A 53,836-nucleotide genomic window follows, 5' to 3' on the forward strand; every position below is an offset into this window, starting at 1 on the left:
GAAAATCCTATCTTATCTAGATATCGGTAAACAAGAAGGCGCTAAAGTACTGGTCGGTGGTGAACGAGCCACACACGACGGTGATCTGGGTGATGGCTACTACGTGCAGCCGACTATCTTTGAAGGCACAAACGATATGCGTGTGTTCCAAGAGGAAATCTTTGGACCTGTACTTGCGGTAACGACTTTTAAAGATGACGAAGACGCGATGAGAATTGCCAATGATACGTTGTATGGTCTGGGTGCTGGTATTTGGACGCGTAGTGTACATAAGGCGTATCGCTTTGGACGTGGTATTCAAGCGGGCCGCGTATGGACGAACTGCTATCACATTTATCCGTCGCATTCTGCATTCGGTGGTTATAAACAATCTGGTATCGGCCGTGAGAACCATTTGATGATGCTGGATCATTATCAGCAAACCAAAAATATGCTGGTGTCTTACGATCCTAAAAAAATGGGGTTCTTTTAAGCCAAAGTTCGAAGCACTTTGCAATCAAGGTTGCAAAGTGTGTTTGTGATGTTTATATAGCATTTTTATGCAAAAACTCTAACAAGGAAGAATTATATGAGTAATAAAATGAAAGCCGCCGTATTACATGAGTTTAACCAACCATTACAGATCGAAGAAGTTGATATTCCAACGCCGGGCGCTGGTGAGATTGTTGTCAAGATGCAAGCATCTGGTGTCTGTCATACTGACTTGCATGCTATCGAAGGCGATTGGCCCGTAAAACCAAGTCCACCATTTATCCCTGGACATGAAGGTGTAGGCCTGATCACCGCGGTCGGCGAAGGTGTTACCCATGTGAAAGAAGGCGACCGCGTCGGTGTACCTTGGCTCTACTCTGCTTGTGGTCACTGTACCCATTGTTTAGGCGGCTGGGAAACCTTGTGCGAGCGTCAACAAAACGCAGGCTATTCAGTTAATGGTAGCTTTTCGGAATATGTACTGGCCAATGCCAACTACGTCGGTATCATCCCTGAAAGTGTTGACTCGATTGAAATTGCACCCGTTTTATGCGCAGGCGTCACCGTGTACAAAGGCCTTAAAATGACCGACACCAAGCCTGGTGATTGGGTTGTTATTTCTGGTATCGGTGGTCTCGGTCATATGGCAGTACAGTATGCCATTGCCATGGGACTGAACGTTGCGGCAGTCGATATCGACGATGAAAAGCTCGCATTCGCCAAAAAACTAGGCGCGACCATTACCGTCAATGCTAAAAATACAGATCCTGGTACTTACTTAAAAGAAGAAATTGGCGGTGCTCATGGCGTGTTAGTAACAGCCGTATCTGCTATCGCGTTCGATCAAGCGTTGAGCATGGTCAGACGTGGTGGCACGGTGGTCTTTAACGGCTTACCAACTGGTGACTTCCCTGTCTCTATTTTTGATACGGTGCTCAACGGTATTACCATTCGCGGCTCTATCGTCGGTACGCGTCTCGACTTACAAGAGTCGTTGGACATGGCAGCAGCAGGTAAAGTAAAAGCCACTGTTAGCGCTGAGCCGTTGGAAAACATTAACGATATATTTGAACGTATGCGTAACGGCAAAATCGAAGGTCGCATTGTAATTGACTACAGTATGTAGTTATAGCTGATTCAGTTTAAAAGAGAGTCAAGGCAACCGAGCGCAGATGTATATGTGATACCTCAAGTGAGGTTAACGCTGTAACTCTTTTATAGAGGATTGACTATATTGCTTGTGAGATTCTGACATTGTCTTAATGCTTCACACATTTAATCACAAACCATCAGTCGTATCGTCTTCATTCACATGCTATAAATGATGTGAGTGAAAACGATACGGCTTTTTATATTCTCATCCAGTATGACACTTATACTTAATAAGACGCTCATAGCTAATGAGACGTTTTCTACAATCACATTCTTATGATAAGGAAATCATCATGAAAGTCAAAGCGACAGAGTCCTGCATAGACCTAATCGAACTACTTAAATCCAAGCACGGTGAGCTGATGTTTCATCAGTCTGGTGGCTGCTGTGATGGTAGCTCCCCCATGTGTTATCCGCTAGGTGAGTTTAAGGTAGGCGGCCAAGATGTATTGGTCGGTGAGATTGCTGGTTGTCCATTTTATATGGGCAAAGCGCAGCACAAATTATGGCAAAATACGGATTTGACCATTGATGTGGTTGACGGGCGTGGCGCCAGCTTTTCGCTAGAAATTCCTGAAGGCAAACGTTTTATTGTACGTTCAGAAATTTGCTCAATATAAATGACTATTAGAGCGTGTCCTTATTTCAAAATGGTGATAAATACTGCTAAATATCCTCAAAAAACCTATCAATAGGCTCCTATTGATAGTCTATTTTCTCTATCTACACGCTCTAGTCATTTTTATTTTATTATTCTGGCAAAATAATAGATATTGTAAAGAGTAGCTTACTTTGAAAAGCTCGTTTTGATTAGCATGGATGCTATAAGGAAGATAAAATGGAATTTGATAAAACGTTTGATTACGTCATCGTGGGCGGCGGCTCTGCCGGCTGTGTACTTGCCAGCCGCCTCACCGAAAATCCAGAAATCAGTGTCTGCTTATTAGAGTTTGGCGGCGAAGGCAAAGATCTTGCGATTCGTGTACCTGCTGGACTGATTCTGATGGTGCCCGGCAAACCACTTAAGCTAAACAACTGGTGCTTTCACACTACCCCGCAAAAACACTTAAATGACCGACGCGGCTTTCAACCACGTGGGCAATGCTTGGGCGGCTCATCTGCTATCAACGCCATGATTTATACACGTGGCAGTGCGCTAGACTATGAGCGCTGGGTAGAGGAAGGCTGTGATGGTTGGGGATTTGACGATGTTCTGCCCTACTTTATCAAAGCTGAAAACAACGTTCATGGCAGTAGTGAGCTACATGGCGATAGTGGACCGCTGCACGTTAGCGATTTGCTCAGTCCACGCGATATCTCAAAAGCCTTCGTAGAAGCCGCGATTGCCAACGGTCTCGACCATAACACAGACTTTAATAGCGAAAAACAAGACGGTACAGGGTTGTATCAGGTCACTCACTTTCATGGGGAAAAACAAGGTCAACGTTGCTCTGCCGCTGCAGCCTATCTACATCCTGTCCAAAGCCGGCCAAACCTAACCGTTATCACTCATGCGCAAGCCAACCACGTCATCATTGAAGATAAACAAGCGACTGGTGTGGTTTATGAAAAGGATGGTGTCAAACATACTGTCATGGCACATCGTGAAGTCATCCTATCAGGTGGCGCTTTCGGCTCGCCTAAAGTGTTGATGCTATCAGGTATTGGCCCAGCCGAGCATTTGCAATCTCACGGTATCGAGGTCGTGGTAGATTCACCTGATGTCGGTGGCAACCTACAAGATCACCTAGACGTGGTCTTTGATTACGAAGTAAATACCACTGATGTCATTGGCATTGGTATGGCAACGATTTCCCGTTTGACCAAAAGCATTCGACAATGGAGAAAGGATGGCACGGGATTGCTGTCTACCAACTATGCCGAAGCAGGTGCGTTCTTCAGTGTCGGTGATGCCCCAAAAGAGTGGCCAAACACGCAGCTACACTTCGTCATATCTCGTGTAATCGAACATGGTCGCGATCTCAGACGTGGCTTTGCCATTTCTTGCCATAGCTGCTATCTGCGTCCTGAGAGTCGCGGCACCGTACGACTAGATTCTGCCAACCCCTCTGATGCAGTCCTGATTGATCCAAACTATCTATCCCATCCAAAAGATGTAGAGTGCATGGTGGCGGGCGCTGAGCGTACCAGAGCCATCATGAAAGAGTCTCCTCTCGCCGAATACATTACGGAAGACTACCCCGCCCCCTATATCGAAAAAGACGGTATGCTCGGCTATATTCGCAATAAATCCGATACCATCTATCATCCTGTCGGTACTTGCCGTATGGGCTCAGATGAACGCTCTGTAGTGGATTTAGAGTTAAAGGTACGCGGCGTGAGCGGACTACGAGTCATTGACGCATCAATCATGCCAACGTTGATTAGCGCCAATACCAATGCTCCAACAATTATGATTGCTGAAAAACTGGCAGATATTATCAAGGCAACTCATAACCATGTCGAAAACACTGTCACATAAATAACCATCATAAAAGCATTTTATAACTGGTTGCGTCAAGTACACGTAACCAGATTATTTCTTTTCGTCTGTAATTAGTTATAAAACCATACTCAAGTAATTTCGTAATCATCTAACTCCTTACCTTAAATAAATAGATAAAAATAGTAAAATTCTGCATATTCCATTAAATTCGTGCTGTGATCGGCACATTGATGTATTTTTTATCGAAATTAGTTCAATTATATCTTGCATTATTGCAGATTAAGAGAGTATATTCGAACGAGTTGTTTATATTAATAGTTTCTATAGATATAAATTAAAGTTATAACAACCTTTAATATGTTTATTTTTGTATGTATGGAAAGTCATATAAAAGATCACATACATAGATATTTTCAAGGTTATTAAATGCTTGCTCATTATATTCATGATCGAGTACGAACATGTAGATATATGAGTAGCTACCTATCACTACATAGGATGTAATAATGCAAAAATCCCTCTTTAAACTTACCATGCTGACGACACTCATCTTAGGTATTAGTGCCTGTGGCGGTGACAATAAAACCACCGACGATTCTGCTGCTAGCTCAGATGCTAAAGCGGCTAAAACCTTGCTTTATTGTTCAGAAGGTAGCCCTGCAGGTTTCGATCCAGCACAATACACTTCGGGTACTGATTTTGATGCAAGCGCCTTCCCTATCTATAATGGCTTGGTAGAATTCAAAAGAGCGGGTACCGAAATTCAACCAGGATTGGCTGAGAGCTGGGATGTGAGCGAAGATGGTAAAACCTATACCTTTAATCTGCGTAAAGGAGTCAAATTCGGTACAACTGATTACTTTACTGCGACTCGAGATTTTAACGCAGACGACATTCTCTTTACCCTAGAGCGTATCACCAACCCAGAGTTTGAATTTAATAAAGCCTATCCTGCTGAATTCCCGTATTCGGTTGGTATGGGGTTACCTGATATTATCTCTAACATCGAAAAAGTGGATGACTATACGGTAAAAGTCACGCTCAGCGAGACCAATGCCCCATTTTTACAGAACCTAGCGATGCCTTTCGCTTATATCAACTCTGCTGAATACGCCAACAAATTGATGGCTGATGGCAATGCAGCTGATATTAATACTAAGCCAGTGGGTACCGGACCTTTCGTCTTTACTTCTTATCAAAAAGACGCGCAAATTCGTTATACCAAAAATCCAGACTATTGGAACAAAGACGATATCCATATCGACAACTTAGTGTTTGTCATCACTAAAGACTCAGCCGTACGCGCCCAAAAAGTGCAAGCAGGCGAATGTCATGTATCCGCCTATCCAAAGCCTGCTGAGATTGAAGCAGTCAAAAGTTCTGGTAAGGCAACGGTGCTTGATCAACCAGGTTTCAACGTTGGCTATGTCGGCTATAACGTTGAGAAGCCTAAGCTAGGTGACCTTAAAGTGCGTCAAGCATTAGACATGGCCATCAATAAAGACGCCATTATCAATGCGGTCTATCAGAGCGAAGGGTTAAAAGCGACCAATCCAATGCCGCCAACGCAGTGGGGTTATGACGAATCTCTCAAAGATGCACCTTATGACGTTGAGAAAGCAAAAGCCCTTATCAAAGAAGCGGGTGCGGACAACCTTTCTATCAACCTGTGGTATATGCCAGTTCAACGACCATATAACCCTAACGCCAAACTGATGGCTGAAATGCTACAAGCAGATTGGGCCAAGATTGGCATCAATACCAAGCTTGTGACTTATGAATGGGGTGAGTACCTAAAACGCGCAGCTAAAGGTGAGCCTGATGTCATCCTAGCGGGTTGGACAGGTGATAATGGTGATCCGGACAACTGGCTTGGCTCATTATTGTCTTGTGACGCTGTCGGCGGTAATAACTACTCGCGCTGGTGTAACAAAGACTTCGATAATTTAGTCACCAATGCCCGTCAGATCAATGATCAAGATGAGCGTGTGAATGAATATGTACAAGCGCAGCAGATATTCAAAGAGCAACTGCCTTGGACAACGATGGCGCATTCGGTGGTAACGGTATTCACCGCACCAAACGTGGTCGATTATAAAATCAGTCCACTTGGCTCAATACGTTTCGATGGCGTCAAGGTCGAATAACCCTGACTGATTACGTTCGATACGACATACATAATGGTTTAATTTATATTCGGCTGGATCAGGTTTCCTGCACCAGCCGTATTCATCTGCATTAAACGCGTTGTCGCGAACCCTCATATCATCGAAAGCCCTCTTATCATTGAATCACAACTATTGAGCAGCCCATGCTACTTTATATTCTGCGTCGAATCGCTATTCTCATTCCTGTCTATCTTGGCTTAACGCTATCGACCTTCACTCTGATTCGTCTCGTCCCTGGAGATGCGGTTGAGATTATGATGGGCGAACGTATGGTCAATCCAGAGCTACATGCTCGCGCCCTAGAGCGGCTGGGATTAGACAAACCTCTTCTCGCCCAATATTGGGATTATCTGACCGGTATATTGACGGGTGATTTTGGCGAGTCTTTTCGTACTCGCACCCCCGTATTACAAGATTTCTTTGCCCATTTCGTCCCAACCTTAGAGCTAGCTCTATGCGCCATTGTCATTGCTAGTGTCATTGGCGTGAGCTTGGGCATCTTTGCTGCGCTGCGACGTGGTACTTGGATTGATTACACCCTCATGTCAGGTGCGCTGGCAGGGTACTCTATGCCTATCTATTTATTGGGCCCCATCCTCACAGGAATATTTGCTCACTACTTAGGCTTGCTACCTGTCGCTGGGGTGATCTCTGTTGCACAGTTCTTAGATGTGCAGCCCTTATACGGCTCATGGTTGCTCGGCTCTCTCACATCGGGAGAACCTGGCGCATTCTGGAACGTGGTCAAACACTTTATCTTGCCCTCTATTGCGTTATCGACTATTCCGCTTGCAATGATTGCACGGATGACGCGCTCGGCGATGCTAGAGGTATTAGATGAGGACTACGTACGTACCGCGCGCGCCAAAGGTCTATCACCAAGCCGCGTAATCATGGTGCATGTGATGCGCAATGCCTTGATTACGGTGGTCACTGTCGTTGGCCTACAGATGGCGACATTACTCGCTGGTGCGATTATCACCGAGACCATCTTTAGTTGGCCAGGCGTTGGGAATTGGCTACTCGATGGATTTTTCACTCGTGATTATCCTATTGTACAGAACGGTATTTTATTGGTCGCTACCGCCCTGATTTTGGTTAGTTTATTTATTGATATTTTGTATGGTCTTATCAACCCACGTATTCGACATACTTCTTAATCTAACATTGATAAATACTCATATTATAAGTAGTGAAAAATAGCGATTGCATGGTTTTGAAGGTTTTTGGCAGGTTTCTAATGACTGTTAGGAAGGAAGCCCAAACGAATCCAATGCGCTAGCCACTATAGGAAATGCTCATGAAGCCTTCTGCTGTTCCCTCTGATCTTAAGCTTGCGGCACTCACGCCGCCCTCGTCTTGGCAGCTATTTTTATCGACGTTTTGTCGCAATAAAGGCGCGGTACTTGGTTTTATTGTACTGGCTTTGATGGTCCTTATTGCCATACTCGCGCCCGCCATTGCCCCTCACGATCCTTACGAACTGTTCACCGGTCAAGAGCAATTGCCACCTGCCTTTCTAGATGGCGGTAATAGCATGTTTTGGTTAGGCACTGATGATGCTGGTCGAGATACGTTGTCTCGAGTGATGTATGGCGCACGTTATTCACTGTTTATCGGTCTGAGTGCCACGACGCTTGCGATGTTGGTTGGTATTTCACTTGGGCTAAGTGCTGCGTTTTGGCCGAAGGTCTGGGGCAAAGCGGTCATGTTGGTCAATGACATCTTGATGTCCTATCCAAGCTTACTATTGGCAATTATCATTGCCGCTATCTTAGGGCCATCTATGACCAATACGATCATTACCATCGCACTGGTCTGTACACCGCCTTTCATTCGTCTGACTCGTGCTACGGCTATGGTAGAGCTACAACGTGAGTACTTTATCGCCTCACAAGTAATGGGTGCTGGCGTGCTGCGCTTATTGTTTATCACCATTTTGCCTAACTGTATGGCACCACTCATCGTACAGGCGACAATGATTTTCTCTTCTGCCATTCTAGAAGCAGGCGCGATTGGTTTCTTAGGCTTTGGCGTACAGCCACCCGATGCAGAATGGGGTGCGATGTTAGGTACGGCACGTCAGTATATTCAGAGTAATGTTTGGCTCGCTATTTGGCCGGGTGTCGCTATTTTCTTGGCTGCTCTGTCGATCAACCTGACTGGTGATGGCTTACGCGATGCGCTAGATCCCAAATTAAAGCAGGTGACCTAAGATGACTGATCCATTAATTAAAACGCCTATCAACCATACCTCTATGAATGGCACATCAAAAAAAGAATCACCATTACTATTAGATATCGAGAATCTATCGGTTACGTTCGGTAAAGGGATACGTGCTTTCCGTGCAGTCGATGATGTGTCATTGAAAATTGCACAAGGTGAAGTCATCGCCGTCGTGGGTGAATCTGGCTCCGGCAAATCCGTCACTATGATGGCACTGATGGGACTGTTGCCGCCCTCTGCGACGGTACGTGCTCAGCGAGTGGTGTTTGATAACAAAGATATGCTTAGCATGCCAGCCAAAGAGAAGCGCGGCATCATTGGTAAAGACATCTCTATGATTTTTCAAAATGCAATGTCTTGCCTAAACCCAAGCTTCACCGTTGAGATGCAATTGGGCGAAGTACTACGCAAACATCTTGGTTTGCGAGGCGCAGCAGTACAGACGCGCATATTAGAACTGCTAGAGTTGGTTGAGATGCCCGATGCCAAGAATCGTCTCAAGGTATATCCGCATCAGCTATCAGGTGGTATGAGTCAACGGGTTATGATTGCGATGGCAATTGCTTGTGAGCCAAAACTACTTATCGCAGATGAGCCAACTACCGCACTCGATGTCACGGTACAAGCGCAAATCATGGACTTGCTGAGCCGATTGCAACGCGAAAAGCAAATGGCGATGGTATTGATCACTCATGACTTGGGACTGGTCGCACAGAACTCACGTGATGTCGCGGTCATGTATGCCGGACAAGTGGTTGAAACCAGTACTGTACCGGAGATTTTCCAAAATCCTGCTCACCCTTATACCGAGGCATTGCTACAAGCCATCCCTGAGCTGGCTATCGGTCAAGACCGTCTAAACAGCTTGCCTGGTGTCGTGCCAAGTCAATACGATCGCCCAAGCGGCTGCTTACTGTCTCCTCGTTGCCCGTATAAAGAATCCGCTTGTGAAGTACCACCGCCTATTTTAGATACACCAACTGGTAAGGTACGTTGTATTGATTCTAATATTACCTCTCGCCCCTCTCACGCTGCTACCTTGGAGTCACAAGTATGAGTAACAAAGTGGTCTTAAAAGCAGACAACCTACACAAGCACTACCCAGTATCACAAGGTCTGGGCAAAGCCAAAGCGTATGTCAAAGCCCTCAATGGTATCTCATTCGAGCTTGAAGCTGGCAAGACATTGGCCGTCGTTGGTGAATCGGGCTGCGGTAAATCCACTCTTGCCCGCCAGCTAACGCTGATCGAAGCGCCTACTCATGGCGAGCTGTTTATCAATAATGAAGCAACAACTGGCTATAGTAGAAAGGCGCTCAAAGATTTACGTACCGAAATTCAAATGGTGTTTCAAAACCCTTATGGTAGCCTCAACCCACGCCATACTATCGGCTATCAGTTGACTGAACCATTGGATATCCATACCAAACTCTCTAAAGAAGAAAAGCGTGACAAAATCAACGAGATGATGAGAAATGTTGGTCTACGTCCCGAACATGCAGGCCGCTATCCACATATGTTTTCAGGTGGTCAGCGCCAACGTATTGCCCTCGCCCGCGCGATGATGCTCAATCCTAAAATTGTAGTCGCTGATGAACCAACTTCTGCGCTCGATGTATCGATCCAAGCTCAAGTCTTAAATCTATTTATGGATTTGCAGGATGAGTATCGTACCGCTTATGTCTTTATCTCGCATAACTTGTCAGTCGTACGCCACGTCGCTGATGATGTGATGGTGATGTATTTAGGTCAAGCTGTTGAGCACGGCCCCAAAGAAGCGATTTATAACGCGCCAAAACACCCGTATACCATCGCCCTATTGGCTGCTGCACCAACGGTAAATGGTCATAAAAACGATCTGACGCTACAAGGTGAGCTACCAAGCCCACTCAATCCACCAAGTGGCTGCGCCCTGCACAAACGTTGCCCATATGCCAAACCACAATGTAGCGAAGTAGAGCCACAACTGCGAGAATGGGACGGTCGATTGGTTGCTTGTTTACGTTTGGAAGAAATATATGGATAAGCGCCATCTGATGTTTAGTGGTACATTAGCTTGCACTATGCTACTAGCGATGGCTGCTGCTCAAGCGAACGACACTACGGGCTACGTCGGCACAGGCGGTGTTGAGTATCTGAAAAATAAAAACATCAGCATGCATAGTGAGGATTTATACATCTCAAAAGATGAAATTCGCGTCAATTATGAGTTCAAAAATCTCAGTAATAAAGACATTACTGAGACGGTTCTTTTTCCTATGCCGGCTGTGCCTAGCTCTATAGACTCAGATTACGCTGATATAAGTGCCACTTATGATAACTTTAAAGTTTGGGCCAGTGGTAAGCCTATTATTCCTAATCAGCATGTTCGTACTTTTATGTACCCGATCATCATCAAAAATGGTGAGAAAAACTATGCGGAAAAAGCTATTGATACCACCAACCTTTTTAAGGCGTGTGGTATTAGTGATGCTCAAATGATGTCACCTTGGACCTATAAATTTGATACCGATGATATCAATCAACGGCTTTTGGATTGTAATAGTAAGACACTCAATAACTTTATCGATGATAGAGAAAGTCTCTATATACCTTGGGATTCACAAATTATTTATAGTTGGGAGCAAACCTTTAAAGCCAATACTATTACCAAGGTCAAACACACGTATAAACCGTTAGTGGGTGGCTCGGTGCATCTAGGTGAGGAAGAGTTTCCAAATTTTTGCGTAGATGCTTCAACTCAGAAAGGGTTTAACAAGAATGGTGGTCGTCCCTATCATGCCTTAAGCTATATCCTGACTACGGGAGCAAATTGGGCCAAACCGATTGCCAACTTTAAGCTGACCGTAGAGCGCGACCCTAACGAACTGGTCTCATTCTGCTGGAAAGGTAAGGGCAACGTTAAGAAGGTTGGACCAACGACGTTTGAAATCAAAGAAAGTAATTTTGTGCCAACTCATGATTTTGACGTCGCTTTTATCATGAAGTAGCGGTTAGTTTATAGAGTACGTCTAGCGCACCGATAAAACTTGTTTCAATAGCAGTCGTGGCAATAAATTCAAGCGTTCTGAGTAGTAGCGCTCTGATGAATTATGAGTCTAGCAGCCTTTTAGTCAATTTCTGCACCGGATTGGCTATTACCATGACACAAACAAAGGCGACAGGCGCTGCCAGCATCCAAGCCTTAAACCAGTAATAAACAAACCTATCCACCATACCAAGGTTGATAAAGGTAATATAAACTGTCATCATCCCTGATAATGAGACTGCCATAATTGCAGTATTAACAATACGGAACTTATAACTTTTTCGCTTCATCTGATCCATAAACACCTCAAGCAGTTTCAACGTTTTATTCACCTTCTATCTTGAGATTTGCATAGCAGCTTCTAAAGCCGCTGTATCCTCGTGCATACGGTACAGACAAATCTCACCAGCATCGTTAAAACGTACAATCATTGACCATAGGCTATTAAATACTTTCTCCGTGTGTTTGACTGTGTGAGCAAGCTTGCCAAATCTGATCACATAGTTATCAGCGACGATAGACTCCTCCATTATAAACTCGCCAAACTCGAACATTTTTGCAAGATTTTTAAAAAAATTAATGCCATCATCTTTGCCACTGTGCGTCCCATAAATAGGCACCTGACTGTCTGTATCCTCTCGAAAAACCACGAATTTAACGTTTTCATCACATCGCTGCATGGCTTGCTCATATTCACCCATAAAGATGTGTCCCAAAAATTGATCGAGTGTTTGGGTGTTTGATGGTGATTGCATACGTCTCTCAATATTTTATAAAGTAGATAACGAGTCTAATATAGTAGCGTAAAGATAAACAGATGATAGATAGGCAATCACTGTGCAAAAATGCACGGTGAAATTTGCTAAACTTATTATTCATACTGACATTAGTGCTTAGACTAAAAGGTGATAATGAGATGCAGTGGGATGATTTGGCTTACTTTGTTTGCTTGGTGGAAAAACAAACTCTGACTGCCTGTGCTGAGGAAATGGGCGTACAACACAGTACCGTGGCGAGGCGAATTGATCATCTTGAGCAAACATTAGCGGTAAATCTGTTTGATCGACTAGGCAAACGCTATGCACTGACGCCAGAAGGGTCGATGCTCTACAGCCAAGCCATTGAGGTCGAAAAAGAGATAGCTGTATTTGAGAGAATGGCGATTGATCAGAACGCAATGCAGGGAAAAGTTGTTATATCGGCACCACCTGTCTGGGCGAATGAAATACTGATACCGGCGCTGACTGAGTTTCGCCAGCAGTTCCCAAATATATTAGTCGCGTTGAGTGGTGAAGTTGGCTTGAGCAATTTACATCACAGAGAAGCAGACATCGCCATAAGAACGCGTTGTCCTACACAGGAAGATCTGGTTGCTCGTATAATTGGGTCCACAAGATACGGTTTCTTTGCTAATAATGAATACCTCAAAAACACCCATTCTGATCAATGGCAATTAATAGAGTTTCAAGCTAATGCTAGAGTGCTGATTTGGTCACAGGCGCTAATGAAACAGCATGCCTATACGGTTGCATTTAACACTAATGATTTATATATGGCCTGTCATGCTGCTCGTAAAAAAATAGGCATCGCGTTACTGCCAGAATTTTTAGCTCACCAATACCCAGAGCTGACGACAGTTGACCCTATTAATCGAGTAGCGCTGACCGCTCGAACACAACCAACATTGGAGAACATCCATTCTTCAACACTCGTTTCAGACAATCAGGATTCAATCTCAAATGCCAGCATTCCACTCACTCAAGACTACCCTCTCTATCTTGTGATGCATCCCGATGTCAGACGCTCTGCACGAGTGAGAGCAGTTGCTGATTGGTTAATTGCCAGTTGTGCTTAACTAAAGCTATATAGAGTACAGCTTGTATAGAGTAAGGCTTATATAGAATACCGCTAGTTCATATTCACCACACCGCGACATTTAGGAAATTTGCTACAACCAAAAAAGACCTGACCTTGGTGCTGGCCTTTTTTTGCAACACGTTTGACCATTGCTGCCTGACATCTTGGACAGGCAGGTACTTGCTCTGTAATAGCTGTATGATTGATTTGCTCAACAGCTTTAAGATCGATGCTATTAGACGTGATAATCTCACATTCAGCCGTTTTAAAATCATTGCCCGATAACTCAGGCTCTACAACCTCAAACGGTGTAAGAAACACTTTATTAGCCATATCATACGGTGTACTTGTCTGCTGCGTATTCAGACTATCAGTTGGTAAATTACTAGAATCAATTTCAGTCTGACCAGACCATTGCAGCACTTCTCGGCTTTTCAGCGTGGCTCGTTTAGCGGTTTCTCTTGCTATCGACTCTGCTGCAAGTTTATTTGCCATTTTAGCAACTGGTTTATCATTGGCGTTACCGCTAGGCTGTTTGCTTGAGGGGCTATGCTTGTCTTTTAGATAGGCTTTATGCTCTCGATTGGTGCGCCAAGACTTACTAAATCTGTTGCTATTAATCTGCTCAACGATGGACTTAACCTCGTCTTCAGTCAGTATTTCATCCTGCTTTTTCTTCACATAAGACACCATACCACTCGTCAATACATGTTCGGGCAACTCATCACGGGTTTTCAGCTCACATTCACCGATGAAAGCAATCATCGAGTGAAAATAGCTCAGCTCCAACCCTAATAAATCGGCGAGCGTTTTGATGTGCAGATAATTTTGGCGCAGTGGGTTCTGAAATTTGAATTTACTTCCATTCGGGAAAGCTTGTGTCCATTGCTTTTGCTTCTCGCTACCATATATCCAGCCTTTATAATTTTTGGTTTCGATGACGAATATGCCGTATACAGAAACGATAACATGATCAATTTGGGTACTGCCGCCATTGTCTCTTGGTAAGGTAATACCGTTTAATCGGTGGTAAACATCTTTTTCAAGCTTTAACCACATGGCAACGTTGATGACGGTTTCACCTAGGAAACCTTTAAAGCTGGATTTTAGGGACATAATAGCGATCTTTAGAATGGTTATAGAATATGCTAGGCGTACTAACGAAACTCTCTAAATTTAATTAACTAGCACTCTCTTACGACGCTTTAAAGGCTTAGCGTAATTAGAAGAGCATGATCTGATATGTTTATAAAAACTCTTATAAACCCGATCATACTCTTCATCAAACTGTTTAAGTACCTCTAAAGTACTATCGCTAGGATTGGTTTCATATTCCTGCTGTGCATTTATCAGGTTTCCCCCTGCATTTAAAAACAACTCATATTTTTTCTCAAGCTCTGGAAAATATAAAGCTATCAAGATTTCTATCTTGCCACCTTCTCTGTAAAATCCATCAACATCTAAAGCTTCATCGCCATTGCTTGAAAAACTTTTGGATTGAATTTCCTGAATAATGGCTGCAAAATCAACCAGTCTAAAAGCCACTTCCTCAAACTTTATTCTCAAAAAGGCTTCATACTCCTTTTTGCGTTTAGATTTTTGAGTAATGAGAATACCACATAGTCCAAATATTCCGATTATGCAGGCTGCTATCAAGCCTTCACTTAGTGCAATATGTTTTAGCCATGTAATAACATTTGCCAGTTTGATACTATCCATCTATTTTTTCCAATTCTGTAGTCATATAATTTATTTTTATATGAGAGCTGCACGAGACGTAAAATGTAACTTTGTGAGCAATCAATCTATTCTAATTTACCACTAAATCATTATATTGAGGCACAGAATTTAGTACTGATTGCAGCAGTTATTTTACCAATCACCATGTTGATGAAAGCAGACCAAAAGAAAAGCCAAAGATTAAGCCATAAAAAGAGCCACCAGATTTCTCCGGTAGCTCTTTCTTGTTTAAACACTAACTAAGTTAGGTTTATTACACCAAACTATTTACCGCTTCAATCACAGCGTCAGTTGTAATACCGAACTCTTTATACAAGTCGCTAGCAGGAGCAGATTCGCCATAAGTGGTCATACCGATGACTTTGCCATCTAGACCAACGAATTTATACCAGTAATCTACATGCGCCGCTTCTACTGCGACGCGGGCACGGATATTGGCACTCACATCAAATATTCATTTAATATAACCAATAAACTAACCTTTTAACGACTCACTCCATTGTCTGATATAGTCCATTTGCTTATTTACTGTGGTTAATTTATCTTGATCATCGCAGTAATCAAAAGTCCTAACTCGGTTAGTACCTTGCTTTCCCATTTCAATTATATAGCCAACTTGTCCTTGTGACATTTGCTGCCCCATGCTTGAGCAGACAAAATCTAATCTACATCCATTAATACATATAACAATGTTTTTAGGCTCTAATAGTGCTCTTAGTCCGAATAAAGCTTTATAAAAATCACTATCTTGAAATTGATACCTACCAAGTCCAGCCAATACAAGAGTTAGTCCAACATTTTCAGAAGAATCCGAATAGCTTTCAAATATTAACTCAGCACTTTCTTTAATTTTATTGTTATAGATAGCTACTTTTTGATGCATGATATCCATTTTGGTCTCCTTCATTTTAGGTTTATAGGGGTGCGTCCTGCTCACCTTTCAGACTAAACTACTAATTAGCCGTAGGGTGCGCCTAGCGCAACGATCAGATGTGTATCCTTGCATAAAAATGCGTATTGGGCGAACCTTACCTCTCAAAATCAAGCTAATCCTAATTTATCATACAATAGTTACCTTATGACGCATTTCAGCCTTGATTGAAGCTGCTATCCTGCTGATAACAATGGTGTTGCAAACTGTGATTGGATATGGTCACTTGAATGATGGAGTGCTTCCAGACACAATAGTCCGTATGCCATTGGTGAGGTATAAAATACCAAAATCAGGAACCAACTCTAAAACCGAAACATTAAACACAAAAAAAGAGCTGCCAAATTATTTGACAACTCTTTTCAATTATATGGCTATTTACTATTTACTTTCCCATTGAGAAAAAGCAAAAGCATTATCACTAGCAAACCTTAAATTATAAGACTCCAAAAACCTTCTTCCATCCAAGGAACTATATTCGATAGTTATAGGTAAGTAACTTCCTGACTTCCAACGTCCATTCATTTCTTCTCCATATGCTGAGAAAGAATTGGTAGTTGTTTTCCCATTAGCCAATATAGGAATAATCATTGAACTAAATAGTATTTTCTCAGCGTCACGAGGAATAACATCTCCATTGACGCAGGCTAATGCGTCTTGTTTTTTGGCCTTAATACTAATATCTTTAGCTGGAAGGTTTCCAGTATTTTCGATTATCATGTTTAAAGCAATAGGTGAATCGATATCAGAAGATAACCTTACAGTCACAATAGGACGGTTGACCTTTCTCCACAGTATCCAGTTTATAGATACTGAGGAAATAGCAATAATTAAGGATGCAACGCTGATGATTAGTGAAAGGCTTAACATTTAATTACACCAGACTATTTACCGCTTCAACCACAGCGTCAGTCGTAATACCAAACTCTTTGTATAACTGGTCTGCAGGAGCAGATTCGCCATAAGTAGTCATACCGATGACTTTACCATCTAGACCAACGAACTTATACCAGTAATCTACATGCGCAGCTTCAACTGCGACGCGAGCACGGATATTGGCAGGTAATACGGCTTCACGATAGCTAACATCTTGCTCAACGAAAATCTCAGCACATGGCATAGAGACTACACGGACGCCAACACCGTTTGCGCTCAATGTCTCGTACGCTTCCATCGCAAGGCCAACTTCTGAACCAGTAGCGATGATGATGGCTTGTAGCTCACCTTGCTCTTTCGCAAGTACATAACCGCCTTTGGTGATGTTCGCTACTTGCTCATTATCACGTGCTTGATGTGGCAAGCTTTGACGGCTAAAGATCAATGCTGATGGGTTATCTTCAGACTTGATTGCTTCTACCCAAGCACTTGCAGATTCAGTCGCATCACACGGACGCCATGTGCGTAGATTTGGCGTGGTACGTAGGCTAGTCAATTGCTCAACTGGCTGATGCGTCGGGCCATCTTCACCCAGACCGATAGAGTCATGTGTATAGACATGGATGACGCGCTGCTTCATCAATGCGCCCATGCGTACCGCGTTTCGTGCGTATTCCATAAACATCAGGAACGTCGCTACGTAAGGGATAAAGCCGCCATGGAGTGCGATACCATTGGCAATCGCGGTCATACCGAACTCACGTACACCATAATAGATATAGTTGCCGTCAGCATCTTTTTCGATGCCTTTAGCGCCTTTGAATAGCGTCAAGTTCGAGCCAGCTAAATCCGCTGATCCACCTAGCAATTCTGGCAATAATGGCTGTAAGGTATTGATCGCATTTTGACTGGCTTTACGACTGGCGACATCGCCGCCCGCTTCTTGCGTTTGCTGAATATAAGCTTGTGCTTGGTTATCAAAGTCAGCAGGCAAATCACCATTTAGACGGCGCAATAGCTCAGACGCCAGTTCAGGATAGGCTTTCTTATAAGCGTCAAAGTCCGCATCCCAGTTCTTTTGTTGTACGTCACCTTTGGCTTTAGCATCCCATGCTTCATAGATTTCATCATCTAATTCAAATGGCGCATGCTTCCAAGACAGTGCATCACGAGTTAAGGCGATTTCGTCATCACCAAGTGGTGCACCATGACTGGCTGCTAGACCCTGTTTGTTCGGGCTACCAGCACCGATCGTGGTTTTGCAAATCAGAAGACTTGGTTTGGTAGTCTCTTTTAGCGCTTGTTCAGTTGCTTGCGTGATTGCTTCAGCATCATGACCATCGACTTTGATAACTTGCCAGCCATAAGACTCAAAACGCGCTTGCGTATCATCAGTGAACCAACCTTCGACATTACCATCGATAGAGATACCATTGTCATCATAGAAGAATACTAGTTTGCCAAGACCTAACGTGCCAGCCAATGAACAAACTTCATGACTGATACCTTCCATCAAGCAACCATCGCCTAAGAATGCGTAGGTGTTATGGTCAACGATGTTATGGCCTTCACGATTGAACTGCGCGGCTAAGGTTTTTTCAGCGATTGCAAAACCAACGGCATTAGCAATACCTTGACCTAGTGGACCAGTAGTTGTCTCAACACCTGGTGTATAGCCAAGTTCAGGATGACCTGGGGTTTTTGAATGCAACTGACGGAAACCTTTCAGATCATCGATGCTCAAATCATAACCAGATAAATGCAGCAATGAGTAAATAAGCATTGAGCCATGACCGTTCGATAAGACAAAGCGGTCACGGTTGTGCCACTGTGGATCGGTTGGGTTGTGCTTCAAAAACTTGCGCCACAGAACTTCAGCAATATCAGCCATGCCCATCGGAGCGCCTGGATGACCAGAGTTGGCTTTTTGTACCGCGTCAAACGACAGTACACGAATGGCATTGGCTAATTTACGTTCGCTAATTGGAGCTGGCATAGAGTGTCCTAAGATTAAAGGAGAGTTTATTTGATTGAAAAAAGTTATTGAACTAAATTTGCTTAGATACTGAAATAGATGGCTCATTATAAACTAAGTGGCAACAATTTTCCCTGTTACCCCTAGTCCAGAACTTGATCGGGTCACATAATAAAAAATCAACTGATCGTTAACGACTTCAATATGATGTTTCTCAAATTCTTGATAGCAAACATACTGAAGCCATTTCTCCTCTAGAAAATCTGCTATTTGCTGATGGCTTACATTATGTGCAAAGCTGCAACACAACGTCAGCATACAATTTGCATCATCATGGCGCTCTTGATAAAGAAAGTCGCAACCAAGATTTTTTTCCATACAGCAGAAAAACACATTGGCATCTATTTCAAAGCCTAACAAATCGTCACCACTACTTTGACCATGGATGAGATGTTGTGAGTAATTGAGCAGATCAATTGTAGACAATGTCTTCATGACGTTACTATTATTACAACTCTATTCTTTCAGCACCGCCCATAAACGGACGCAATACTTCTGGAATCGTGATGCTATCATCAGCATTTTGATGGTTTTCCATGACTGCCAATAGCGTACGACCAACGGCTAAACCTGAACCGTTCAAAGTATGAGCCAAGCTGGTTTGTTTGCCGTCTTTGACACGTGTGCCCATGCGGCGCGCTTGGAAATCACCACAGTTAGAGCAGCTAGAGATTTCACGATAGGTATCTTGGCTCGGTAGCCATACTTCGATGTCATAAGTCTTTTGTGCTGCAAACCCCATATCACCAGTACATAGCTGAACCGTGCGGTATGGCAGGTTCAACTGCTGCAAGATATATTCAGCTTGTCCAGTCATTGCTTCTAGCAACTCATCAGACTGCTCAGCCGTCGCAATATTGACCATTTCAACCTTTTCAAACTGATGCTGACGGATCAGGCCACGAGTATCACGGCCATGTGAGCCTGCCTCACTACGGAAACAAGGCGTATGCGCGGTAAACTTAAGTGGCAGCTCGCTAATGTCCAAACGCTCACCACGTACCAAGTTGGTCATTGGTACTTCAGCGGTTGGAATCAAATAAAAGTCCATGTCCTCATTGTTTGTGTGATTTTTCAGCTTAAACAAATCATCTTCAAACTTTGGCAGCTGCCCTGTACCTTTGAGGCTGTCTGAATTCACGATATAAGGCACATAGGTCTCAAGATAGCCGTACTTCATCGTGTGCGTATTGAGCATAAATTGAATCAGTGCGCGATGCATCTGCGCCAACTGTCCTTTTAGCACATTAAAGCGACTACCAGTCAGCTTGGTCGCCGCTTCAAAATCAAGCATACCAAGTGTCTCACCAATATAGGTGTGATCTTGAATCTCGAAGTCAAATGTACGAGGCGTACCCCACTTGCGTACTTCTACATTGTCATCTTCTGACGCACCCACTGGTACATCGGCTGCTGGAATATTAGGGATTTGCATACCAGCTTTTGTGATACGTTCTTGCAAAGTGCGCAATTCATCTTCAGCCGCTTTAATCTCACCACTGACGCTTTGCATCTCAGCCAATAGCTCACTGGCGTCTTCGCCTGATTTTTTTAGCGCGCCTACTTGCTTAGCACCAGCATTACGGCGCGACTGCAACTCTTCAGTTTTGATCTGCAAAGATTTACGTTCTGACTCAACTGTTTGCCAAAAATCTATGTCAAGTGCATAACCACGAGTGGCCAACTGCTGTTGTAAGTCGATTAAATCGCCGCGTAAGAGTTTCGGATCAATCATAATAGTTGCCTGTAACGCTAGAAGTGAATAAGAGGTTTAAAGGTTTTGTTTTTAAAGGTGATGCTTTTATCAAAATAAGTGGTAGCCGCTATAATACCAAGACCCATCTCATTTGACCATGTTTTGGCGATACTTTCATTCATCGCTTTGATGATTAATGGCATGCGATTTTTAACTTGATAATATGCTTTGGGCATTCACAAGCCCCCATAATCATCATCCGTATTAATTAATCGCTATAATATCGCGTCTATCCGTGAACAGTGCTGCTTATATGTTTCATTTGAGAGCGCTTTTCGGTAAGATAAGTGCATACCTTTTTTCACTTTCAGCCAAGTGCCGCGTAGCTGCTTCACTTTGGTGATTTAAACCCAACACTTTTAACACAAGTATTTGAGAAACCTTTATGGCCCTGTACCCCTACACGCTGCAACCTGTCGCCTTAAACCTAACTGAGGCAGAATTTCACCAAGCACAATACGAGCTATTTTCTAGTGCCAGCCCTTCTTTTGGTCTAAAAAGTATCAAAATGAAAGAGTGGATCATTATGGCAGTAGTCGTGGTACTAGCGATTGCAGGGTTGGTCTTTGTCACAGGCTACTCAACCATTATTTTTTGGTTAATGTTGGTTTCAGTGGTGGTTTACTTACTGGTTCGTACCCTTGGTTTTAAATGGTATGTCAAAAGAGAATTCGAAAAGCAAGTGGCCGACCAAGAAATGCCAGATGAGATGCGTCAGATGAAACTGGGTGTACAAAAGCATGGCTTAGTGATGGCAATGCCCGTCAATCAACCTGATTTGATGAAAAACTCGCAAATGCGTGGTATGCAAATGCGCGCGAGCAATACTCAACAAGCGGTTATCCCATGGTCTGCGGTTAAAAGCTGGGATGAGACTGATGACTACATATTTATCATGTTTGAGATGAAAGGTCAGCAAGGCAGCCAAATTGTACCTAAACGCCTGCAAGCACAGAAATTCCCAATCGACACAGTGCGTCAGCATTTAGAGGAATTCGTTGCCGTTAAAGGATTAAACCCTGAGAATTTACAACCACCAGCATAAAGTATTAAATAGCTCTTTATCGCTCATTCATTGAACGATAAAGGGTTTAGCTCTTTTGATAAACCAATCGCATTATTGTATTTATTAAACTTAACTTGTCGATGATGCTTTGTTATCATAATAGGCATCAGAAGAAAGGTGGTAGAAACGCTGGGTTATATAAATAAGTTAAAGTTATAACCTTCTTCATTTAATTTTTACATCAACACTCACACTATAAGGATAATATCATGAGTAATAATGAGACTAACCAAATCGGTCTAGAAAGAGCAGACATGAGCGAAGTAATTGCTAAGTTAAATGGCCTATTATCAAGCTACCATATGTTTTACATCAATGTACGTGGCTATCACTGGAATGTAAAAGGTGAGCATTTCTTCACTTTACATCCAAAGTTCGAAGAGCTATATACCTCACTACAAATACAAATTGATGAAATCGCTGAACGTATTCTAACGCTAGGTGGCACGCCATTACATGCTTACAGCGACTTTGCTCAGCATACCAGCATTAGCGAAGATAAGAACGTGAAAGATGGCACGACTTGTGTTAAAGGCGTGGTAAAAGGCCTACAAGAGCTTATCGAAGAACAGCGTCAAGTATCTACTCTAGCAGCAGATAGCGAAGACCAAGGGTCAGCTGATCTTGTCGATGCATATGTACAAGAGCAAGAAAAGTTAGTATGGATGTACAACGCCTTTTTGGGCTAATAGTAGCCAGACTAAAATGAGATAAAAGCTATCATGTATAAATAAAAAAAGCACCTAGATAGGTGCTTTTTTATTGTTAGATATTTACGAAAATGGTAATTTATTTTTGAATCCATTGGCTCATTTTTTCACGCTCAGCAGGTGTTGCTTGTAGCCAGATTTGCATAAACTGATCTAAATTACTGTTAGATGAATTAACGCTTGTCGTTTGCTGTACAGTGTTTTGATTTGCAACCGCTGGCTTGTCTAATGATGCAATAACACGTTGGTTTTGCATCTCAGCATCACCCGAGCCACCAAACACACCGCCTATTACGTTACCCAAACCTGAAAACAATCCGCCTTGGTTATTGGCCATACTTTGCTGGCTAGCGATCACAGTATTGTTCTGCTGCACAGCTAACGTTGGACGTTTGGCATACTCTCTAGCCGCTTTATACTCTTCTGGTTGACTTGGCATAGTCAAACGATAGGTTTGATTATCGGCTAACTGTGCTGTCACACTGACGTTACCTGAACGTAAATAATCATGCTCATCACGAGGCAGGTTATACAAGCGGTCATACTTAGCAGTGATGGCATGTTGTCCAGGTTCAAGCGTGAATTTTTTCACTAGAGGTTGAAAAGCACTCTGTTGAAGTTCTTGCCCATTAATCGCAGTGACCTTGATATGGTCATCAACCAACAGAGTGACCTCTGCTTGCGACAACATAGAGACAGAGCTTGCACCAATAAGTAACGTACCGATAGTCAATTTTTTTAGCAAAGAAGCATTGGGTTTCATAAGTGATTCCGTTAATAGTAAAAACGTTTTAGATAAAAGTATTCGTATTTTTAGGGCTAAAAGTCGAATGGCATAGTATGTTGATCTTGATCTGCAGCGTCATGATCTACTTGCGTCTCTTGCGCAATATCAGCTAGCTCTGCCGCTAGTGTCTGCTCATCAATAGTACGTAACGCATCACTTATGACTGCTTTGGATATATTGTTGCGGCCAAGGTTAGAAAACATCGGTTGAATATAGTTGAGTACTTCCATCATCGCCCCGATACGGTGCGGTCCTTCCGTAAGCAAATAGTCAATAATTCGATCATCAAACTGCCAGCCACGTCGACGCAAGATAGACTGCAACAATGCCTGACGATCTGCCAAATCATGACCATTAGGTACTTTAAACGTAGGTGCTTGTGCCAAACGGGTCAATAAATCTCTCAACTGAAAAGGTAAATCATCAGCAGGTTTATTGGCTGCAAACAATAACTGGCGCTGACCTTCACGACTACGATTAATCAAATGGAATAAAGCTTCTTGCCACTGACTGCTTTGCTCAAGGACTTCTAAATCGTCGATTGCGATCAGATCAAAGTTCTCTAAAGATGAAAGCACGTGGACATCGGCATGAATCAACTCGTTGAGTGACAAACAGATAGCAGATTTGTCCATCTCAATAAACGACTCACAGATTGCTGATAGCAAATGAGACTTACCAGTAGCAGGACTACCAAATAGATACAGCTGTCCTATCAGGCCGACATGTAACTGCCGCACTGCATCAATAATCGACATCCAACCAGGACCGGCAAAGTCGCTTAGACTTGCATCATGCTTAATGTCCAGATTGAGACTTAGCTGTGCTTCTGCCATGAATCATCAACTCGTTTTACGTAACACAATGGAAAATAGGAGGCATAACGGTCGTAGAACTGACTTTACTGTGTTCAATACGACTTGATATAAACTTGTGGCGTTGGTCTGCCGTGTTCTTGGCTATGGACATATCGTAGGACTACCATTATAAAAATGGCTCTTGCCAACGAATAACCACTGATACTACTAACACTGCGCCTATATATAACATATTTGCAAAATGACTGACAAGTCTTTTACCTATTAAGCCTTATCAACCGCCCTTTATCTCTCTCATAATTCTACCGCCAATTTATGATAAACACGTTAATTTGACAGTAAACCATCTAATTCTTTTCAAACAAAGCCAGTTGCTTACGACCTTTATAAAAATCAGTCGAACGATAATAAGCGTATAAATGGCGGAACAATACATTAAGCACCGCTGAGACAGGCAAGGCTATCAACATACCAACGAAGCCTAACAAACTTGCCCCTGCCAATACCGAAAAGATAACCCATAGCGGTGATAGACCAATCTTATCACCTAATAGCAATGGCTGCAGTACATAACCCTCAGCGGCCTGACCAACCAAAAATGCACCGGCGATTAATGACAGATAAGTCCAGTCTAGTCCAAACTGGAAGAGACATGCAGTAATGGCAGCGATGAAACCGATACCAAACCCCAAATAAGGAACAAAACTAGCAACACCTGCAACCATACCAATGATAAGTCCAAGCTCAAGCCCAATAAGCTGCAACTGCACCGCATAAATCATGCCCAACAGCACCATCACCAATAACTGACCTTTAATAAAAGCCATCAATGCACGGTCACACTCTTTGGCGATCTGAATAAACTTTTCGTTATAAGCCGCTGGAACCGCCATTTTCCAAGTATGTAAACGCTGATCCCAGTTGAATAAGAAATAAAAGGTCAGAATAGGCACTAATACGATGAGTCCAGCATTATTGATAAAGCTCATACTTGAGGCAATGATATGGCTCATCATCGTGCTGGCATCTTCGAACTTATAATTCGTTTGCATATAATCGACCAACGTCTCAGAAAACCCTTTTGACTCCAGCTCAGGCAAACTAATACGGCTGTTATTAACAAACCATTCTCGCACCACTTGGTTATACCAGTTCAACACTTTGGGTAAATAATCCCATGCCGCTTGCAACTGATTCCACAATGTCGGTATCAACCACCATAGCAGCAGCACCATTCCTAGCGTAATAGTCGAATAGACAATAATAATCGCTATCCAGCGTTTGATATATTTCGACAGACGTTTAACCAGCGGATTGAATAAGTAAGCGAGTACGAAAGCAAAGACAAACGGTATAATGACGGGCATCATTAAATACAATAAAAAGACAACCACCACCATAGCAACGACGATAAATAAGCGTCGAAAAAAGAGGTCGATTGGTTGGTTCATCATAACAAGTTATCCTAGGCTTAGGCTGATTTAAGGTTGCGATATGATTGCTTTGAAATAAGTGTTATTGAGTAACAACACCTTAATAGCAAACAGTTATTGACAGTAGATTTAGATTCCCATTATCGCAGAGTACCGTTAAAAATCAGTCATTTTTTGTTTCTTGATGCTTTATTTGCCACTTAAAGCAAGTCTTCACTAAATATCAGTCAAATATCCGCAAGTTGCTTTGCGAGTATGGGTCGTTTTTGGGTATAATGCGCCCACTATATTCAGAATTAACACGACCAACTCGCTTTTCTACCGATAGACCTTCATTCCCTATAAAATTTGTGAGATGACCATGAGTAACAAGCCTTCTTTAAGCTACAAAGATGCCGGCGTTGATATTGATGCAGGCGATGCGTTGGTTCAACGTATTAAATCAGTGGCAAAAGCCACCTCTCGTCCTGAGGTTGTGGGCGGACTTGGCGGTTTTGGCGCGCTTTGTCGTATTCCGACCGGTTACACCTCACCTTTATTGGTTTCAGGCACTGACGGCGTCGGTACCAAGCTTAAACTGGCCTTGCAACTGAATCGTCATGACACTATCGGTATTGATTTGGTCGCTATGTGCGTCAATGATTTGTTGGTTTGCGGTGCTGAACCATTATTCTTCTTAGATTACTACGCAACAGGCAAGCTTGACGTTGACGTAGCAGCGACTGTCGTCACTGGTATTGGCGAAGGTTGTAAACTATCAAACTGTGCGCTCATCGGTGGCGAGACAGCTGAAATGCCAGGCATGTATCAAGATGACGATTATGACCTAGCTGGATTCTGTGTGGGCGTGGTTGAAGAAGCCGAAGTGATCACTGGTGAAAATGTCGCAGAAGGTGATGTATTGATCGCCCTTGCCTCAAGTGGCGCTCATTCAAACGGCTATTCATTGGTTCGTAAAGTTATCGAAGTAAGTGGCGTTGATGTCACTACTAGCGATGCACAATTAGACGGTCAGCCTATCCAAGACGCACTCATGGCCCCTACTCGTATCTATGTTAAAGCCATCAAAGCTTTGCAAGACACCCTTGGCAGTTCAGCCCTTCATGCGATGTCACATATCACAGGTGGCGGCTTAACCGATAACTTACCGCGTGTATTGCCTGAAACGCTAGCCGCTAGCATCGATACCAATAGCTGGCAGTTTTCAGAACTATTCACTTGGTTACAAACCCAAGGTAACATCGAGCAGAGTGAAATGTACCGCACCTTTAACTGCGGTGTTGGCTTTGTGATTGTCGTGCCTAAAGATAAAGCTGAAGCGGCTATCAATATATTGAATGACGCTGGCGAAAAAGCATGGCAATTAGGCGAAATGGTCAGTCGTGAAGTGGATGCAGTGGTGTACCGTTAATGCTAGCCAATAATACCAGTCACGCCAACAAGCCATTACGTATTGCCGTTCTGGTATCAGGCAGTGGTAGCAATTTGCAAGTATTGATCGATGCCATGCAAGCTGGCGCACTACCGATTGAAATAGTAGGTGTCATCAGCAATCGTGATGACGCTTATGCCATCACGCGTGCCAATGATGCTGCCATTCCAGTCGCGGTACTGTCACATGTTGCTAACGGCAAACGTATGGGCATCAAAACTTTTGAGACTCATGCAAATGCGCAGCTTGTTGAATGGCAACCTGATTTAATAGTATTAGCTGGTTTTATGCGTGTATTAAGTGGTCCATTTATCGACAATGCGCCAGCACCTATGATTAACTTGCACCCTTCTCTATTGCCTGTTTACAAGGGACTTGATACCCATCAACGAGCTATTCAAGCCGGTGAGCGTCACCATGGCTGTAGTATTCATGTTGTCACTGCTGAGCTCGATGCAGGCACTGTTTTGACTCAAGCGCTGTTAGAGATCAATCAAACAGAGACGGCTAATAGTTTACAAGCACGTGTACAAAAACTTGAGCATAAATTGCTACCTTGGACAATTTTGCTATTAGCAAATAAAGTATTGTCGCTGGATACTAGCAATGGAACCTGTAATAAAACTAAGGAAAATTACTTGCCAGCCTTGCCATTACAGCTTTTTATGAACGCTTAGATTGGCATTAGAGCATGATAAGTTAGCTCGAACCTAGTTTTGGCACGTATAACATTTTTACATGAAAAAGCCCAGTCGCTCGTTATGAGTAACTGGGCTTTTTTTATCCAATGGTCATCTAATGACGACCATATTAATATCTAGCAATAATATCAACCGCCATTAAAAGACATGCACAGCCTTGATATTTACAAACTCTTTGATACCAAAGCCGCCATGCTCACGACCATAGCCTGAGTTTTTGACGCCACCAAATGGCAATGCAGGATTGGCCAAACCATAACCATTGATATAGACCATACCAGTGTCAAACTCTTCACGTGCTAGACGTACTGCTTTGTCTGTGTCTTTTGAGAAGATTGCACCACCCAAACCATAGCGACTGTCGTTAGCGATACGTAAGGCATCGTCTTGGTCTTTTGCACGAATAAGTGAAGCCACAGGGCCAAACAATTCGTCGTCATAGGCAGGCTGACCTTTTTCAACGTTTTCTAAGATAGTCGCTGGATAAAAACTGCCTTTACTATCAGGAATTTTACCACCGACCGCAATCGTTGCGCCTTTGGCCACGCTTTGCTCTACTTGCTCATGTAACTGCTCTTGTAGATCTTTACGAGCCAATGGGCCGATGTCTGAGCTCTCATCCATAGGATCGCCAGATTTTGTACCGGCAAACTTCTCAACGATACGCTTGCGGAATTCGTCGTATACACTATCTACTACAATGAAGCGTTTTGCTGCGACACAGGTTTCACCGTTGTTGATTAAGCGTGCTTGTGCACAAGTCTCTACTGCTATGTCTAAATCAGCATCTTCTAATACGATAAAAGCATCATTTGAACCAAGCTCTAACACGGCTTTTTTGATGGCTTTTGCCGCTTGTTGACCAACGATGACACCTGCTTTATCGCTACCTGTGAGCGTTACACCACGTACTTTATCGTTATTGATTAAATCTTCTGACTGGTCATGACCGATGATGATAGTACGGAACAAATCGTTCGGTAAATCTGACTCATGCAAGATTTTTTCAATCAATAGACCAGAGCCGGTTACGTTAGAAGCATGCTTTAACAAGACACTGTTCCCTGCCATCAAGTTAGCAATGGTATAGCGAAATACTTGATATGCTGGGAAGTTCCAAGGCTGCATACCATAAATGATACCGATAGGTTGATAGCTAACCAATCCTTTTTTCATGCCTTCAATATCACGTACATCATCAGCCAATGATTCGATACCATTTTCAGCCGTATAGTCACAGATTGCTTTACACAGATCGATCTCTTGCAAGCTTTGGCTATATAGCTTACCACGCTCTTCTGTCATCAGCTTAGCCAACTCTTCTTTATGCTCAATCAGCTTATCACCGATAGATTGAATCACTCGGCCACGCTCTTCGTGGCTAACAGTGCGCCATGCTAAGAAAGCTTCATGTGAAGCATCAACAATTTTATTAACCTCGTCTACGCTCATGTAATCGTAATTTTTAATCTCTTCACCCGTGGTTGGGTTGATAGTAGTAATATCTGACATGTTATTGTCCTTGTTATATTTTATTTTATGTTTAGTATTTTCAGTTTATAAAATAAGCGTTGGTTACTGTTTTGTGGCTCAGCATACTCGCCAAACGTTATGTAATAAGTTCTTTTTGTATCATAAGTTCTTATAGCAACCGATCACTCAAATAGGTATCAGCTTATTGGTGCACTGCTTTCTATCCGTGGTCATCATAACAAGGTAATTTGGCTAAGAGTTTTACAATATATTGTGAAGTGTGTTGAAGATGTTAAGAGTGTGACTGATATATTAAGTACAGCTAAACATCATATATAAATCATTAATCGCTAGAACATAAAAAACCAGCCCTGCGGCTGGTTTAATTAAAAATTTATCTGTCTTAGAAAATAACCAATTTAAAACAGATGGTTCATCACAGGAATCTCTTGTGGCGGATTTTCTTCCTCATCAACGATTTGACGAGCCACATGCATGATAAGTTGGCGTAACCAACGATGAGCGGGATGATGTTGTAATAACGGTGACCACGCCATCGTCAGCTCAAACTCAGGAATGAAGAATGGCGGCTCTTCCATTTTAATACTATCGTTATTTGCCTGCATTTTTGCCACACGGGTTGGTAACGTTGCTACCAAATCTTTATTAGCAGCAAGCATGGCTGGCATTTGATAATGACGAGTGAAGACACTAATTTGACGTTTTTGTCCTAAACGTTGTAGCGCTTGATCGATAGACCCTAGACCACCTGATTTTTCAGGATTGACCCCAAAGCCCACACCCATGCCAGTTTTAGATACCCAAACATGCTGCGCTTTCAGATAGTTTTTTAAATTAAAACGATTGGCATAAGGGCTGTCAGAAGACAACAGACAACTAAAAGTATCACGCCACACCAACACTTGGTGAAAGCTCTGTGGTATCTCATTAAAGCGGTTAATTGCTAAGTCAACACGTCCCTGCTCCATATCACGATAAGAGACGTCCGATGGTGTCAAGAAATCCAAAATGACATTTGGTGCTTCTGAGCGTAGTGCTTTGACCAGTTTAGGAACTAGCGTCGCTTCTGCATAGTCTGACGTCATGATACGGAAGACGCGAGAGGTGCTATAAGGACGGAACTCAGTACGTGGCTCTAACACTTGCGTCAAATCTGCCAGTATCTCACGAATACGAGGTTGCAACTCTAAAGCCCGCTCCGTTGGTGTCATACCTTCAGATGATCGAACCAATAGAGGGTCGTTAAACAATTTGCGCAGACGGCGCAAAATGTTACTCATCGCAGGTTGGGTAATGCCAAGCTGCTCAGCTGCACGAGTGACATTTTTCTCTCGTAACAACACATCTAGATGTACCAATAAGTTTAAATCTACCCGCTGCAAATTCATATATAGTTCTCTTGGCCTTTGGATAAGTGCCGTTATAAGCTTGGCATTTTTGGTGCTGTTCTAACAATTTATGGTCTATAACAGTGTAATTCTGCTACTTTTTATCTGATTTTATGCGATATCTGCTAAGTATAACCCAAACCGTCTAACGTAAGGTACTGTTATATATGAATTATAACTAAAGAAAATACCCAAGATAATAATCATAAATTAGATAAATCTTGGTAAGGCAGTTATAGTAAGTCTCATAGGATGACTTGTAACGCAAACGATACAGCTTAGTTTTATAGACTGGCTACATTCATTTGACCGACACAATTATATAGTATATTGATGGTCTTTATCGGTAGCATCATACGATGAATTGATTGCTTAAAAGACCGTTATAGTCATTAGACAATGACCAAATCTATCGCACAAACTGTCTATTATTGTAACATTTCTTATTGCCGATAATGACATCGCCACTCAATAAAGAACGCAAGTGCCTTAGAAATATATGAATAAGCTCAGCAACCTTTTATACATTACCTATTTTTTTTCACTACCAAGTTCTAGTAATTCTCTTGTATTAGTGACTAAGTTTGTTTAGGGTAAATAAGGCTTTAACTGATAGCTTGTAATTCTGTCTGACCTTATGAGATGTCAATAGCACTAATATAAAGTCTAAATGTATACCTTTTCAGTCATACACAATCGTCATTATTTTAGCACTTAACTTATTTGTTTTTACACCCCACCAAGGAGACATAGATGTCAACTGCATATAAATCAGCGATCGACTTAGTACGTGAATTGAAGCAAAAGCACGGTAACTGGCAGAATATCAGCGAAACCGATGCGGCACGTATGATGTCACAAAACCGTTTTAAAACGGGCTTGGATATCGCAAAATATACTGCAAAAATCATGCGTCAAGACATGGAAGACTATGACAATGATACGTCTCAGTACACACAGTCTCTAGGTGCATGGCATGGTTTTGTTGCACAACAAACTATGTACGCTAAAAAGAAATATTTCGGCACGACTTCTAAAACTTATATCTACTTATCAGGCTGGATGGTTGCAGCCCTACGCTCTGAGTTTGGTCCACTACCTGACCAATCTATGCACGAAAAAACATCAGTGCCTAAGCTAATCGAAGAAATCTACACGTTCCTACGTCAGGCCGATGCTAAAGTATTGAACGATTACTTCCGTGAGCTAAACGCTGCTGAAGAAGCTGGTCAAGATACTTCAGCTATCGTAGAAAAAATCGAAAACTTTGATTCGCATGTTGTGCCAATCATCGCTGATATCGATGCAGGTTTCGGTAACGAAGAAGCCACTTACCTATTGACTAAGCAAATGATCGAAGCAGGTGCTTGTGCCATTCAGGTTGAAAACCAAGTATCTGATGCTAAGCAATGTGGCCACCAGGCTGGTAAAGTAACTGTACCGCATGAAGACTTCATCTCTAAGCTAAACGCTATCCGTTATGCATTCCTGGAGCTTGGTGTTGAAGACGGCGTTATCGTTGCTCGTACTGACTCTGAAGGCGCATCACTCACACAAAAAATCCCAGTATCAAATGAGCCAGGCGATCTAGCTTCTAAATACATCGACTTCATCGAAATGGAAGAAGTTACTTTAGAAAATGCAAAAGAAAACGACAGCTTACTTAAGCACAACGGCAAACTAGTACGTCCAGTTCGTCTGCAAAACGGTCTATATCAGTTCCGTGAAGACACAAACATCGACCGCGTTGTACTTGACTGTGTGACCGCTCTAGAAAATGGTGCCGATCTACTATGGATTGAGACACCTACTCCAGATGTAGAACACATCAAAATGATGGTTGACCGTATTAAAGAGCAACAACCTAAAGCGAAGCTTGTATACAACAACAGCCCATCATTCAACTGGACGCTTAACTTCCGTAAGCAAGTCATTGCACAGTGGGAAGAAGAAGGCAAAGACATCTCTAGCTACAATAAAGATGACTTGATGAGTGCTGATTATGACGGTACTGAGCTTGATGCAGCAGCTGATATCGCTGCTAAGAACTTCCAACGTGATGCGTCACGTGAAGCTGGTGTATTCCACCACTTAATCACGCTACCGACTTACCACACGACTGCTCTTAGCGTTCATGAACTTGCTAAAGGCTACTTCGGTGAAGAAGGCATGCTTGCTTATGCAGCTGGCGTACAACGTAAAGAAATCCGCGAAGGCATCGCTTGTGTTAAGCACCAAGCAATGGCTGGTTCTGACCTAGGTGATGACCACAAAGAAATCTTCTCTGGTGACAACGCACTTAAAGCTGGCGGCGGCAAGAACACAATGAACCAGTTCTAATCACCGACCATCTATAGGTAATTGCTAAAAAAGCCGCCCTACATTATGTAGGGCGGCTTTTTTATGGCTGTTTATTGACACTCTGTTATTGTGAGCTTTTTAAGCTTCAATTCTAGGGCGTGTCCTCATTTTAAAGATGATGATAAAAATGAGATAAATTGCCGTCAAACGAGGAAAATAACGCAGATAATATCAGGATATTAACCAGCTATTTGACGATGTTTAGCTATTTTTAGCTATTTTTAGCTCATTTAGAGGACACTCGTTTGAATTGAGAACACGCCCTAGTGCTTAGCATCCTTGCTATCAGTCTCTTTAGCACTGTCGGTATTATCACCTACCTGATTGCTCTTTATACCCTCTGAATGATGGATATCTTGGTTTTCACCCATCAGATTACGTCGTAAGTGTTCTACACGAGGGCTGTGTTTAAAAAACTTACGATAGATCGCTTTTATCATTCTATAAATGAGATAAAAAGCACCACCAAGCACCACTAGCCACCACAATTGTATAATGCCAAGTGCAAATGACCTGAGCATACTCCAACCATCTTTGAATGATTTGTTGACTTCGGTGCCAAAACTTGGACGCTCAGCATCTATCAAAACGTCTAGGTTTTGCGTGGTTTCTTTATAACTGACATCTGGCTGCATAAAGCTCAGATTGATGGTGCTGTATTTAACCTTATCGGCGATATCCATTTGCTCAAGCTTTGCCAATTCTTTTTGGCGACGTGCTGCATAAGTAGCGGTGATAGCATCGACATTACTACCCTGATCTTTATCATTTTTGCTATCGAGACGCTCTTGACTGAGCTCATCCGCCATATCGCTATTTAGCTGACTTGCCAGCTGCTCACGATAAATATCTAAAGTAACGTCTTGTGCTGTGAACTCTTGACCATTCAAAAAAGCCACTTGCTGCTGCATTTGTTCTAAAAACTTATTGACGTTGATACGAGGAACTCGAACCGTCATTTCAGCTTGGCGATTATAGGTTGTGATTGTAATATTTTTATCACCTCGAACAAAGGTTCTATCACTACGTGGATAATTGCTAATATTACTGAGCGCCACATAGCCACCCTGCTGCCGTGTCAATGTCTCAATAGCAGCGCTACTCTTGACCACGTCTTTGACAGTAAAGTTTGCACTGGCATTAATCAGCAGCTCTTTACCTTGTATTTGGATATTAGCGGCCTGACTAGCAAGTGTCTGCTCACTACTCTCTGATAAGCTCTCAACCGTCAGCTCATTGGCTTGATTGTCAGCCTCTGATTCTAGCTCTGCAACAGCTGATTGCTCAGACATCATGGTATTTATATCAGCGTCAACGGCTTTTTCATTCGTATAATCGCTTGGTTCCTCTGAGGCACTTTCTGCATATTCCTCAGATTGACTACAGCCACTCATCAGTAATACAGACCCGAGCATTGCCGCTGCTATAGCTAATGACAAACGATTGGGTGGTGATGATGTTTTAAGCTTACTCATCATAGAATCGTGTTGCCTATCAAAACCAACCTGCTTTTTCAAAAGGTGGCTTTCAGATACCATAAGGATTTCTCTCATATTAAATATACTTTTGTTCAATATTTTCTCAATTATAACGACAATAAAACAAAAGTGTATTTTTTATAGAAAAACACATAGATAGTTCTATAGAATATTACTTGTTATTAGATGATAGCTTTCATACGATAGAGTTGATTCAATCTAAAAAAGTACCAAGTAGCCGAGTACAGATGTGTAGTACTTTCACTCGACTTCCTTGTATCCAAATTATATTGAGCCGACTATAGATTGACTAAAGTACTCACTTAACATTTATCAAAATAATTGGGAGCCACCATGCAAGAGATAGAACTGAAGTTTTTGGTGCCAGAATCACGGCTAAAAGGCTTGATGCGGCAAGCTCAAGTCAAATCCTCACAGCTGACGCAACTGGCTGCCCATTATTACGATACGCCTGACCAACAACTAGCAAAAGCAGGCATTGGCTTGCGTATTCGTAAAGAAGGCGAGTCGTGGGTGCAGACAATCAAAGCTGGCGGCGATGGCATTGCCGCGCGCTTAGAGCACAATGTGGTATTAGATAATGAACAAGTACAAGCAATGCTCGATGCCAACTCCCTCATGCCTGATTTGACCATTTATAAAGACACTCCAATCGCTCCTGCATTGTCTAAATTTAAGCTCAAAAAGCTGGCAAAAACACTGACACGGCTATATGTTACTGATGTACAGCGCACCACTCGATTGCTAGTAGAAGACAGTAGCGATCAAATAGACAATCAAATAAACAATAGCATTGAGATAGCCTACGATCATGGAGAGATTATTCATGGTAATGATGATGCTCAGCGAGAAGTCATTCAAGAGATAGAATTCGAGCTCATATCAGGAGATTTAGACTTTCTGTTTATGACAGCCAAAACTTGGTGTCAGCGCTATAAGCTGTGCCTATCTACTGTGACCAAAGCCGAACGTGGTGGGTTGCTCATCAACGGACAAAATCATAGCCTAGCAGTTAGCGCTGATCTTAGTCAGCTAAACATCAATAAAAAAACTAGTATGCCTGCCTTTGTAAGGGCTGCCGCGCACAACTGTCTGCTACAAATACTACCGAACAGCAGTGCTATCGTGGCAGGTAGCACTGACAATGGCCACATTTTGCAGTTACAGATAGGCATTCGCCGCTTATGTGCTGCTCTAAATGCATTTGCTAGCTTCTCTGATGAAATCAACCCTGATTGGCAGCCAATACTAAGTCAAACGGCCACCTTACTTGGCGATTATCAGGAGCTGGATTACCTAGCAAATTATATCGAACCTAAGCTGCAAGAATATGGCGCGCCTATAACTAACTGGGCGACGGATATTGATGCTCTCAAAATCAAGCCTATCGATGCCATCAGCGTCCCTGATTTTCAGCTGACCTTATTAGAACTCATTGCTTTTACCATGAGCGATCCAAGCCTTGAGCCTCAAAACAACAAGCTTGCTACCGATAAAATTGTAAAAGTCTTATCCAAACAATATGAAAAACTGCTCCATACTGATGAAGAGCTTGGTGAGGGAAACAATGTTGAAAGCGAGAGTATGGATTTAGAAGACGTTGATTTAAAAAATATTGATTTAGAAGATGTTGATTTAGAAAGTACGAACTCAAACCTTGATACTGATGACCAAGCAGACTTTGAATTGCATCAGCTAACAGATTTGCGTTACATCACTGAGTTTTGTGCACCTCTATTAAGTAAGAAAGGGTCTAAAAAACGCACCGAACGCCAGCTAAAATTTTTGCTCAAAGCTCAAAAATCATTAGAGAAATATCATGGTTATGCACAATATCAACAGCGTTATCAGTTAAAATCAGCTATAGATAATAATGCATTATATGGTGCAGGTTGGTTTGCAGCCGTACTCAAAAACGACACTAAACGCAGCGATAAATGCTTGGCCAAAGTGAGAGATCGTTCGATATTTTGGTGAAATATTCATCGTAAAATAGCAAAAACGTAAAATAAAAAAGACAGCCCAGTCTACGAGGGCTGTCTTTTTTTGATCATCTTTAATTCAAATAAATTAATATAGATTATTTAATCCACATATTTGTACTACCATCTATTCACATTGCTATTCAGCTGTAATGGTTACAAACGCACCCTCGTTTACCTGCTCAAATAGCTGAATGATATCCGCATTACGCATACGTATACAACCATGCGAAAATGGTGCGCCCATTGGCTCGGTATCTGGTGTGCCGTGTATATAGACATAACGCTCATAAGTATCACAACCACCTTGACTGTTAGCCCCTTTGTTCACGCCTTCTTCCAGACCGCTGAGCCAAAGGATACGGCTCAATATCCAATCGCGCTCAGGATGAGACTTACCGAGTTCCGCATCATATATCTCACCTGTGGGCACGCGACCTATAAACACAGCATTGCTAGGGACACTACCCCCTATTTTTTCGGCAATGATATGTCTGCCGAGCGGTGTACAGCCACTATCTTGCTGACTGCCGATGCCGTTTTTAGCAGTCGATATCGAGTATCGTGCTATTTCTTTATTCTGCTGGTGTACTATTAAATATTGTTGGGCGATGTTAATAAATATCTGTATATCAAGATTATTGCTGTTTTTCATAAATGCTTCCAACTATCAGTCATTCGTAAAAATATCGTTAGGGCAATTAGGACATATGAAACTTCCAACTAGGTCACTCACAGTGACTATATTCGGATTATTCAACACATCCTCGTAAAATGATTGAAAATTTCTATTATCAAGGGATTGTATCAAGGCATTGGGCACCGTAATATAGGGGCACACTTTTTGATGCTAGCAGATTATGACGACTATTTCACCGACACGTGTGTCGATGTATGATTTTCTATATCAAGATACCATACCGATGGTGTCATTATTGGCAGATGCCGCAAAGCTTTCATTACCACAAGCCCGCTTAGCAATGGATGCCAGTTTGCAGGCAATTATTAGTGCCCTTCTCGCTTACCAACAGCGTTACGATGGTCAGGCAGTGAGTAAAAAACTGTTTGGGCGTGGTGCTGTCAAGGAACTCCGTCAATACAACTCTATGAACTTTGCGACCATTAGTGCGACGTTATATCATCGTCACGATGCGGCAGATGCCATATTCTCTGATAATGCTCGGGTCATAAAAGCGAGCGATCGTATCGCCAGTCAAATTGACGCAACGACGCAACAAGTCCAAATTTTACTGACCTCTTTATGTGTGGTTGTGCTCCGTGAGCTGGCTATATTGGCAGAATACAGTCAACTTGATAATAACGAGATTAACAAATGGTTTGCGCTACAACCACAATTTTTGTCATTAGCTCGTTTCGCAGCCAGTGAACCAGAAACGCTATCAGCTGAACTAGCTAACAGCAACGAAGCGCCCGTGATAGCAGCAGAAAATACAGTAGACACGGGAGCTGAAAACCCATCAGAGGTTGGTTTATTAAGCACTGAACAGCTGTCAAGCAACCCGCCGACTTTCGATCCTTACTGGTACGAACTGACGGCATTCAAACCTGAAAACTATGAGCCTGTACAAGACATGCAAATGGCCACAGGTAACTATCTAAAAGCCATTGGCCGCTCACCTGACAACTTGCAACAAGGACGCCATAACGACATGCTGGTGTTTGCAGAAATGCATGATATTGCACTGCCACATCAACGTTGGTTATTACAACTCGCAAAAATATCAGACATCTATCTAAGTCGCAATCGACTGCGCGTAAATTCTGAACCTGCTACCCCGCCCAAGCCACCTTTGGTTAGCTTGGGACTCATCGGTGGCAATAGCGACAACACGCCCGCAACGATCAGTGAAAAACCGATTGAATACGAGGCCACCACGCCGCTTTGGAAAAACCCCGTTATTATCATTATCATTTTGGTCATTAGTATACTGGGTGGATTGGCAACCCTCAAATATCAGATGCAAAAGTCTGACGGTGCTATGTTAGCAACAGAAGAAGTGCTACTGGAACAAAAGACTCTCGAAGAACGCCAGCAGCAGGATGTCGCAATCGTGATGGTAGACGATGAAGATGTTGCAGAAACAGCTGAAGCTGAGTAGACGCAAACAACCATTTAAACGTAGCTGTTGTCATAAGTATTTAATCACAAACTATCAGCAATAAAAAAGAGGCCCTATATCTAAGGCCTCTTTTTTGTGCGATTTAATTTTCTAATTGATTACGAGTAGTCTAACAATCTTACTTCGATAAATCGCGACCACGGCTTGCTTCGATAGCTAGACGTAGACCATTAAGACGGATAAAGCCTTCTGCATCTTTTTGATCATAAGCGCCTGCATCATCTTCAAAAGTTGCGATCTTTTCGTCAAATAACGAATCATCAGACTTACGTCCAACAACGCTCACTGCACCTTTATATAGCTTCACGCGAACCGTACCGTTGACGTATTCTTGTGATTTGTCAATCAACGCTTGCAACATCATTCGCTCAGGACTGAACCAGTAGCCGTTGTAGATAGTTTTAGCATAGCGTGGCATTAGCTCATCTTTTAGATGTGCGGCTTCACGGTCTAAGGTCAATGACTCAATACCGCGATGCGCTTTTAACATAATTGTACCCGCTGGCGTCTCATAGCAACCACGTGACTTCATGCCAACATAACGGTTTTCTACGATATCTAGACGTCCGATACCATGCTTACCGCCAATCTCATTAAGCTTGATCATGATTTCGAAAGGCTTAAGTGCTTCGCCATCGATAGCAACGATGTCACCTTTTTGATACTCTAGCTCTAGATATTGTGCTTCGTCAGGTGCTTCTTCTGGGCTGACTGACCAGCGCCACATATCATCTTCTGCTTCAGCATATGGATCTTCTAGGATTCCGCCTTCATAAGAGATATGTAGTAGGTTAGCATCCATTGAGTATGGAGATTTTTTCTTATTACCTGCATAATCAATCGCAATGTTGTGCTCTTTCGCATATTCCATCAAGCTTTCACGGCTAGACAAATCCCACTCACGCCAAGGGGCAATGGTCACTACGTCTGGTGACAAGGCGACAGCACCCAGCTCAAAACGTACTTGGTCATTACCTTTACCAGTAGCACCATGGCTAATGGCATCAGCATTATGCTCTTTAGCAATCTCAACCAAACGCTTGGCGATTAGCGGGCGTGCGATAGAAGTACCGAGCAAATACTCGCCTTCATAGATAGCATTGGCACGGAACATTGGGAACACATAGTCACGGGCAAACTCTTCGCGCAAGTCTTCGATATGGATATGTTTGATACCCATGGCTTCTGCTTTAGCGCGTGCTGGCTCAACTTCTTCGCCTTGACCAATATCTGCGGTAAAGGTAATAACCTCTGCATCATAAGTCTCTTGCAGCCATTTAGCGATGATTGAGGTATCAAGACCACCTGAATATGCCAATACGATTTTATTAATATTTTTCGGATCAAGTTGAGCCATGAATAACTCCTATTATGAGAATTTGATTTTGGTAAAAGCACTAAGATTCAATCGAAAGGTAAACTACTTACTCAGTGTACATCATATTTACTATAGGCAAAAGTGCCACGGCCATAAGGAATGCGCTTTTGGTTGAATGGTGGGCCAATGGATATAAGCTATCTCTATGAGATTATTATCTAATCATGATAAACCAGACCATTTTATATATTTAAAAATCATTATTCGCCATAAAATGGTAGCAGAACAATCAAAACCTTCTAAAGTACAACCAATGAATTATGTACAGAGCGTTAGTCGCATATTTAGTCAAGTGGGCAAATCTGTTATGATAGCCACATAACACCACTCCGTTTTATTCCCATATATGACGACACAGAGCGCTACGACATTATGACTGATTCGATTAGAGAGTTGACCATCCTTCAACCAGACGACTGGCATATCCACTTACGTGATAGCACAGCATTGAGTACGACAGCACCGCATGCGGCAAATAGCTTTAATCGTGTTATTTGCATGCCAAACCTAGTACCTCCCGTCAAGAATGTCGACGATGCACATGCTTACCGCGCGCGTATCATGTCGCATCTGGAAGCTAGTAGCTTGAGCACAGAACGCAAAACGGCGTTCGACCCCCGTATGACTTTATACCTGACTGATAAAACGACTGCACAAGACATCGAGATGGCAGCAAAATCAGGTATCGTACAGGCCGTTAAGCTATATCCTGCTGGAGCAACCACCAACTCTGCTGACGGCGTCACCAATATCAATGCTTGTGTCGATGTCTTTGAAGCACTAGAGAAGTACGACTTGCCATTATTAATACATGGTGAAGTCACTCAAGACCATATTGATATTTTCGATCGTGAAAAGCGCTTTTTAGATGAAGTGTTGGCACAGATTATCGTAAAGTTCCCTACGTTGAAAATTGTAGTCGAGCATATCACTACCAGTGATGCTGCGGACTTTGTATTGGCTCAAGGCAACCATGTTGCCGCCACTATCACCCCGCAGCACTTGATGTTTAACCGCAATCATCTATTGGTCGGTGGTATCAAGCCGCACTTTTATTGCTTACCTATCCTAAAGCGTGAAAGCCATCAAAAAGTATTATTAGATGTGGCGACCAGTGGCAATCCAAAGTTTTTCTTAGGTACTGACTCTGCTCCACATGCGACAGATAAAAAAGAAGCCGCTTGTGGCTGTGCCGGCTGTTATAGCGCTGCGACTGCATTGCCACTGTATGCCACTGCTTTTGATAGCGTTGGTAAAATAGACAAGCTAGAAGGTTTTGCCAGTCGTTTTGGTGCCCAGTTCTACGGCATGCCATTAAATGAGAGTACGATTACGCTTGTCAATACGCCTATGCAAGTGCCTATCGCTTATCCTTACTTCGATGGTAGCTCTCTCACCCCGCTTATGGCAGGTGAAACCCTACCATGGTCTCTTAGAGACTAGAGCACGCTAAGGTATGTCATCATTTAAATCGTAAAGCTTAAGAGTACTAAGTGAACTAAATGCTAAGTGAACCAATTGATGACATGCCTGATATAAAGCCCTCTATATTTTATTCTATAATATCTGTCATATCCCTATCTTAAGCGGTGTGACAGATATCATCACATACTTATTTTTAATTCAATATAACAGTACGACTGATAAAAGCGATTTTACCTGATATGACCACTCAAAACGATGCCACCTTGCCTGACAATACCGTGACAGATGAACAAGCACCAATACGCTTAAAAGATCGCTTTCGTAAGTTTTTACCTGTGGTCGTCGATGTTGAGACAGCTGGTTTTAATGCACAAACTGATGCTTTATTAGAAATTGCCTGTATTCCTGTGCTACTTAATGAGCAAGGTGTGTTTTATCCTGGAGAGGCTTTCAATGCTCATATCGAACCTTTTGAAGGGGCAAATCTAGAGCCAAGTGCCCTCGCCTTTACAGGGATTGATCCTAAAAACCCACTGCGTAAAGCCATTGCTGAAGACGAAAAAACTGCCCTACGCCGGATTTTTAAGGGTCTAAAAGAAGTACGCCGTGAGGAAGACTGCCGTCAATGTGTATTAATCGGACACAATGCCCATTTTGATTTGGCATTTTTGAATGCCGCTGTGCTACGTACCAATAATAAGAGCCACAATCCGTTCCATAACTTCTCAGTCTTTGATACCGTCACGCTATCAGCACTCGCATTTGGTCAGACGGTACTGGCGCGGGCTTGTAAGGCAGCAGGGCTAGATTTTGATGGTAAAGACGCTCACTCAGCGCTATATGATACGCAAAAGACTGCTGAGCTGTTTTGTCATATTCTTAACCATTACCCCATGCTGGCTAATGCAATGCATAATGAAGCAAATACAGATGAGTTACCTGACAGCGATAATAAATAAGCCACATATCCTATATTGCCCATGTCTCCTAATAGTGCTACTTTTAATACTTGATGACTTTGGCATCTTGATTTTACAATCAATAGGGATATGATTGATATCATGATCAACAAGCCTCTCGTTTAATTATTGAATATGATATGGCCATCATTCAAAAGTAACAAACGAGTCGACGACCTGTAAGTACGCACTCTGAAACGGTGTTGTCGTATCCTGTAGATGGTTTAAGTTGCCCACACTGCCTCATAGCATGACATTGCTCATACTATCAGGCTTGATAGGAGGGACTTTATCATGGATCCACAACTCAAATTATGGGGAACAATCATAGGCTATATGCTGCTAGCTTTGACGATTAGCGCTTGTACTTCTTTGTGGATTCGCTATCATTTAAAGCGTAAAGACTTACATCCTCGCCGTGCAATTAAAAAAAGATACTTAATTTTAAAAAGACGAAGAAAAAGGCTTGACAGCAAGCGCAGACACCATTAGAATACGCACCACTTCGGCATAAATGGTGAAAGCAGCTGAGGTGTTGTGTTACTAGTCCCCATCGTCTAGAGGCCTAGGACACCGCCCTTTCACGGCGGTAACGGGGGTTCGAATCCCCCTGGGGACGCCACTATTTGGCGTCACTCGTTAGCAAGCTTGCTGCAAAGCATCTATTAAGACTAACAAGCGTACCATCGAAAAGCCCAATCACATCGTGATTGGGCTTTTTTTATGCGTGCATTTAACTGTCTCAAAAAGACAATACCTAAGATCTTCAAATGTATATCACTATTAATTTAATGCAGCTAGTAATGTGTACTATGAATACGCAACTTGATTTGCTGCTGCATCTATATTAAAAGTTTTATCGAAAATTTACTGACAAAAAAGCCAACATTGAATGTTGGCTTTTTTAGATCGAATACGATTTCTTTATAAAATTTACCAGATTTTATCTGATAACATCAACCATAATAGTGTCATGATAACCATCACACCAAGTACGGTTTGAATCAAAAAGAATGCTTGATGCTGACCGACCACCTTACTTAAGGTCACCCCTAATGTACTGTACTTAATAGGTGGTGTATCTATATTACCTGTTCTTGCCTGCTCTTCATAATACCCTTGTAGGATATCTACAAACCTTGGCCATTCACTAGAATCCCAATCGTAAGGCTTAAACGGCATAAAGTTTTTCAGCTCAGGCTCTTTTGTCATCCAACGTTCAAGTGTGACAGAACGTAGAGACCAATTCGTAAAACGGCGTTGGGAGATTTGTGAAAAATCTAGAATTTTTAGTTCTTTATGACGGTCATCTACTAGCAATCGATTTTTTAAATTAGTGAGCGCTTGTTCTGACCCTTCTACACACTGTAAGAAGTAACCATTGCCATAGCAAAGAATACCCGTGACGTTATCGGCTTGGTTTTTCTCAATCGAAATCTCTGAAATGTCGTTAAGCGTACTAGAGCCTGACAGACCAGTCGACGTGATTTGGCTGATATATACAAGCTGGCAGAGATCTATTGTGACTGGATTTGTCGAATCATTAATTTTTGACAATTCGATTCTCCCTATTTTTAGATAAATGGAGCTAAAACAACCATACTAACTTTAGAAAAAACATAGAGACAAGACTTTTAGAAGCATCAAATTGGTCTGGTATATTATTGATTTTATAAATGTTTATATTAATTGTATTAAGTTGGTTACATCATAGGCTAGTTTGGTCATCAAAGCAATCTATGTTTGACAATACTGTTTGTTCTTCATAATTGAGAAGAATTCAAATGAATGAAGTAGCCTATGTTTTTATTTTAAAATAGGTGCTGGCTGAAATATGTGAGATATAGGCACACCTACATCTCCATTAAATAGACGTATTTGATACGAGATAGGTCACAGTAAGTGAATAAAAAAGAGCTATTGGAGATACTTTAGGATAATTACGATTGTGCAGTCAGAATAGCTGCAAGTAAGATAGCATCGTCTGGATAAGTGAGCTTTATGTTTTGGCGACTGCCAGTCACTAGACGAATAGGGAAATCTAAGTATTCAAAGGCACTGGCTTCATCCGTGATAGAAAGGTTATGGGTAAGAACATAAGCCAATAACCTCTTCAACTCACCTAATCGAAATACTTGTGGGGTTTGCGCTTGCCACATATTACTGCGGTCGATAGTGCGTTTAGCATAAGAATGTGCGTGGTTATGGTTACTACTAACAGTCTCATTCGTAAGCTCAGATTGAGCAGTAGAATAGACATTTGACTCTTTTAGTGTATCAGCCACAGGTGTTGCTAGGATAGCGCCATAAGGCTCTGTCATTGCCGCTTCAATCACTTGATCAATATCATTACTAGGTACAGCAGGACGCGCAGCATCATGAATCAACACTAAGTCTGAATCGTCAGCGCCTGAATGACTGATTGCCCCTACACCTGCCTGTACTGACTGCCAACGCTCAGCGCCGCCAATGGCATAATCTATAGGAAGTGCGAAATCGAGTGTTTGAGCAGTGGTGTCATCTGCTGCAATGACCAACAAGCACTTATCAACATAATCACTACAGGCGAGCCTTGCCACACTATGCTGTAGCAGTGTCTGTCCTTGCAACAGAGTATATTGCTTGGCAACAGACGCACCAAAACGGCTACCGCGGCCAGCAGCGACGATCATGGCATGTATATGAGGTGTGGTATTCATAGGATAGTACTCATCAAGCAGATCTAGTAATTGAGATCCATGACAATATGGCTAAAGGAAAATAAGTGCTAAGAGAGGTAAAGAGATTGAGGTGAACCGAATATCTATTCTAGATACTAATAGATAGTATTTTTTCGAAAATTAAAAATGATTACTGACTGCTGTGTGTAGTAGGTGCCGTAGATACTTGCACGAATGTCTCGTTTGGTTTAATCAGACCCAAATCTAAACGAGCATGCTCTTCTACTGCTTCAAGACCATTTTTTAAATCATATACGTCGGTACGTAATAAATTATTTGCTGCTACTTGGCTCTCATTCAAGCGCTGTTGCTCTTCTGTCTGAGTCATCAGTTCGTTGTGCTCGAAACGACCATTTTCGCCTAGCCAATACTGATATTGCAGCCCTAACAGGACAGCAACGGCTAACGCGAGTAACATAAATTGGCTAAAATATTTCATAAGGGGATAACGCCAAACGACATAAATATAGTAAGAATCAGCTAAAGCAACTAGGCAATATATAAACACAATAATGATTACATACTGCCCAGCTTTAGCATTAAGTCCTGATTAACTTGGACTTATTAACCACGTAGACCAATAAACTCTTCACGGCCACGATAGCTTGCACGTACTTGCTGCTCGATACGAAGTAGTTGATTGTATTTTGCAACGCGATCTGAGCGGCATAGCGAGCCAGTTTTAATCTGACCAGCAGCAGTACCAACTGCTAGGTCTGCAATAGTACTGTCTTCCGTCTCACCTGAACGATGCGAGATAATTGTCGCATAACCATTTTTCTTTGCCAGATAAATCGCATCTAACGTTTCTGATAGCGTACCAATCTGGTTAAACTTGATCAAAATCGCGTTAGCAATTTTCTTATCGATACCTTCTTGCAAGATAGCAGGATTGGTTACGAATAAATCATCACCGACCAATTGGACTTTATCACCAATTTGCTCAGTCAAATACTTCCAACCATCCCAATCTGACTCATCAAGACCGTCTTCGATAGAGATAATAGGATACTGACGTGCCAAACCAACTAGATAGTCTGAGAAACCTTGGCTATCAAAAGATTTATTACCTTCGCCTGCCAAGATATACTGACCATTTTTATAGAATTCGCTCGCTGCACAATCTAACGCAAGATGAATGTCTTCACCAGCTTTATAGCCGACTTGTTCAATCGCTTGCATAATGACAGTGATGGCTTCTTCGTTGCTACGTAGGTTTGGTGCAAAACCACCTTCGTCGCCGACCGCTGTATTCAAGCCTTGTGATTTTAGAACAGACTTTAAGCTGTGGAAAATCTCTGTACCCGCACGCAATGCTTCTGAGAAGCTCGTAAATCCAACTGGCTCAATCATGAATTCTTGGATATCAACAGTATTATCAGCATGCTCGCCACCGTTTAAGATATTCATCATTGGCACAGGCATCGTGAGCGATGTCTGATTGCGCAAGTTGGCAATATACTGGTGTAATGGCAAGTTCTTTGATTTGGCAGCCGCTTTAGCAGTAGCAAGTGACACTGCTAGCATGGCGTTGGCACCAAGGCTGTCTTTGTTTTCTGTACCGTCTAGTGCAATCATTGCATCATCAATGCCCTGCTGCTCTGTGACGTCTTTGTCCATCAAAGCGCTACGGATTTGGCTATTCACATTGGCAACGGCTTTTTTCACGCCTTTACCCATATAGCGACTTTGGTCGCCATCACGCAGCTCAAGCGCTTCACGTGAGCCAGTTGATGCGCCACTTGGGGCAGCAGCACGACCAATCGTGCCATCAGCCAAGATAACATCGGCTTCAATCGTTGGGTTACCGCGCGAGTCTAATATCTCACGAGCGCGAATGTCTTTAATTGCGGTGACGTTGTTGGTTTCTTCAGCGTACATAATGTCTGTTAATTCCTTTGGTCATGCCAAGTCTATGGGGTAAATAACGGCAGCTAGAATACAAAAAAGATAAAGCAAATTATCGTATAGCACGTGCGCCTAAAACAGCTTTGCCTATTTGTAAAATCGGTCAATTCTAAGTACGATTAAAGGTTTATTTGGCGTATCGATAGCTGGCTATAGTGCTTGGCATCATAGCATAAATTTTGCCAAACTTCCCTTATCTTACACCAACTTGCGCCCATAAAATGAAATATGAGCAGCAATGTCAGCCGTTATCGAATCGTTTTATCGGTGACGATGTAAAAAGCGAATGAATGCCTATGCTTTAGACAGCTGCTCTGCTTTAATATTGGTGTTTGAGACTGTATTATCTAGCTCAATTTCTGTCTTAAATCGTGTCAATCGCAGTGCATTCATTAATACTGAGATGGAACTAAGCGCCATGGCAGCAGCTGCAATCATAGGATTTAAAAACCCAAAAGCAGCGAGTGGAATGCCAATGCAATTGTAAATAAAAGCAAAAAACAAATTTTGCTTAATATTACGCAGTGTTGCTTGAGCGATTTTTTGTGCCGCATCGATATGCATCAATGACTCACCCATCAATCGTGCAGAGGCACTGTGCTGGGCCACGTCAGTGCCTTCAAACATGGCAAAACTGGCATCGGCAGTTGCCATCGCTGGTGCATCATTAACACCATCACCTGCCATGGCAACTTTATGACCCGCTGTTTGTAATTTAGCAATCTGGCTCGCCTTATCTCTCGGACTCATTTTGCCATAAGCCGCTTTAATACCAAGCTTTCCTGCGACATAATCGACGACAGACTGCTTGTCACCACTCATCAAAATCACGTTGATGCCTGCATCCTGTAGTGCAGTAATCGCTTGTGGAGTGTCCGCTTTTAGGTCATCCGCTAGTGCAAAAGCGCCTAATGGTTCGTTATTAATACTAACTGCAACCGTACTGGCCACTTGCCATGCTTTTGGCATCAACTTTGGCAGCGTCAAGTTAGCAAACTCTGCCGTACCAACTTTAATAAGCCCAAGGCCATCAATGTTTGCTTGTATACCTGCGCCTTTTATCACGCTGATATCGGTCACATTAAATAAAGGCAGTTGACGGTCTTTGGCCGTGTTGACTAGAGCAGTTGCTAATGGATGACTGGCATGCGCCTCAACACTGGCGGCAATCTGCAATACGTCATCAACAGCAAGCGATTTGTCCACCATGACATGGTCAACGATAGTCGGTTTGCCAATGGTCAGTGTACCGGTCTTATCCAAGACAACGGTATCGATGTCGCCTGCTGCTTCAAGGCTTTGTGCATCCTTGAACCAAACGCCATGACGAGCAGCAACGCCCATACCTGCCATAATTGCAGCAGGTGTGGCCAAGCCAAGCGCACAAGGGCAGGCAATAACCAGTACCGATACGGCGTGCATTAGCGCCGTATCCACCATACCTGTCAGCCACCATGTGACCCCAAAGGTAACCAATGCAATCGTAACCACGATGGGAACAAAAATAGCCGTAACTCTATCAGCCAGACGCGCTAAATTGGCTTTTGAGCCTTGCGCATCGCTGAGTGCTTGTACCATATCACCTAGCTTGGTATCGCTACCTTTAGCACTGACGCGATATAGCAAACTGCCATTCTCGACTAGAGCACCTGCCAATAGCCCATCGCCCTCTTCTTTTTTGAGCGGTACGGACTCGCCCGTTAAATGACTCTCAATACACCAGCCACTACCACCTATAACCATGCCATCGGTGGCTACTCGGCTACCTTGCTTAGCGCGCAAAATATCACCAACCTGCACGTCTTGGAGTGCAACATTATGAAAATCACCATTTGACTGTTGCTGCTCAGCTTGGTCAGGCGTCAGTGATAATAATAAATCAATACTATTTAAGCTGTGCTTTTTGGTACGTTCCTCTAAGTATTTACCCGTACGAACAAAAGCAATAACCATCACTCCTGCTTCAAAATATACGGCAGGGCTATTACCTGCACCATGACCACCCATGTGAGCATCTTGCAGCAAGCTATTTAAAGTGCCATCGCCATGTGTCAGCCACAGATAAGTCGAGTATGCCCAAATGGTGACCGTACCGATAACGACCAATACGTCCATATTGGCAAGACCACCTCTAATCGATGCCCATGCACTCTTATAAAACGGTAACGCCAAGCCAAACTGTACCACTGTCGCTAAAATAAACTGAACCCAGACCGGCGGCATCCACGCCATACCAGAACCCGTCAGCATACCTGCCATACCCACCAAAAACGGCACCAAACAAATCCACAATCCAATTAAACGCCATGGATATTGAGTGGCGGTATCTTCGTCAGTTTGAGCAAATAAGCTATCGGCTGCCTGCACATTGGCTACAAAACCTGTTTTATTCACCCACTCTGTGACCTGCTCAGGCGTCGTCTGAGACGGATCATAATCGACATTGGCAGTCTCGCCAGCAAAGTTCACACTCACATCGTATACCGATGGCTTTTTGTTAAGTACCTTTTCGATTCGTGAGGCACAAGCCTGACATGTCATACCATCAATCGCCAGTTGTAGATGCGCACGCTGCGGCGTAAGTGACGTATTTGACTGAACATCAGTTTCAACATCGTAGGATTTGTCATTAGTGGTGCGGGTAATATCATTCATAAAGAAACTCGGTAAGGCATTTATTCGTTATAGCGTTTGTAAAATCGGATGAACCATAAAAATATCAGTGGATGGATGAATCTAAATTAAAAAACACTCAGGATTACTATCCATTCAAATCAATCCATTTATTTATAGCCATCTGGGAAGCAACCTAATATCACTACTCTTCAACCATTAAAAAACCAGCCATGACAGCTGGTTTTTTCAAATGAAAGACGGTACTTATGAGTTAGCGACAGTCGCATCAAAGCCTGCGTCATCGATCGCTGAAACAATGGCTTCTATATTTGTTTTACTATCATCAAAAGTAACGGTTGCTTGATTGTCTATCAGCTCGATACTGATAGCATCTAGGCCATCAATATCAGCGGTTGCGTTATATATACTGGCTACGCAGCCACCGCAAGTCATGCCGTCGATTTTGATAACACGAGTTTGGTCTGTCATATGAGACTCCTTATTTTTATGTTTTAAATGAATGATACGCAGATACTATCTGAGGATCATTCGAGCTGAGGATCATTCGAGGAATAATACCCGATATCAAAACTAATCATTATGATGTGAGTTTTGTGGTGCATCGATAGGAAACGGCTGAGTAACATAATCAACCATACTGATTGCCGCCGTCAGAGCATGGATACTCGTATCGGTATCTTCATAACGCACACTAGCAACATGGCGAGTGGTATCTAAATCGATAGCTGTTACGCCAGTGATGTTCCTCAATGCCGTCATCACACTATCGAGTCCTGCCGCGTCATCGATATTTTCGATACTTACTTGTGCGGTTTGAATCGCCATTACATTATCCTCCTATCTTTGACCTATTAGCTAGTACTACTAATGAGTGTCTAACGTTTCAAAACCTTTGACCAAATCATCAATCTGCTTAAGCTGACGTAAAAACGGCTCTAACTGGCTCATACGTAGCGCACAAGGGCCATCACATTTGGCTGTTTCTGGACTTGGATGCGCTTCTAAAAACAACCCTGCCAACCCTGCTGCCATACCTGAACGTGCAAGCGTCGTGATTTGCTCGCGGCGACCACCTGCACTATCACTACGTCCACCTGGCTGTTGTAAACTATGTGTCACATCAAAAAACACAGGAATATCCATCTGCTTCATCGTATCAAAACCAAGCATATCGACGACCAAATTGTTATAACCAAAAGCACTGCCGCGCTCACACAATATCAGTTTGTCATTGCCACCTTCCAAGCATTTATTGACGATATGGCGCATCTCATGGGGTGCTAAAAACTGGGCTTTTTTAATATTGATAATGGCATCTGTCTTCGCCATCGCATGAACCAAATCAGTCTGACGTGACAAAAATGCAGGCAGCTGAATGATATCAGCCACTTCAGCGACAGGTGCTGCTTGATGAGGCTCATGAACGTCAGTAATGATGGGTACTTGAAACTTCTCTTTGATTTGGCCAAGCCAGTCAATGCCTTTCGCCAACCCTGGGCCTCGATAAGAGTGCAAGCTTGAACGGTTGGCCTTATCAAAGCTGGCCTTGAAGACATAATCGATGCCCAAACGTTGGCATATATCAATATACTGTTCAACAATCTCAAATGCTAACTCTTTAGATTCCAAGACATTCATACCGCCGAACAATACAAACGGCTGATCGTTACCAATATTAATAGTATTATTGTTAGGCGTATTAAGCTGAATATGTGATTGTGCTTTTAGTAAATTATCCATTAAACAACTATCCTCTTTATTGTTATCAGTGGTTCTATCGCATATTGTAACCGATAGCCCAATTAATAAAAGTATCCAAGCGTAATCATACCATTCCTAAAAATCAGAATAGTCAGGGAAATGAGTTCAACTACCACATTTTTTAGACTAATCACTTTTAACGTGGTTAATGATATTTTTTGGGTTTGGTATTATCCGTAACTAATGTGTAATGGACAATTATATTGCGATAACCATGTTCTCTAATTCTAAAATATAGGCTCAAAAAAAAGACCGATTCGAAAATCAGTCTTTTTTATACATATAAATATGTCAGGCGTTGATAACGACTTGGTTTGAACTATCTGGCTTCGTTATAGTTTTTCGCCGCTTTTACAAAGCTGTTGAACAGTGGATGACCACCGCGTGGCGAGCTAGTAAATTCAGGATGGAACTGTACAGCAACGAACCATGGATGCTCAGAAATCTCAACTGACTCAACCAAATGCTGCTTGGCTGAATAACCAGATATGGTCATACCTGCTTGCTCTAGTGGCTCAATATAGCGGTTGTTCATCTCATAACGATGACGATGACGTTCCGTAATATTGCTCGCGCCATAGATTTGGCTTAATTTGCTGCCAGCAACTAATTCGGCTTGCTGTGCACCTAGACGCATAGTGCCACCAAGATCTGAATCATCACTACGAATCTGTAGCTCACCGCGCTCATCTAGCCACTCAGTGATGAGACCGATGATCGGCTCAGCGGTCTTGCGATCAAACTCAGAAGAGTTAGCGTTAATATTAAGCACATTGCGAGCATATTCAATCACTGCCAACTGCATACCAAGGCAAATACCTAGATAAGGTACGCTGTTTTCACGTGCATAAGTAATGGCTTTCATTTTGCCATTAGTACCACGCTCTCCGAAACCGCCTGGTACTAAGATAGCATCAGCGTTATTTAGCTGCGCGAATAAACTATCATCACTCTCCAAACGCTCGGCATCGATATAATCAATCTTTACGTCTGCTTTATGTGTGATACCAGCATGGAGCAATGCTTCATTGATAGACTTATACGCATCAGGCAGTTCGACATACTTGCCAACCATCGCTACGGTCACAGTCGTCTCAGGATTAAGCTGCGCTTCAACAACTTTATCCCAATCGCTCAAATCTGCTTCAGGTACATCAATACCGAAACGCTCACAAATCAAGTCATCAAGGTCTTGCTCATGCAAAGTGCGCGGTATTTGATAAATACTTTGGGCGTCTTCACACATAATGACCGCACGCTCTTCCACATTAGTGAATAGCGCAATCTTACGGCGATTGTCTTGTGAGATATGATGTTCAGAACGGCAAATCAATATGTCAGGCTGCAAACCAATAGAACGCAGCTCTTTTACAGAATGTTGGGTAGGCTTGGTTTTGGTCTCACCAGCACTAGCAATATACGGCACTAGCGTTAGATGCATCAGCATGGCTCTATTACGGCCAAGCTCTACTTGCATTTGGCGTACGGCTTCCATGAAAGGCAGTGACTCAATGTCACCGACTGTACCACCAATCTCGATGATAGCGATGTCATAACCCTCACCACTGGCCAAGATTTTACTCTTGATTTCATCAGTGATGTGCGGGATAACCTGTACTGTACCGCCGAGATACTCACCGCGACGCTCTTTGTTTAAAACGTTTTGGTAGATACGACCACTGGTGAAGTTATTGCTTTTACTCATCTTTGAATGACGTAAAAAGCGCTCGTAGTAGCCCAAATCTAAATCTGTCTCTGCGCCGTCTTCGGTAACGAAAACTTCGCCATGTTGGAATGGGCTCATCGTACCTGGATCGACATTGATGTACGGATCCATCTTGGTCATCGTGACTGTCACGCCACGTGCTTCTAAGATAGCGGCAAGAGATGCTGCGGTGATACCTTTTCCTAGTGAGGACACTACCCCACCGGTCACAAATATAAACTTGGTCATAGTACTCTTTCGGTAATTGGTAAAGAAGGATTTTACTAAAAATACGCCATAAAATATAGGGCAAAAATGCAAACTGTCAGAAACTCTTCTGTTTTTGTGTTGGTAATCAACATTTTTCTGCAATTTAAATGCTAACCAACAAAAAACCCACCCCGAAGGATGAGTTTTTATAATCAGATTCTAATGCTTATATTAGAATTTGTATTCTAGACCACCACCAAGTGCGAATACATCAAGATCAGCACCAGTAGCACTATCTTCAGCAGAGTTGTTACCAACATAAGCGTGAGCAATGATGTTGTCTTTATACATATATTTGCCACCTAGAACGACTTGGTCTGAATCACGGTCTTCAACACCAGCTAAGTTTCTAGTACCGTTATATTGAAGGTAAACAGCAGCTGGACGAGCAAAGTTAGCTAGACCCATCTCAGCACTGACGACCAAACCTTTTTCGTCTTTAGTACCTTCGTCAAAATCAGCTACTTGATACATGGCACCTAAAGTAACTGGCGCTGCCATGTATTTGCCTAGATCGACCGTTGCACTACCACGTAAAAGCTCGCCTGCTTGGCTCATGTCTTTATCATAAGCAA

The 53,836-nt window shown here is 42.6% G+C and carries 48 protein-coding genes, 1 tRNA gene and 2 pseudogenes; 22 read left to right on the forward strand and 29 right to left on the reverse strand.

Annotated elements, in window-relative coordinates:
* The 10 genes from I6E83_RS14145 to I6E83_RS14190 form a co-directional block, all read left to right on the forward strand.
* A partial coding sequence (locus I6E83_RS14145) for an aldehyde dehydrogenase family protein (protein ID WP_197102842.1) occupies positions 1-472 on the forward strand: 472 nt, incomplete at its 5' end.
* Positions 473-568: 96 nt separating this feature from the next.
* On the forward strand, positions 569-1,597 hold the full coding sequence (gene adhP / locus I6E83_RS14150) for an alcohol dehydrogenase AdhP (protein WP_173240509.1): 1,029 nt from the start codon (positions 569-571) through the stop codon (positions 1,595-1,597).
* A 319-nt stretch (positions 1,598-1,916) separates the two neighbouring features.
* Positions 1,917-2,243 (forward strand): DUF779 domain-containing protein, encoded by a 327-nt coding sequence (locus tag I6E83_RS14155; RefSeq protein ID WP_110923110.1) that lies wholly within the window; start codon positions 1,917-1,919, stop codon positions 2,241-2,243.
* A 218-nt stretch (positions 2,244-2,461) separates the two neighbouring features.
* On the forward strand, positions 2,462-4,105 hold the full coding sequence (locus I6E83_RS14160; RefSeq protein WP_197102844.1) for a GMC family oxidoreductase: 1,644 nt from the start codon (positions 2,462-2,464) through the stop codon (positions 4,103-4,105).
* Positions 4,106-4,575: 470 nt separating this feature from the next.
* Complete coding sequence (locus I6E83_RS14165) at positions 4,576-6,216, forward strand: ABC transporter substrate-binding protein (protein ID WP_197102846.1); 1,641 nt, start codon at positions 4,576-4,578, stop codon at positions 6,214-6,216.
* A gap of 164 nt (positions 6,217-6,380) precedes the next feature.
* Complete coding sequence (locus I6E83_RS14170; RefSeq protein WP_197102848.1) at positions 6,381-7,397, forward strand: ABC transporter permease; 1,017 nt, start codon at positions 6,381-6,383, stop codon at positions 7,395-7,397.
* Positions 7,398-7,537: 140 nt separating this feature from the next.
* On the forward strand, positions 7,538-8,452 hold the full coding sequence (locus tag I6E83_RS14175; protein WP_197102849.1) for an ABC transporter permease: 915 nt from the start codon (positions 7,538-7,540) through the stop codon (positions 8,450-8,452).
* A gap of 43 nt (positions 8,453-8,495) precedes the next feature.
* The gene (locus I6E83_RS14180; RefSeq protein WP_197102913.1) at positions 8,496-9,521 is read left to right on the forward strand and encodes an ABC transporter ATP-binding protein; all 1,026 of its coding nucleotides are present in this window, start codon (positions 8,496-8,498) and stop codon (positions 9,519-9,521) included.
* Positions 9,518-10,489 carry a peptide ABC transporter ATP-binding protein gene (locus I6E83_RS14185; RefSeq protein ID WP_197102851.1) on the forward strand — a complete coding sequence of 324 codons (972 nt, stop codon included), beginning with the start codon at positions 9,518-9,520 and terminating at the stop codon, positions 10,487-10,489. Before I6E83_RS14180 ends, I6E83_RS14185 begins: the two co-directional genes overlap by 4 nt.
* Complete coding sequence (locus I6E83_RS14190) at positions 10,482-11,453, forward strand: DUF4424 family protein (RefSeq protein WP_197102852.1); 972 nt, start codon at positions 10,482-10,484, stop codon at positions 11,451-11,453. The genes I6E83_RS14185 and I6E83_RS14190 overlap by 8 nt, the downstream gene beginning before the upstream one ends.
* Positions 11,454-11,553: 100 nt before the next feature.
* Here the strand turns inward: I6E83_RS14190 and I6E83_RS14195 are convergent, their stop codons facing one another.
* Entirely contained in the window at positions 11,554-11,823 is a 270-nt protein-coding gene (locus tag I6E83_RS14195; RefSeq protein ID WP_197102853.1) for a DUF2798 domain-containing protein, read from the reverse strand.
* Between the two features lie 3 nt (positions 11,824-11,826).
* A complete protein-coding gene (locus I6E83_RS14200; RefSeq protein ID WP_197102854.1) occupies positions 11,827-12,246 on the reverse strand; it encodes a nuclear transport factor 2 family protein in 420 nt (139 codons plus the stop codon).
* Positions 12,247-12,407: 161 nt separating this feature from the next.
* On the opposite strand from I6E83_RS14200, the gene I6E83_RS14205 reads away from it, so the two are divergent.
* Positions 12,408-13,346, forward strand: coding sequence for a LysR family transcriptional regulator (locus I6E83_RS14205; protein WP_197102855.1), 939 nt, complete (start codon positions 12,408-12,410; stop codon positions 13,344-13,346).
* A 53-nt stretch (positions 13,347-13,399) separates the two neighbouring features.
* Here the strand turns inward: I6E83_RS14205 and I6E83_RS14210 are convergent, their stop codons facing one another.
* From I6E83_RS14210 to I6E83_RS14250, 9 genes and pseudogenes are all read right to left on the reverse strand, one after another.
* Positions 13,400-14,464 carry a nuclease-related domain-containing protein gene (locus I6E83_RS14210; protein ID WP_197102856.1) on the reverse strand — a complete coding sequence of 355 codons (1,065 nt, stop codon included), beginning with the start codon at positions 14,462-14,464 and terminating at the stop codon, positions 13,400-13,402.
* Between the two features lie 60 nt (positions 14,465-14,524).
* On the reverse strand, positions 14,525-15,067 hold the full coding sequence (locus tag I6E83_RS14215) for a hypothetical protein (protein ID WP_197102857.1): 543 nt from the start codon (positions 15,065-15,067) through the stop codon (positions 14,525-14,527).
* Positions 15,068-15,341: 274 nt separating this feature from the next.
* A pseudogene (locus tag I6E83_RS14220) lies at positions 15,342-15,527 on the reverse strand (transketolase-like TK C-terminal-containing protein); the annotation flags it as partial.
* Between the two features lie 36 nt (positions 15,528-15,563).
* Positions 15,564-15,980, reverse strand: coding sequence for a hypothetical protein (locus tag I6E83_RS14225; protein ID WP_197102858.1), 417 nt, complete (start codon positions 15,978-15,980; stop codon positions 15,564-15,566).
* A 420-nt stretch (positions 15,981-16,400) separates the two neighbouring features.
* Entirely contained in the window at positions 16,401-16,889 is a 489-nt protein-coding gene (locus tag I6E83_RS14230) for a hypothetical protein (protein ID WP_197102860.1), read from the reverse strand.
* A gap of 4 nt (positions 16,890-16,893) precedes the next feature.
* The gene (gene tkt / locus I6E83_RS14235; RefSeq protein WP_197102862.1) at positions 16,894-18,891 is read right to left on the reverse strand and encodes a transketolase; all 1,998 of its coding nucleotides are present in this window, start codon (positions 18,889-18,891) and stop codon (positions 16,894-16,896) included.
* Between the two features lie 93 nt (positions 18,892-18,984).
* Positions 18,985-19,365: a hypothetical protein gene (locus tag I6E83_RS14240; protein WP_197102864.1), complete on the reverse strand. Its 381-nt coding sequence runs from the start codon at positions 19,363-19,365 to the stop codon at positions 18,985-18,987.
* 13 nt (positions 19,366-19,378) lie between these two features.
* A complete protein-coding gene (gene serS, locus I6E83_RS14245; RefSeq protein WP_197102866.1) occupies positions 19,379-20,665 on the reverse strand; it encodes a serine--tRNA ligase in 1,287 nt (428 codons plus the stop codon).
* Between the two features lie 17 nt (positions 20,666-20,682).
* Positions 20,683-20,862 carry a hypothetical protein gene (locus I6E83_RS14250; RefSeq protein WP_197102868.1) on the reverse strand — a complete coding sequence of 60 codons (180 nt, stop codon included), beginning with the start codon at positions 20,860-20,862 and terminating at the stop codon, positions 20,683-20,685.
* Between the two features lie 209 nt (positions 20,863-21,071).
* Between I6E83_RS14250 and I6E83_RS14255 the strand changes: the two genes are divergently transcribed.
* The gene (locus tag I6E83_RS14255; RefSeq protein WP_197102870.1) at positions 21,072-21,731 is read left to right on the forward strand and encodes a YcxB family protein; all 660 of its coding nucleotides are present in this window, start codon (positions 21,072-21,074) and stop codon (positions 21,729-21,731) included.
* A 230-nt stretch (positions 21,732-21,961) separates the two neighbouring features.
* Positions 21,962-22,441: a Dps family protein gene (locus I6E83_RS14260; protein WP_110923124.1), complete on the forward strand. Its 480-nt coding sequence runs from the start codon at positions 21,962-21,964 to the stop codon at positions 22,439-22,441.
* A gap of 100 nt (positions 22,442-22,541) precedes the next feature.
* Here I6E83_RS14260 and I6E83_RS14265 read toward each other — a convergent pair whose 3' ends face one another.
* The 3 genes from I6E83_RS14265 to I6E83_RS14275 form a co-directional block, all read right to left on the reverse strand.
* Positions 22,542-23,225 carry a DUF2057 family protein gene (locus I6E83_RS14265; protein ID WP_197102872.1) on the reverse strand — a complete coding sequence of 228 codons (684 nt, stop codon included), beginning with the start codon at positions 23,223-23,225 and terminating at the stop codon, positions 22,542-22,544.
* 56 nt (positions 23,226-23,281) lie between these two features.
* Complete coding sequence (gene hda, locus I6E83_RS14270; protein WP_197102874.1) at positions 23,282-24,085, reverse strand: DnaA regulatory inactivator Hda; 804 nt, start codon at positions 24,083-24,085, stop codon at positions 23,282-23,284.
* A gap of 329 nt (positions 24,086-24,414) precedes the next feature.
* Positions 24,415-25,521, reverse strand: coding sequence for an AI-2E family transporter (locus tag I6E83_RS14275; RefSeq protein ID WP_197102876.1), 1,107 nt, complete (start codon positions 25,519-25,521; stop codon positions 24,415-24,417).
* A gap of 340 nt (positions 25,522-25,861) precedes the next feature.
* Between I6E83_RS14275 and purM the strand changes: the two genes are divergently transcribed.
* Both purM and purN read left to right on the forward strand, forming a co-directional pair.
* Positions 25,862-26,911 (forward strand): phosphoribosylformylglycinamidine cyclo-ligase, encoded by a 1,050-nt coding sequence (gene purM, locus I6E83_RS14280; RefSeq protein ID WP_110923128.1) that lies wholly within the window; start codon positions 25,862-25,864, stop codon positions 26,909-26,911.
* On the forward strand, positions 26,911-27,609 hold the full coding sequence (gene purN, locus I6E83_RS14285; protein WP_197102878.1) for a phosphoribosylglycinamide formyltransferase: 699 nt from the start codon (positions 26,911-26,913) through the stop codon (positions 27,607-27,609). The genes purM and purN overlap by 1 nt, the downstream gene beginning before the upstream one ends.
* A 162-nt stretch (positions 27,610-27,771) precedes the next feature.
* Here the strand turns inward: purN and I6E83_RS14290 are convergent, their stop codons facing one another.
* Entirely contained in the window at positions 27,772-29,145 is a 1,374-nt protein-coding gene (locus I6E83_RS14290; RefSeq protein ID WP_197102880.1) for an NAD-dependent succinate-semialdehyde dehydrogenase, read from the reverse strand.
* 380 nt (positions 29,146-29,525) lie between these two features.
* Positions 29,526-30,515 (reverse strand): LysR family transcriptional regulator, encoded by a 990-nt coding sequence (locus I6E83_RS14295; protein WP_110923131.1) that lies wholly within the window; start codon positions 30,513-30,515, stop codon positions 29,526-29,528.
* 753 nt (positions 30,516-31,268) lie between these two features.
* Between I6E83_RS14295 and I6E83_RS14300 the strand changes: the two genes are divergently transcribed.
* Positions 31,269-32,855 (forward strand): isocitrate lyase, encoded by a 1,587-nt coding sequence (locus tag I6E83_RS14300; protein WP_197102882.1) that lies wholly within the window; start codon positions 31,269-31,271, stop codon positions 32,853-32,855.
* A 284-nt stretch (positions 32,856-33,139) separates the two neighbouring features.
* Here the strand turns inward: I6E83_RS14300 and I6E83_RS14305 are convergent, their stop codons facing one another.
* Entirely contained in the window at positions 33,140-34,351 is a 1,212-nt protein-coding gene (locus I6E83_RS14305) for a DUF4349 domain-containing protein (protein WP_197102884.1), read from the reverse strand.
* A gap of 357 nt (positions 34,352-34,708) precedes the next feature.
* Between I6E83_RS14305 and I6E83_RS14310 the strand changes: the two genes are divergently transcribed.
* On the forward strand, positions 34,709-36,352 hold the full coding sequence (locus tag I6E83_RS14310) for a CYTH and CHAD domain-containing protein (protein ID WP_197102886.1): 1,644 nt from the start codon (positions 34,709-34,711) through the stop codon (positions 36,350-36,352).
* A 144-nt stretch (positions 36,353-36,496) separates the two neighbouring features.
* Here I6E83_RS14310 and I6E83_RS14315 read toward each other — a convergent pair whose 3' ends face one another.
* Positions 36,497-37,012 carry a L,D-transpeptidase gene (locus tag I6E83_RS14315; RefSeq protein WP_197102888.1) on the reverse strand — a complete coding sequence of 172 codons (516 nt, stop codon included), beginning with the start codon at positions 37,010-37,012 and terminating at the stop codon, positions 36,497-36,499.
* 205 nt (positions 37,013-37,217) lie between these two features.
* On the opposite strand from I6E83_RS14315, the gene I6E83_RS14320 reads away from it, so the two are divergent.
* Positions 37,218-38,477: a hypothetical protein gene (locus I6E83_RS14320; protein ID WP_197102890.1), complete on the forward strand. Its 1,260-nt coding sequence runs from the start codon at positions 37,218-37,220 to the stop codon at positions 38,475-38,477.
* A gap of 139 nt (positions 38,478-38,616) precedes the next feature.
* Here the strand turns inward: I6E83_RS14320 and I6E83_RS14325 are convergent, their stop codons facing one another.
* Complete coding sequence (locus I6E83_RS14325) at positions 38,617-39,855, reverse strand: argininosuccinate synthase (RefSeq protein ID WP_110923137.1); 1,239 nt, start codon at positions 39,853-39,855, stop codon at positions 38,617-38,619.
* A gap of 393 nt (positions 39,856-40,248) precedes the next feature.
* On the opposite strand from I6E83_RS14325, the gene pyrC reads away from it, so the two are divergent.
* The 4 genes from pyrC to I6E83_RS14345 all read left to right on the forward strand — a co-directional run bounded on the left by pyrC (position 40,249) and on the right by I6E83_RS14345 (position 42,882).
* Positions 40,249-41,319 (forward strand): dihydroorotase, encoded by a 1,071-nt coding sequence (gene pyrC, locus I6E83_RS14330; RefSeq protein ID WP_197102892.1) that lies wholly within the window; start codon positions 40,249-40,251, stop codon positions 41,317-41,319.
* 221 nt (positions 41,320-41,540) lie between these two features.
* Complete coding sequence (gene rnt, locus I6E83_RS14335) at positions 41,541-42,260, forward strand: ribonuclease T (protein ID WP_110923139.1); 720 nt, start codon at positions 41,541-41,543, stop codon at positions 42,258-42,260.
* A gap of 294 nt (positions 42,261-42,554) precedes the next feature.
* Positions 42,555-42,752, forward strand: coding sequence for a hypothetical protein (locus I6E83_RS14340; RefSeq protein WP_197102895.1), 198 nt, complete (start codon positions 42,555-42,557; stop codon positions 42,750-42,752).
* A gap of 54 nt (positions 42,753-42,806) precedes the next feature.
* Positions 42,807-42,882, forward strand: a tRNA-Glu gene (locus I6E83_RS14345).
* A gap of 311 nt (positions 42,883-43,193) precedes the next feature.
* Here the strand turns inward: I6E83_RS14345 and I6E83_RS14350 are convergent.
* The 10 genes and pseudogenes from I6E83_RS14350 to I6E83_RS14395 form a co-directional block, all read right to left on the reverse strand.
* Entirely contained in the window at positions 43,194-43,817 is a 624-nt protein-coding gene (locus I6E83_RS14350) for a BLUF domain-containing protein (protein WP_197102897.1), read from the reverse strand.
* A gap of 383 nt (positions 43,818-44,200) precedes the next feature.
* Positions 44,201-44,959, reverse strand: a complete 759-nt coding sequence (gene ispD, locus I6E83_RS14355; protein WP_197102899.1) for a 2-C-methyl-D-erythritol 4-phosphate cytidylyltransferase — start codon at positions 44,957-44,959, stop codon at positions 44,201-44,203.
* A gap of 151 nt (positions 44,960-45,110) precedes the next feature.
* A complete protein-coding gene (locus I6E83_RS14360; RefSeq protein WP_110923142.1) occupies positions 45,111-45,419 on the reverse strand; it encodes an FtsB family cell division protein in 309 nt (102 codons plus the stop codon).
* Positions 45,420-45,544: 125 nt separating this feature from the next.
* Positions 45,545-46,861, reverse strand: coding sequence for a phosphopyruvate hydratase (eno, locus tag I6E83_RS14365; protein WP_197102901.1), 1,317 nt, complete (start codon positions 46,859-46,861; stop codon positions 45,545-45,547).
* Positions 46,862-47,182: 321 nt separating this feature from the next.
* Complete coding sequence (locus tag I6E83_RS14370; protein ID WP_197102903.1) at positions 47,183-49,543, reverse strand: heavy metal translocating P-type ATPase; 2,361 nt, start codon at positions 49,541-49,543, stop codon at positions 47,183-47,185.
* A 225-nt stretch (positions 49,544-49,768) separates the two neighbouring features.
* Complete coding sequence (locus tag I6E83_RS14375) at positions 49,769-49,993, reverse strand: heavy-metal-associated domain-containing protein (protein WP_197102905.1); 225 nt, start codon at positions 49,991-49,993, stop codon at positions 49,769-49,771.
* Between the two features lie 102 nt (positions 49,994-50,095).
* The gene (locus tag I6E83_RS14380) at positions 50,096-50,350 is read right to left on the reverse strand and encodes a hypothetical protein (protein ID WP_197102907.1); all 255 of its coding nucleotides are present in this window, start codon (positions 50,348-50,350) and stop codon (positions 50,096-50,098) included.
* Positions 50,351-50,389: 39 nt separating this feature from the next.
* Complete coding sequence (gene kdsA, locus I6E83_RS14385) at positions 50,390-51,265, reverse strand: 3-deoxy-8-phosphooctulonate synthase (protein WP_197102909.1); 876 nt, start codon at positions 51,263-51,265, stop codon at positions 50,390-50,392.
* A gap of 340 nt (positions 51,266-51,605) precedes the next feature.
* Positions 51,606-53,240 carry a CTP synthase gene (locus I6E83_RS14390; RefSeq protein ID WP_197102911.1) on the reverse strand — a complete coding sequence of 545 codons (1,635 nt, stop codon included), beginning with the start codon at positions 53,238-53,240 and terminating at the stop codon, positions 51,606-51,608.
* A gap of 192 nt (positions 53,241-53,432) precedes the next feature.
* Positions 53,433-53,836, reverse strand: a pseudogene (locus I6E83_RS14395) (porin); the annotation flags it as partial.

This window comes from Psychrobacter sp. SZ93C1 (assembly GCF_015864635.1).
Lineage (GTDB): Bacteria > Pseudomonadota > Gammaproteobacteria > Pseudomonadales > Moraxellaceae > Psychrobacter > Psychrobacter fozii.

Bases quoted from the DNA above. Each gene is read 5' to 3' on its own strand.
- adhP (WP_173240509.1), top strand. From the start codon at position 569: ATGAGTAATAAAATGAAAGCCGCCGTATTACATGAGTTTAACCAACCA.
- I6E83_RS14225 (WP_197102858.1), bottom strand. From the start codon at position 15,980: ATGGATATCATGCATCAAAAAGTAGCTATCTATAACAATAAAATTAAA.
- purN (WP_197102878.1), top strand. From the start codon at position 26,911: ATGCTAGCCAATAATACCAGTCACGCCAACAAGCCATTACGTATTGCC.
- I6E83_RS14155 (WP_110923110.1), top strand. From the start codon at position 1,917: ATGAAAGTCAAAGCGACAGAGTCCTGCATAGACCTAATCGAACTACTT.
- I6E83_RS14255 (WP_197102870.1), top strand. From the start codon at position 21,072: ATGGCCCTGTACCCCTACACGCTGCAACCTGTCGCCTTAAACCTAACT.
- tkt (WP_197102862.1), bottom strand. From the start codon at position 18,891: ATGCCAGCTCCAATTAGCGAACGTAAATTAGCCAATGCCATTCGTGTA.
- I6E83_RS14305 (WP_197102884.1), bottom strand. From the start codon at position 34,351: ATGAGTAAGCTTAAAACATCATCACCACCCAATCGTTTGTCATTAGCT.
- I6E83_RS14210 (WP_197102856.1), bottom strand. From the start codon at position 14,464: ATGTCCCTAAAATCCAGCTTTAAAGGTTTCCTAGGTGAAACCGTCATC.
- I6E83_RS14215 (WP_197102857.1), bottom strand. From the start codon at position 15,067: ATGGATAGTATCAAACTGGCAAATGTTATTACATGGCTAAAACATATT.
- I6E83_RS14205 (WP_197102855.1), top strand. From the start codon at position 12,408: ATGCAGTGGGATGATTTGGCTTACTTTGTTTGCTTGGTGGAAAAACAA.
- kdsA (WP_197102909.1), bottom strand. From the start codon at position 51,265: ATGGATAATTTACTAAAAGCACAATCACATATTCAGCTTAATACGCCT.
- I6E83_RS14380 (WP_197102907.1), bottom strand. From the start codon at position 50,350: ATGGCGATTCAAACCGCACAAGTAAGTATCGAAAATATCGATGACGCG.
- I6E83_RS14370 (WP_197102903.1), bottom strand. From the start codon at position 49,543: ATGAATGATATTACCCGCACCACTAATGACAAATCCTACGATGTTGAA.
- I6E83_RS14160 (WP_197102844.1), top strand. From the start codon at position 2,462: ATGGAATTTGATAAAACGTTTGATTACGTCATCGTGGGCGGCGGCTCT.
- I6E83_RS14300 (WP_197102882.1), top strand. From the start codon at position 31,269: ATGTCAACTGCATATAAATCAGCGATCGACTTAGTACGTGAATTGAAG.
- hda (WP_197102874.1), bottom strand. From the start codon at position 24,085: ATGGCAGAAGCACAGCTAAGTCTCAATCTGGACATTAAGCATGATGCA.
- I6E83_RS14310 (WP_197102886.1), top strand. From the start codon at position 34,709: ATGCAAGAGATAGAACTGAAGTTTTTGGTGCCAGAATCACGGCTAAAA.
- ispD (WP_197102899.1), bottom strand. From the start codon at position 44,959: ATGAATACCACACCTCATATACATGCCATGATCGTCGCTGCTGGCCGC.
- I6E83_RS14265 (WP_197102872.1), bottom strand. From the start codon at position 23,225: ATGAAACCCAATGCTTCTTTGCTAAAAAAATTGACTATCGGTACGTTA.
- I6E83_RS14250 (WP_197102868.1), bottom strand. From the start codon at position 20,862: ATGCCCAAAGCATATTATCAAGTTAAAAATCGCATGCCATTAATCATC.
- I6E83_RS14190 (WP_197102852.1), top strand. From the start codon at position 10,482: ATGGATAAGCGCCATCTGATGTTTAGTGGTACATTAGCTTGCACTATG.
- I6E83_RS14315 (WP_197102888.1), bottom strand. From the start codon at position 37,012: ATGAAAAACAGCAATAATCTTGATATACAGATATTTATTAACATCGCC.
- rnt (WP_110923139.1), top strand. From the start codon at position 41,541: ATGACCACTCAAAACGATGCCACCTTGCCTGACAATACCGTGACAGAT.
- pyrC (WP_197102892.1), top strand. From the start codon at position 40,249: ATGACTGATTCGATTAGAGAGTTGACCATCCTTCAACCAGACGACTGG.
- I6E83_RS14290 (WP_197102880.1), bottom strand. From the start codon at position 29,145: ATGTCAGATATTACTACTATCAACCCAACCACGGGTGAAGAGATTAAA.
- I6E83_RS14340 (WP_197102895.1), top strand. From the start codon at position 42,555: ATGGATCCACAACTCAAATTATGGGGAACAATCATAGGCTATATGCTG.
- I6E83_RS14185 (WP_197102851.1), top strand. From the start codon at position 9,518: ATGAGTAACAAAGTGGTCTTAAAAGCAGACAACCTACACAAGCACTAC.
- I6E83_RS14180 (WP_197102913.1), top strand. From the start codon at position 8,496: ATGAATGGCACATCAAAAAAAGAATCACCATTACTATTAGATATCGAG.
- I6E83_RS14230 (WP_197102860.1), bottom strand. From the start codon at position 16,889: ATGTTAAGCCTTTCACTAATCATCAGCGTTGCATCCTTAATTATTGCT.
- I6E83_RS14390 (WP_197102911.1), bottom strand. From the start codon at position 53,240: ATGACCAAGTTTATATTTGTGACCGGTGGGGTAGTGTCCTCACTAGGA.
- I6E83_RS14325 (WP_110923137.1), bottom strand. From the start codon at position 39,855: ATGGCTCAACTTGATCCGAAAAATATTAATAAAATCGTATTGGCATAT.
- I6E83_RS14165 (WP_197102846.1), top strand. From the start codon at position 4,576: ATGCAAAAATCCCTCTTTAAACTTACCATGCTGACGACACTCATCTTA.
- I6E83_RS14240 (WP_197102864.1), bottom strand. From the start codon at position 19,365: ATGAAGACATTGTCTACAATTGATCTGCTCAATTACTCACAACATCTC.
- eno (WP_197102901.1), bottom strand. From the start codon at position 46,861: ATGTACGCTGAAGAAACCAACAACGTCACCGCAATTAAAGACATTCGC.
- purM (WP_110923128.1), top strand. From the start codon at position 25,862: ATGAGTAACAAGCCTTCTTTAAGCTACAAAGATGCCGGCGTTGATATT.
- I6E83_RS14275 (WP_197102876.1), bottom strand. From the start codon at position 25,521: ATGATGAACCAACCAATCGACCTCTTTTTTCGACGCTTATTTATCGTC.
- I6E83_RS14170 (WP_197102848.1), top strand. From the start codon at position 6,381: ATGCTACTTTATATTCTGCGTCGAATCGCTATTCTCATTCCTGTCTAT.
- I6E83_RS14360 (WP_110923142.1), bottom strand. From the start codon at position 45,419: ATGAAATATTTTAGCCAATTTATGTTACTCGCGTTAGCCGTTGCTGTC.
- serS (WP_197102866.1), bottom strand. From the start codon at position 20,665: ATGATTGATCCGAAACTCTTACGCGGCGATTTAATCGACTTACAACAG.
- I6E83_RS14200 (WP_197102854.1), bottom strand. From the start codon at position 12,246: ATGCAATCACCATCAAACACCCAAACACTCGATCAATTTTTGGGACAC.
- I6E83_RS14320 (WP_197102890.1), top strand. From the start codon at position 37,218: ATGACGACTATTTCACCGACACGTGTGTCGATGTATGATTTTCTATAT.
- I6E83_RS14260 (WP_110923124.1), top strand. From the start codon at position 21,962: ATGAGTAATAATGAGACTAACCAAATCGGTCTAGAAAGAGCAGACATG.
- I6E83_RS14295 (WP_110923131.1), bottom strand. From the start codon at position 30,515: ATGAATTTGCAGCGGGTAGATTTAAACTTATTGGTACATCTAGATGTG.
- I6E83_RS14375 (WP_197102905.1), bottom strand. From the start codon at position 49,993: ATGACAGACCAAACTCGTGTTATCAAAATCGACGGCATGACTTGCGGT.
- I6E83_RS14175 (WP_197102849.1), top strand. From the start codon at position 7,538: ATGAAGCCTTCTGCTGTTCCCTCTGATCTTAAGCTTGCGGCACTCACG.